Genomic DNA, 57,671 nt, shown 5'->3' with positions numbered 1-57,671 from the left:
GGGTTGTTTCTGTATTGGTACCAACCAGGTAGACCTGCAAGCGGCTACCCGTCGTGGCATTGCGGTTTTCAACGCACCTTTTTCCAACACTCGCAGTGTTGCTGAACTGGTTCTGGCGCAGGCTATTCTCCTGCTCCGCGGCGTACCCGAAAAGAGCGCCAAGGCGCATCGCGGTGAGTGGCAGAAGTCAGCAAAGGACAGCTACGAAATTCGCGGCAAAAAGCTGGGCATCATCGGTTACGGCAACATAGGTACCCAGTTCAGCGTTCTGGCTGAAGGCTTGGGTATGGATGTTTACTTCTATGATGTGGTTTCCAAGCTGCCTATTGGTAACGCCACTCAAGTAGGCAGTTTGCAAGAACTGCTCAACATTTCCGATGTTGTAAGCCTGCACGTTCCTGAAACGCCGGCCACCAAGTATATGTTCAAGGCCGAGCAACTGGCGCAAATGAAGCCTGGCTCTATCCTGATGAACGCCTCAAGGGGTACGGTTGTTGATATTGATGCGCTTGCCGACTCCCTGAGAAGCGGCAAGTTGCTGGGTGCAGCAGTTGACGTTTTCCCGGTTGAGCCCAAATCGAACGACGAGGAATTTGTTTCCCCGCTGCGCGAGTTCGACAACGTAATTCTTACTCCGCACGTAGGTGGCTCCACCATCGAGGCTCAGGAAAACATTGGTCGTGAAGTGGCTGAGAAGCTGGCAATGTACAGCGATAACGGCACCTCAGTGTCGTCTGTTAACTTCCCGGAAGTTGCGCTGCCGTCACACCCGAACCAGCATCGTTTGCTGCACATTCACGAGAACGTGCCAGGCGTTATGTCTGAAATCAACCAGGTATTCTCCGACAACGACATTAACGTTTGCGGGCAGTATCTGCAGACCAAAGAAGACATAGGTTACGTGGTTATTGACGTAGACAAGGCCTACGGAGAACTAGCCCTGGAGAAACTGCTCCAGGTCAAAGGCACCATTCGTGCCCGCGTGCTGTTCTAACAGGCACCAGCATAAAAAAACCGGAGCAAGTGCTCCGGTTTTTTTATGCCCGGATAAACCGGAACTCTTGCCACTAGCTGATTACTGCCGCGGAACCAGAGTCAGCTCTACACGACGGTTTTGCTCTCGACCAGCTGCCGTGTCATTGGATGCAATAGGGTAACGCTCACCATAGCCCACTGCGCGGGTACGATTGGGCTGAATACCCTGATTCAGCAAGAAATCCCGTACAGAACCGGCGCGGCGCTCACTGAGCAGCTGGTTGTAGCTATCTGCGCCAGTGCTGTCCGTGTGACCCTCTATCTGAATAGTGGTTTTATCGAACTCTTTTAAAACCAGAGCCACAGATTCAAGAGTGTCGGTAAAGCCAGGGCGGATAGACGTCTGATTCAGCTCAAAGGTAATGTTACCGGGCATCACCAATTCAATCTGATCGCCGTTGCGAACAACCCGAACGCCGGTGCCTTTCAGCTTGTGCCTCAGCTCTGCTTCCTGTCGATCCATATAATAGCCAATACCACCACCAACCGCGGCTCCGCCTGCTGCACCAATCAACGCACCCTTGCCGCGGTCGCTTTTGCTTGAGGTTGCAGCGCCTATTGCAGCTCCGCCGATGGCCCCAACAATGCTACCTTTGGTGGCATTCGAGGTTTTTTCTTCATCGGTGTAAGGGTCATATGTCATGCAGCCGGCAAGGCCCATGGTGGTCACTGCTAGTGCAAGCATCGTTTTTTTCATACATATCTCCTGTCGCGATTTTTTTACAGACGCTTCTCAGCGAGAATTTTTCATACTCCAGAGCCCTTTCCTTATGGCCTCAGAAGCTATCAGGAGCGCCTGCTGCTGAATGCTCAAACGTATCAATAATTGTATTGAACACGGTTGCCTGAAGATCTTTGGCTTCGTTCACCAAATGATGACGCCCGTCGGCTATTCTCACTTCCTCAACCGCTGCAAACTTGTTGCGGATGATTCTCAGATTGTGTTGCCAGTCTACGGTCTGATCTTTTTCGCCCTGAACAACCGTAACCGGAAAGTTCACCGGGCGAGCCGATTCAATGTGCGGTATCCATGTTCGTAGCGCGCTCACCCAATCAACGTGAACGGCCCTTGCCTGCAGCGGGTCATGCTCACGCAGGAAGCGTAAAAAGCGGGTATTACCGCTATTCGCTGCAAATACACGCTGCCACCGGGTCATAAATGGCTTAACCAGCGTGTGCAGCACTTTGGCTCCAAGCCATCCGGCAGGACGCACCAGGGGCGCCAGCAAAACCACCTTTCGGAACTCCGATGTCTCTGTGGAGTGGTGGTTAGACAGAAGATAGTCAATCAATATGGCCCCTCCCGTACTCTGCCCGACCGCAAACCAGGGCCCGCGGATTTTATCCCTGACATGGGCCAGAACTTCTGACAAAACCCCCTGATATTCCAGAAAACTGCCGATAGCTGCAGGTGTGCCACTGGAAAGCCCATGCCCCGGCTGATCATAGGTCAGCACATCAAATCCGGCCCCAAGGCAGCGATCAATCAACTGGCTATATAAACCAACGTGATCAAAATAGCCGTGCAGAATGAATACTGTACCCCGTTTTGCCTGAGACTCCGGCAGCCGGAAATAGTGCACCATAACTTCATGCTCGCCGGCCGTCACATAGCCTTGATGGTAGGCAACTTCGGGGTGCTCTACCCAGAGATCAAGGCCATAAAAGCGGCAGTAGGCCACCATCTCGTCACTGAGTTCTTCCCGCCCACCCGGATCAAAAGGCTCCAGCCTCTTTAAAAGAGAGCTGCGATCCCAGTCTGGTATTTCTATGGTATCTGTTTTCCAGTACACGTAGAGTTAAACGCCTGTCATGAATAGATAATACGAATTATGATGCACAATCCTAACCCATAGCGGGGGTATAACACAGATGTTGCAACACCTAATTGAGACCGCGCTCCGCCAAACCGTGACTCGTTTGGTCAGGCCAGCCCTTCACCCGGCGATTCCGGTTTCAGTTCAGCGTACTTTGATTAGCCAAGCCTACCGAACCTCTGTTCCACCTCGTGACTGCCGCTTTCAGACAGGCACTCTGGCAGGGCTCTCAACAATCAGAAGCTCTGTCGGAAAAGTCACTCGTGGCGCAGTGCTGTACCTGCACGGCGGCGGTTATATTATCGGCTCTGCAACCACTCACAAGGGCCTTACCGGACACCTGGCCAAAGCCACTGGCTGTATGGTGGTTGCACCAGAATACCGGCTTGCTCCTGAGAACCCATACCCTGCAGCGTTGGACGATGCAGAAGCGGCTTGGCAGGCACTGATTACAGAAGGATATTCACCCGGGCAGATTGCCATAGCAGGTGACTCAGCCGGCGGCGGACTCGCTATCGCCTTGGCCATGCGTCTGCGTGATAACGACCAGCCTCTGCCCTCTTCAATTACGGTTTTTTCACCCTGGACAGATTTGACCCAAAAAAACCTGTATTCCCCAGAATGCGAACCTGTACTTCAGGCACGCTGGACAGAAAAAGCAGCCAGGCTATACGCCGGACGAGAGCCCTTGACCAACCCTCTTATTTCTCCGGTTTTCGGAAACTTTGAGGGCTTACCCCCTTTGCTGATACAGGTCGGTAGTCAGGAAATTCTGCTCAACGATGCGGAACGTTTGGCTGAGGCTGCAAGTAATGCGGGGGTCGTTACCCAGCTTGAGGTGTTCAACAGCCTTTGGCATGTATTCCAGGTGCACAGCGGCCAGCTAAAACGAGCTACCGCTGCAGTGCAGGCCGCAGGCAAGCATATCAAAGCGCATCTGGCAGACTGACCTTACCCTGAACAAGCGCCTCCTTCTGCTGCCTGGGCCATTGTTTGATGTGCCACTCCAGCTTTGAGGCCCGGCTGCGATCTCCCGCGGGCAAGCTGAGCACCAACTCCAGCGGACCTTTGCCCCTCAGGCTCCTCGCGCCTTTTGGCGCACCGGCCTGGTGTTCGGAAAAGCGACGTGGCACGTCTGTGGTTATGCCCGTATAGAGCGCGCCGCGGGCCGTGCGCACCATATAGACAAACCAGTCATTGGACATCTGCCAGCTCCTGCTCTCGCTCTTTCACTTTTTTCTGCTGCAGCCAAAGACCCGCCATAATCAACACCAGGCCAATATATGTGGACGGCAGTATCTGTTCGCCCAGAATAAAATAGATGAATACCAGCGACAGAAACGGCGAAATAAAAATCAGATTACTCACTCTGGAGGTGTTTTCTGCCTTTTTCATGGCGTAAGACCAGAGCACAAAGGCGATGCCCATCTCGAAGATGCCCACGTACAAAGCCGCAACCAGAGAACCGGTAACCGGCAGGGACAGGCCTTCTGTCCACCAACAGATTACCGCTATCACCGGGAGGCCGAACAAAAAGTTCAGGAACAGACCAACCACCGGATCCCGGGTATCACGGGTAGCAATAATCCAATAGGACGCCCACACAAGAGTGCTGCCTATGGCCAGAGCAACCCCGATTGGGTCTGAGAAACTCAAAGTGGTAATAGCCCCACGGGTGGCAATCACCACAACGCCCGCATAGCACACCAGGCCCGCGACTATATCCAGCCTGCGCAGGCGATGGCCCAGAAACGGCACTGACAAATATGCCAAAACCAGCGCCCAAGTGTAATTTAACGGCTGAGCTTCTTGCGCGGGCAGCCGGTCAAATGCGCCAAAAAGAAAGAAATAATACAAACAAGGGTTTATCAGCCCCATGCCAAACGATTGTATGTATTGTTTTTTCTGTAACGAAAACACCAGATGCCAGCGCTTTTGCAACATCAGGATGATCGCCATAACCACCACAGACGCCGAACAAGCAACCAGCAACATTTGCACGGGTGCCAAGTCTGCCAAGGCCAGTTTGAATGCTGTGGCAACGGTAGACCAGAGCAACACAGTGCCCAGCCCGTACATCATGGCTGTTTTCTGATCTTTCACTGCACATCTCCTTTCGGTATTTTTGCGCCACTTCTCACCGCGCCGCTCTCATCGCTTGCTTCAAGGCCCGGTTCACCTGCCGCCAGCCATCTGTACAAGGTGCGCCGGTTTATACCCAGAATTTGAGCAGCTCGGCGTTTGTTGCCTCCCACCGCCTTCATCACCTCAGTTACATAATCTTGCTGGAGGGCGTCGAGTGTTGGCCATTGCGAAATGCTGTCGACGCTAAGCGCGGCCTGTGAGGTGGTGGCAATCCCCTGGCGTTTGCGGACTCGTTCTGGCAGATGATCGGGCTGGATGGTGTCGCCTTCACAGAAGGTCACCGCCCTCTCGATCGCACTGGCCAGTTCACGGACATTGCCCGGAAACGGGTAATCCATAAGAGTGCGGGAGCTTACCTGGCTGAGCTTCAGAAATCCGCGCTGATGTCGGCGGGCAGCTTCACGGAGAAAGTGCATTGCAAGCAGGTCAACATCATCACCTCGCTCACGCAACGCCGGAATGCGCAGGCTCAGAGTCTCCAACCGATAATAGAGGTCTTCCCGGAAGCTTCCCTCACTCACAGCTTTCAACAGATCCACGTGGGTGGCGGCCAGAATTCGTACATCCACGGGCTCTTCCTGATCCGAGCCCACCGGTTTTACCATGCCTTCCTGCAACACACGCAACAGCTTTGCCTGCAAGGCCAGAGGCATCTCGCCAATCTCATCCAGCAACAAAGTGCCACCGTGTGCCTCTGTAAACAGACCTTTCCGAGCCTGGCGCGCCCCGGTAAAGGCACCGGCCTCGTGGCCGAAAAACTCACTTTCCATGAGTTCTGCCGGTATGCCCGCACAATTCACCGCCACAAAAGGCTTGGCGTTCCGCTCGCTGACACGGTGAATGGCCCTCGCCACCAGTTCCTTGCCGGTTCCGCTTTCGCCGCATATCAAAACCGCAGCATCACTGCGGGCAATCTGGCGAATTTCAGACCTAAGCCGCACCATGCTTTCATGCTCACCAATCAGGCCGAGGGATTCATCGGTGTTACTGTGTGCAAGAAACTGTTTCAGCTGTTTTGTGAGATCGGCCTGCGTGAGTAATCGCCGTATTTTCAGGCGCAGATGATCAGTAGATAAAGGCTTGGTGAGAAAATCGTCTGCGCCTGCTTGCAATGCCTCAACGGCCTGATCAACTGTCCCGAAAGCTGTAATGATAATAAAGGGCAAGCTGAGACCTTCAGCCTGAGCTGCCTTGAGTAGCTCCAGCCCATCGCCATCTGGCAGGCGCAGATCTGATACCACCAGGTCGGGTGTTTCTGCACTGAGCATTCCGCAAGCTTCACTTACTGTTCCGGCGCGGCTCACGCTATAGCCATCCAGCGCAAGCTCCTCACTCAATAACAGCCCCAGGCTGGCGTCGTCTTCCAGGAGCAAAATCCTTGCTTTGAATTGGCTCATACCCCCGTCTCCACTGGCCAGTACAGGCTCATTCTGCATCCTCCCGATTCACTGTTTCCGATTTCAATCCGGCCACTGTGCTCTTTAAGAATACTGCTGACCATCGCCAGCCCAAGCCCCGTGCCTTCCCCAGCCGGCCGGGTACTGTAAAACGGTTCAAACACTGCGTCTCTTTTCTCAGTGGCTATGCCTGGTCCATCATCCTCAACCCGCACCTCCCACTCGCTATCATAACGGTGCAGCGACAAAGCCACCTCAGCGCGAGCAGCCTGGCAGGCGTTGCGCACTACATTCAAACAGGCCAACTCCAACCTCACAGGTTCTGCCCTGATCCAGGCACCCACTTCAAGCCCTCGGCTTAGCAGGCGCTTCCCATGGCACTTCTCATCTTCACCGGCGCGGTCCAGTACATCTTTGAGGACAGCATTGAGGCTGATCGGCCGCCTTGAATCCGGCACATGGCGGAAGCAATCCAAAAGCTGCTGAATGATGGTGGTCATTCGCCCCACCTGGTAACCGATATCATCCAGTTGCCGTCGCTGTTCATCCGTGAGGTCATGGCGAGCCAGAATGTTTGCGCGCCCCTGAATCACGTTCAAGGGTGCGCCAAGCTCGTGGGCAACCCCGCCCGCCACTCGCCCGATCATGGCAATCTTTTCCTGATATTCCAGGCGCTCGGCAAGTTGACGCTCTGTGATCACACGCTGCTGTATTTCCTCTTCTGCCCGAGCCATGCGCTGGCCCATGTCCCGAACACCACCATATATCTGCCGCAGCTCGCGGGGGCCAGATGGTTCCGCGTCAAACTGCCAGTTGCCGGGTGCCAGCTCACTCATAGCGCTTAACAGGCGACTGACATGGCGGCCGACGGTTCCATAGTGCCCAAGCACAACCACCAGGATGATTGTTATCGCAAGCGCAGACCAGATAGACACAGCCCAAAGGCGGCTTGAGGCCAGCAACTCATGAAAATCACTACGCTTGCGGGTGATTTGCAGCAACCCCTGTATTCGGCCATCGTCGGCCACCAGAGGCGTAAAGTGCGAGAATACAGATTGCCCATCTACCCGCCGAAAGGCCCCGCCAAGCTCGCCACTGTTAATGACCTGCTCAGCGCTGGCGCTGTTCCCTACATCTGTATCTGCCAGGCCGAGACTGGCAATCCGGGCTCCGCCTTTATCGAAAACCGATGCACCGGACACGCGACCAATCCGGAATATTGATCTCAGAGAGTCGCCTATAACCAACTCATCGTTTTCCTGCATGGCTCGGGAAAGGGGGCCGCTGGCAGCTCGGGCCACCAGCTCCAGATCTTCCTGCAAGCGGTCGTTCAGAGCTTTTTCTACAGCCCCAAACCCTAGATATATGGCAAGGCCACTGATGACCAGCAAGGGGACGACAATGCTCAACACCAGGGTGAGTTGTATTGACCCAAATACTTGGCCGGCGCTTCTGAGAGACGGTTTCATTCAAGCTCCAACTACATAAATGCCACACTCTTCTGCCACATGTGACATTTCGTCTCAACCTTCATTACGCAGGATTAACCACAGAAAACTATAAACCTATGATTTATAAACAATAAATAAAATATACAGAAACTGGCACGAGGCTTGATATGTCTTTGGTGAACGCAAATCAAACAGGAGAAGTCGATTATGAATATGAACAAGCTACTCGTATCCATTACCGCATCCATTGCCCTACTGGCAGCAGCGCCCACAATGGCTGAGCAGAACCCTGTAGCCACCGGAGGCTCAGAAGGTTACTCAAACCCTGCAGCTGCAGGTACGCAGAACACCCATTACAACGACGCCGAGCTGAAAAAGTTTATTGAAGCGCAGGAAGGCATTTCAGAAGTGCGTGAAGAGTACATAGACAAAATTGAATCAGCGGACTCCCAGCAGGAAGCTCAGAAACTGCAGATGGAAGCTAACGATCAAATGGTATCGGTCATTGAGGATTCAGGAATGGATATCCCAACCTATAATGCCATTGCAACCGCCTACAGCAGCGAGCCAAAGATCCGTAACCGTGTTGACGCGCTGATGTAAGCGCGGGTCAAATCCAGACAAACTGCTCGTCAGTTTAGCCCCGCCAAGCGGGGCTTTTTGATTTGCCTAGCCACCATGCCTCAACTCAATCTGCCACAACCGGCACAGAGACAAATTTCACATTTTGCCGTGCCAGCTCTGCAGAACCTCGAGCTGTAAGCTCGGATACAAACTGGAACTGCTCTTTAGGATCAAACGGGTAGGCCTTCACCCGGTAGTGCATGCCCCAAGGCTTATTAAACACAATCACCAGCACTGGCTGCCAGGTTTTGGTTCGCGGGCTGGTAAACGCTACATCCCGAAGCAAATCACGAACCTGGCTGACATCATGATTAGCCTCCAGATAAAAGTCTGCCGTGCACATCAGGTTATCTGTGCCGTCGTTTCCGTTGGCAATCAGGGAGTTCCACAGCTTATTGTGAGGAATGATCACTACCGTATCGTCAGGTGTAACAATCTCGGCAGCCCGCGTATTGATGGCTCGTACTACGCCGTATTGGCCATCGACCTCAATCCAGTCACCTGGCCGGTAAGGCATTTCGTACAAAGTAACAATACCGGCGATCAGGCTGTTGGCGTAATCCTTGAAAGCAAAGCCAAGCGCCAGAGCAAGCGCCCCGAAAATGGCCACCATATTTTCGAACGACGGTTCCACCAAAATCGGAACTACAACCGTGATCGTGGCGAAAATAATCAGCAATCTGAGTAAAGGAACAGAAGCTAAAAGGTATAGGCGCGGTTTACCACCCAGCTTCTCCGCAACCCGGGGAAGCACCTTCTGCACCGCCACTATGACAAGAGACGCAATAATGATAACGAGTAACGCCTTTAACAGCGCCTGACTGGTTATAGAGGCAAAAGCAGACTTGATTCCAAGATCATCGATCATAACAACTCCTAGAATTGATCAAGCGGAAAACCCCAACCCTGCAAATGCCGCCTGACGGTGGGATACCCGATAGCTGTGACTTGCCAGCGCCCATCAGTCTCATCACAGGCCGCCAATTCTGCACGCTTTAACCGTGATAACACCAAACTCAATTCGTAGGTGGACACACCAGTAACCAACTCCAGGGAGGACATATTAAGACCGTTGTGCAACAACAATCCATGCAGAATAAACCCGGTCACACTCTCCTTGCTTTGGGGCATGCTTGGCAGGCTTAGCTTACCTAGCGGAACAACCCAGCAATCCGCAGCCCGGCTCTGTTTTTCAGTTTTTTCATCAGCCTCATCCAGCTTCGCCTCGTCATCCGGCTTGGCCCGCAGGGATCTCTGCCAGATTGCCAAAGCCACACCGGGATTACCGCGTGATGTAGCGGCCAGGTCGCGCAAGAAAGAACTGTATTTGCGTTTTTTATTGCTTTTAGTTTTGTCTTTTTCAGCCAAAGGCAGCACGTAGAGGCCATCGCCGGTCATTCTTGCAACTATCTCAGACCTGCCTTTTCCCGAAGCCAGATAAGTAAACCAGACGCCAAGGCGCTCGGCGTCCATGGGCGCGGGAGTCCAGGGCGACATCTGGGCGTTCTCAAGATATTGTCCCCAGTATCGCCAACACCAGCTTGAGCAACCCAAAATGCCTGCGCCTGTTTCACCAATGGCAATTCTGCGAAACAACTCCTTCACCAGAGCCAGCCCTGACAAACTCCGCAGCCAGAAATCCGCAAGCTCCGTAATTACCCATGGGGTCGACAGATCCTGTTCATCCCACCAATCACAGGCTTCCTTGGCACTAAATGACAGGGTATCCGGCGGCCCAATGATGCGCCATTTTTCACCACTTCCATCAAGTAACCCAGGCTCTGCGAGTTCTTCAAACCGGGCGAGCGACTGCTGCAAACCAGAAAAAGGGGGTGCCACCAGGCACACAACTTCCCGACTCAGAGAGCCCTCGGAACGCGCTTGTTGCACGCCGCTGGCTATAGCTTCTGCCTGACGGCCATAATCCGGCTCCGGAGCCAATCGCTTTTTTTGAATACCGGACAGCTCTGGCAGATCGTCCATGCTTTCAAACGGATCTTCAGCTTGTGAAACCCCGGCCTGCAGTTGAGAGAGGGCATACTGAATAGCGTCTTTTAGTGAACGCCGCACCGATGTTTGAGGCAATGTCCATTGATCAGCGGAAATTAATCCTCCAGGAAGACAAGTGTCCGCCGATTTATCGTTGATTGTATCCTTCAAAAAAACAGCTCCTGCATGACCAGCGGCTAACCTGCTTATTCAGGCACCAACCAGCCGTGTTCGTGGGAAAGGCCCAGCGCAGACTCGCCTGCAATATCCTCAATCATGGCAGAAAAACGGTCTTCAAACCCCCATGGTGGATTAACAACCAGCATGCCGGAACCTGTCATGCCTCGCTCCGGGGGTGTTTTCAGGTGTACTTCACTGCACCAGACTTTGCGCAGTGGGCTGTCTTTCACAGCTTGCTTCAAAGTAGCTTGCAGACCACTGGTAAGCACGGGATACCACACAAGATAAACACCGTGTCGGCACTTCTGCCATGCTTTTTGCAGCGTCGCAGCAACATCGGAATATTCGGATTTGATTTCATAGGAGGGATCAATCAAAGCCATCAGCCTGGGTTGTGCCGGCGGCAATTGCCTCAACAGCCCTTTCAGACCATCTTCATGCATCACCCGAACATTTTGGTCAGCGGCCCAACCGGCGAGTTGGCTACTTTCCGTGGGGTGTAGCTCAAATGCTGTCAGCGAATCGCCAGGGCGCAAAAACTGGCGAAACCAGGCTGGGGAGCCGGGATAAACCGTTAACGCACCCTCTCCCGCATTGAACCGGGACAACACTTTCAAAACCGACTGCCAATCTCCGGAAGATAAGCTGTTCCGGCTTGCCCACAATTTTTGTACGCCCAGGTCCGCTTCCGCAGTTTTCCGTGCGCGGTCGCTCTTGAGGTCATAAATGGCGCTACCAGCGTGGGTATCAAAACAAGCAATAGCGGAAGGCTTCGCCTGCATCATAGACAGGGCAAGTGTTAACGCCCCGTGCTTCTGAACATCAGCAAAGTTCCCGGCATGAAAGGCGTGAAGATAACTCAACATAAATCAGCTCCCGATAAACAGAAGCTATTAAGCCCGAGCGCGCACTCCCAGTGCAAGAGAGCGCTGGAAAAAGCGCTCTCGAGCCAGGCAAGACAGTAGAAGCGGCGCGGTGCAGCCGGATGTCAGCCAGAACGGCTAGTGTTGGGAGGTGGCTGGCCAGAACCGCAGCTCTCAGGTTGCCCAGCGACAACGCTGGTTTTATCAACCGACTTACGAAGCGACTGCCACGCTGAGAAAACACTCTTTGAAGAGCCTGCTAGCCTAACCACTGATCCGCTCATACTTTTCCCCTGATATAAGAGCACGTTCAAATCAGAATCTAGCATCACAAATCGTATTTGCAAATGATTATCATTAAAATTTGATATCACGCTTTTTTTGACCAGGCCACGCTAAAAAACGCCAGAACACTCTTGCGCTGAAAAGCCTCAACAAACATAATTGCGAACGATAATAACTCCTATTACCATGCTCATTTCTAAAATCCCGGAGTCCTCAATGAAGACACTTTTTCGACCGGCCGCTCTTGCGCTCGCTGTTGCCGCCACAATAGGTGCTGGCTGCGCCAACACCACCTCACCAGAGGCAGCAGACTCCCAACCAGCCACCAAAATGTCGGTTGTAGAGCACTATGCCGACGTAGCGCATGCCGGATATGAAGACGCCCTGATTACTGCCAAGGCACTGAACAAGGCTACCGACCGATTAATTTCCGACCCTACTGAAGCCAACATGAAAGCGGCCAAGGAAGCCTGGCTCGCAGCTCGTGTGCCCTACCAGCAAACAGAAGTGTTCCGCTTCGGCAACGCGATTGTGGATGACTGGGAAGGCCAACTGAACGCCTGGCCTCTGGATGAAGGGCTGATCGACTACGTTCAGGCCGACGATTACCAATATGAGCTCGGCAATGCTGGCGCAACCGCCAATATTATTGGCAGCAAAAGCATCAATGTTGGCGGCGAAACCCTCGATGTAACAAACCTCACGCCAGAGTTGCTTGCTAACCTGAATGAGATTGGTGGTTCGGAAGCAAACGTGGCCACCGGCTATCACGCCATTGAATTTTTGTTGTGGGGACAAGATCTGCACGGATTTGATCCTGGCAGTGGCGAGCGGCCAGTAACTGATTATGCAGCCGGTGCCGACTGCACCAACGGCAACTGCGACCGCCGGGGTGAATACCTCGACGCGGTAACCGACCTTCTGGTGTCTGATCTGGAGTGGATGGTTGCACAGTGGGCACCAGGTGCCTCTGACAATTATCGCAGCCAGCTTATGGCCGCGGATGCCGACGAAGGCGTGCAAAAAATGCTGTTCGGCATGGGCTCTCTGTCCCTGGGTGAGCTGGCTGGTGAGCGCATGAAGGTGGCCCTTGAAGCTAACTCATACGAAGACGAGCACGACTGCTTCAGTGATAACACACACAACTCCCACTACTATAATGGCCAGGGCATTCAGAACGTCTATACCGGCAACTACCGTCGTGTAGACGGCAGTCTGGTATCTGGCCCTTCGTTGTCTGATCTGGTAGCGCAAACCAACCCTGACCTGGACGCCCGCCTGAATGCCCAGCTTGAGGCATCCATGAGCGCACTGGGAATGATGAAGGCCAAGGCCGAATCAAGCCAGAACCCCATGCCCTTTGATATGATGATTGCACCAGGAAATGCAGAAGGAGCAAGCATTGTGAATGGCGCGATTATGGCATTGGTAGAGCAAACCGGCTCCATTGAGCAAGCAGCTCGGCAGCTTGGCCTTGAAGCTCTTTCGCCAGACGACGCAGGCCACTCTTTCTGAAAGTAAACAGGAAAGAAAACGATACCCGGGGGCGAGCGCGGCCCCGGGTAACAAGGAACACGATATAGCCATGGAAAGCCCGCTTTGAGAAGAGCGGATTTTCCATGGCTTATTCAATTATGTGGAACAAATTAATGACCAGGACACAACTCATCACGGGGCTGCTGATTTTCGGTATCGGCCTGCCCATTCACGCCGCCTCCCATGCGGGCTTTCCGTTGCAGGACTCCCCCAATACCGGCGGCGATGGCACGGTTGAGCAGTTCGACACCAACGCCTACTCCCTACCCCAAGGCAATCTTTCCATGACCAAGCGCCTGGACTTCAGCGTTGGTAACAGCTTTTTCCGTAACCCCTGGGTTGAAGCGCCGGCCAGCACCACCGCGCGGGATGGACTAGGCCCTTTATTCAACACCAACTCCTGCCAAGGCTGCCATATCAAAGATGGTCGCGGCCACCCGCCCGCTGCTGATGAAACAGCTGTGTCCCTGTTCTTGCGCCTGGCGGTTCCAGCCGACCCGGGAGTAGACGCAGATATTCTGCTTACCCAGGGTTTTAAGCCGGCGCCGGTGTACGGCAGCCAACTGCAAACCGCTGCCCTGCCCGGTGCAAAGCCTGAAGCCGATATGGTGCTTACATGGAACCCGGTAACAAAGACCTTGGCTGACGGCACCATAGTGGATCTGAGAGAGCCGGTTTACCGGATAGAGAACCCCAACTACGGTCCTCTGCCCGAAGATCTTCTGATTTCCCCTCGGGTCGCGCCGCCTATGATTGGCATGGGGCTGCTCGAAGCGATTCCGATCGCCGACCTGGAAGCCCTGGCCGACCCGCAGGATGAGAATGGCGATGGCATTTCCGGCAAGCTTAATCTGGTGTGGGATCTGGAAACCAAACAGACAGTGCCCGGCCGTTTTGGCTGGAAAGCAGCCGAGCCCAATGTACACCAGCAAAGCATGGGCGCCTTTGCCGGCGATATGGGGCTAACTTCCAGCCTGAAGCCATCTACTGACTGCACGCCTGAACAGGAATGTGACCGCTTTCCCGACGGTGGCCAGCCGGAAGTGAGCGACAAGATCGCAAACTTTGTCACCTTCTATGCAAAGAGCCTGGCCGTACCCGCTCGACGCAACATGGAAGATCCCGCAGTCCAGAAGGGTGCGCAGCTATTTAACGAAACCGGATGCGCCGGGTGTCACACCCCCCGACATGTCACAGGAACAGACCCGGAACGCCCTGATTTGAGCAAGCAGACTATCTGGCCCTATACCGACATGCTGCTGCACGATATGGGACCTGCCCTTGCCGATGGTCGCGATGAGTTTTTGGCCAACGGCAACGAATGGCGCACACAGCCACTCTGGGGCATTGGTCTGGCGCAAATCGTTAATCCGCAAGCCGGCTTTTTACATGATGGCCGAGCGCGCACTCTGGAAGAGGCCATCCTGTGGCACGGCGGAGAAGCCGCTCCGGCGGTGGCGCTTTACACCGGGTTCAGCGCCGAAGACCGACAGGCACTGATCGATTTTCTGACTTCTCTATAATGGAGCCCGACATGACGCGACTGGCACTGACCTTCTTACTCGCCTCATCGGTGGCCGTTTCTCCGCTGGCGGCGGCAACGGCCAATAATGCAGATAGCCAAACTATTGAATACCGAAAGCAATGGCACAGCGACGTTCTCACGGGCTATCAGAACCTGGCGACACAAGGCCAAGCTCTGTCCAGCCAGGCGGCGAGCTATTGTCAGGCCCCCTCGCCGGAAGGGCTTGAGCAGACAAAGCAGGCCTGGCTGGAGGCATTTCTGGCCTGGCAACAGGTTCGTTTTGTGGATTTTGGCCCGGTAGAGCAGGGAAATCGCGCCTGGCAATTCCAGTTCTGGCCGGATCCGAAAAACCTCGTGGCCCGCAAGGCTTCCTACCTGCTTAAAGACGAAGCGCCGATCACACCTGAAAAAGTCAGTGAATCCGGCGTCGCCGTGCAGGGCTTCCCAATGGCGGAGTATTTGCTGTACGACCAGGCCTTCGCTAACGGCGAAGAAGCACTGCCAGCCGGGCGCAGCTGTAAACTATTGGTTGCAGTAACCCGACATATCGCCGACAACGGCCAATCCTTGGCAAATGACTGGCAGGGTTTTCAGAGCAACTACCTTGGCAGTGATCAGTACACAGATACAACTATACGCTCTGCCATGGCCGGGCTGGAGATTCTTGAGGAGCGGCGCCTGGCTACGCCAATGGGCCTGCGCGGTAACGGTAAACGCTCAGTTTACAGCGCCGATGCCTGGCGAAGCGAAGCCAGCCTTGCTGCCATGGGCGCCAGTGTTCAGGGACTCAAACAGAGTTTCCTGCCAGCCTTCTCTAAACTCCTCACAGATCGGAAACAGCCCGATCTCGCCGAGCAGATCGCACAGCAGTTCGACGAAGTGCTGGCTAACTTTCCGGAACTCGACCGCCCGATGGCACCCTTACTGGCTGACGATAACGGATACAAATTGCTGCAAAGCCTATATATCGACATCACTCAGCTGACGTCACTGGTAAATGACCGTGCAGCCGTTGAGCTTGGCGTGGTGCGTGGCTTTAATTCCAGCGACGGAGACTGAGGAGAGGTCCATGCCTGAACTGACTCGCCGAAGCTTCATTAAATCCGCCCTCACTGGTAGCGCTGCCATCAGCCTTTCCGGCTGCACCCTGCTGCCCCGCAAAGCGGGTAACCAGAGCCCTCAGCAATACACCGGCGCTATAGGTCTGCAAGACAACCGTTTTGCGGTAAGCGCCATAGCGCCAGATGGCAGGATGCTATGGCAATCCCCGGTAGGCTCTCGCTGCCACAGTGGCTGTATCCGACCGAATACCGCACAAGTGGTGTTCTTTGAGCGTCGGCCAGGCTGGGCTTTCTATGTTTTCAATAGCGAATCAGGCGATCGGCTGCACCGCATTGAAGCCGCTGAAGGCGAACACTTTGTGGGCCATGGTGTGTTCTCACCTGACGGCCGTTTCCTGTACGCTCCAGCCAATCGTTATGAACCCGGGGAAGGTATTATTGCGGTGTACGATAGCCAACGCGGCTATCAACGAGCCAACACTTTTGAGCTGAACGGCATAGGTCCACACCAGGTCACTATGCACCCGGACGGCCAAACACTGGTCGTTGGGTTGGGCGGCATTCTTACCCACCCGGATTACGACCGCATCAAGCTCAACCTGCCCACTATGAAGCCAGCGCTGTTGATGATGGACAGGCTCTCCGGCGACATTCTCGCCCGGTTCCAGCCGTCACACCATCAACTCAGTACCCGGCATGTGGATGTTGCTCAAGACGGCACTGTTTATGCCGCCTACCAATATCAGGGGCCAGCTCATGAGCTGCCGCCACTGGTTGCGCGTTACCGCAACGGACGCTACGAAGAGATCGACTTTGGTGCGGCCACTCACCGGGAGCTGGGTAATTACATCGCCAGCATAGTGGCTCACCCTGAAAACGACCTGGTTGCCATCGCCTCCCCGATAGGTGGGACAGCGTTAATCTTCAACAGTCGCTCCGGGAAAGTAATTGAAAAGGCTGCCATCCCGGACTGTGCCGGTGTTGAAGCTTTGGCCGGGGGAGACTTTTTAGTATCTTCAGGCCGCGGCAAGCTGGTTCGCATGGGCAAGGGAAAACCGGCGGAAGAAATTGCCAGCATGCCGGTTCAGTGGGATCATCATCTGGTATGAACCATCGCTAATCTGCATTCCGGGGTACTGGGGTGCCGGCCCGGCTGGTATCCTTGGCTATCCATTTTACGGAGGGCAGCGGCTTGTCCCAGCAACAAACACCAATTCAGAAAAACTCCTCTTCCAACGCGGGCGACCAGACAGGTAACGGGCTCTTCGAACGACCTGTCGACCGGCTATACAGCCTGATCGCCAACGAAGAAGACGCCCGGGTATGCAAAGACATCCCATCCGAAGCCTGCAATGTGGTGCCACGCAACTTCTTCCTGATTCTGGCAGCCAACGTACTGACCAAGCTGGGCGACTTGTTAATCAGCCCGAAAACCGTGCTTGCCTGGCTAATGAGCGCCATTGGCGCGCCGGCTCTGGTGGCCTGGCTCGTTCCCATTCGGGAATCAGGCTCTATGGTTCCCCAAATGATGATTGCAGCTTGGGTTCGCCGCAAACCGGTGCGCAAATGGTTCTGGACACTTGGCAGCTTTGGACAGGCCATCAGCGTGACTGCCATGGCTGCTTGCGTCTGGTTTCTTGAGGGCTATACAGCCGGCGGCGGCATTGTCGCTGCGCTGATTGTATTCTCCCTGTCTCGGGGGTTCTGCTCCGTGGCCATGAAAGATGTTCAGGGAAAGTGCATTCCGAAAACCCGCAGAGGCAGGCTCTCCGGCCTTGCAGCCACTATCGGTGGCACAGCGACGGTTCTGTTGACGGTGATTTTGTTCAGGGATCAGGGCGACCCGACCATCGCATTTTATAGTCTGCTACTTTTGCTGGCAGCTGCGCTCTGGGTGATTGCGGGAATTCTGTTTGCAGGCGTTGAAGAGCACGAAGGTGAAACCGACGGTGGTGGTAACGCCCTTACCGAAGCGTTCAAAAGCTTGTCATTACTGAGGGATGACGCGCCCTTCCGTAACTTTGTGATTACCCGCGCTCTCTTGCTGTGCTCGGCTCTGGCATCGCCCTATTTTGTGGTGCTGGCTCAAAAAGAATCGGATACAGGTTTAATGCTTGGCGTGTTCCTTCTGGCAAGCAGCCTGGCCAGCTCCGTATCCGCCAGTTTCTGGGGGTGGATGGCAGACACCTCCAGCCGACGGGTGATGATTCGTGGTGCGGCAATCGCCAGTGCTGTGTGCTTGTCCGTAGGGCTAACTGCCATGTTTGTAGGCACTGGTGTAGGCAACGGCTGGTTTTACCCGGTGGCATTTTTCGCACTCAGCATTGCCCACGCAGGCGTGAGACTGGGCCGGAAAACCTATTTGGTGGATATGGCAGGAGGCAACAAACGCACAGACTACACGGCTGTGAGCAATACCGTAATCGGGTTTTTGCTGCTTGCTACCGGAGGACTAACCGCACTCTTGTCGCTGATTTCCAACGCTGCAGTGATCGTGGTGCTTGGGTTGATGGGGCTGGCCGGAACCCTGAGCGCGATTCGCCTGAAAGAGGTAACCAGCGGCTGATGCACCAGCCGCTTGGTCGTTCACGAAAAATCGCTAGATGGGTGCCTTGCCGTCATTCAGTGCCAGGGCACCTTTCACGATGCGAAATATCACCCAAATGGCGGTACCCATAAGAATAAACCAGCCGACAATAATAAAGCTGGTCACCACTCCAATAACTGTCCACAACAAGCCGAGCCAGAAGGTTCTGATCTGCCAGCGGAAATGCGGCTCCACCCAGGTGTTACGAACATCATCGAGCTTCACGTAATTGATAATGACGCCCACCAAACCGGTGATACCCCCCAGAAAAAACGACAACCCCTGAAGGATGTAAACAACCACCGCCAGGTTGCGTGCGGGATCAGATCGGCGCGCCAACTCATCTTCACCAGCAGGAATATATTCCGGGTCAGCCAAGGCACTTCTCCTTTATCGATATGAACTGAAAGCTTATCACAGGCGCCGGAACCGATTTGACGCTCATTGGATCAGTGATTATCCGGACGGTACCCAAGCCGGAATCCGCCCCAGTGCCGCCCGTTCACGTATACCGGAACAGAAAGATCGTGCATGACTTCGCCAGTGTCGCGCCGGTAGGTTTGCAGCAGCATGTCTTCGGTATGGCTGCCACAGCGTATTCCTGTGCGGTCGTTAAATAGTCGCTTGCTGCGGCTGCGCATCAAATCCGTAGCTGCATCTCCGGTAGGTGCATGAGCAAACTCACGATTATGGGTAGGCACATAGCCATCCGGGGCCGCAGCAATCGCAAACACCAATGCGGGATGGGAACTCTTCACCGCTTCCTGCACCTGTGGCAAAAACTGATCGGTAAAGGCATCGAAGCTGCTTGAATACTTTGCAGGTTGAGTGCCAGGGATCGGCTTTCTCGCCGAATCAAACAGAGCATTTTCTGTCAGCTTGCCATCACGTACCGCTTGCTCAAAAATCTGGCCGATCTGACTGGCACCAGCGCGGGCCTGGTCGTAGAAGAACCTGTGGTAGCTGGAATCACTATTCATCGCAAACGCTGCATTGGCGACTTCCGCAAGCTCCATCAGTGTTGCAGCCTGCTCTGCAAGCGAAGCAACGCTGGTGTCACTTTCAGAGATCTGATCACGAACGGTTTCAATAGCCGTGAATACATGACCCAGGCTGAGTTCGTTGTTCTGATCTATCTCTGCAATACGGGCAATCTGCTGTTGAACCCGATCGGACTGATCGCGTATCTGATCCAGCCGCTCGCCAACACTTTCCACAGACACCAATCCCTCTTCAACGCTGCGGGCAAGATTTTCTATACGGGTGACAATTAAAGCTGTATCGGAACGGATTTCCTGCAGCGTTTCCGCTACTTCGCCCGTCGCCTGAGCTGTGCGACCAGCTAATTGACGGACTTCATCCGCAACCACCGCAAAGCCACGTCCCTGATCGCCCGCACGAGCCGCTTCAATGGCTGCGTTGAGTGCCAGCAAGTTAGTCTGTTCCGCGATGCCTTGAATAGTGCTGGTTACGCCCTGAATTTTGTTGGACTTGTCGTTCAGCTCCTGAATCAGACGCAGGTTTTCACCGGACTGCTGATGCACCAGGCGTATGCTATCGATAGCACTGGTGAGCGCTTGACGCCCTTCCGTGCTGGCTTCACGATTTTGCAGCGCCATAGTGGCCGCTTCTGTAGCCTGCTGCGAAGACTCTCTTACCGTTTCAGTAATCTGACCGGCATACTCTGCCATCTGTGCGGTTTCCTGCACCTGCAAATCCAGTCGCAATTTGAGCTGGTCGGCCGCGTAAGATACTTGCGCGGCAGAGATCGCGTTTTTATCAGCATTACCAGAAAGGGCTTGCGCCAAAGTCCTGCCTGTTTGAGCATTAGCAAGCAGTTGCTCACACCGGGCTCTCACCGGGTGATTCTCTTCCAGAGCTCCCTTGTTCAGGCCTTCCAAACCGCGATCCACTGGAGCCAAAACCCGCACAACCAGATAGGCAGTGGCGGCAACAAGGCCGACAACCAGCCCTATAGAGAGAGATGCAGGATCCAGACCTAACAAGGGCGCCACCAAAACACTGACAACCGCAAGAATAATGGCGATTGCGACCCCCCAAAATACCGCTGCACGATCAAGCAACCCCATAAAAACCTCGACGTTGTTATTATTTCTGATAGGTACACAGTTATCCGGCCAATTTAGAGTCTAAGGAATTGAAACGGTTTGATAACTCATAGTTCGGTCTAGTTTAGTTGATTAAGGCATCGGCCACATTGAGCATTTCTTAAACGAAAAAACCGAAAACCCGATGCGCCTTTTTGCTCAGGCGATCAGGTTTTCGGTTTTACCTGACTCTATACAGCTCAGGCGCCAATCACGCCCTTATCATCACGGACCACTATTACGGTCGCATCCCGTGGGTGATCGCCTTCGTTACCGAAGGGCCAGTCCCTGGCTGGATGCTGAATGTTCACGAACATGGTTTTAACATCCGGCGTAGTTACAACCCCGGTCACCTCGCAACCTTGCGGGCCCACGAAGAAACGACGGATATCACGGGTTTCAGGGTTAGCCGCCAGCATCATGTTGTTCTGATACGGCGGGGCGTCGGAACCATCGGTTTGAATCCAGAGGCGGCCATTGTAGTCAAACCACAAGCCATCCGGGCTGTTGAAGATATTGTCATCGGTCAGTGACACAGCGACATCTCCATCGACAACCGTTTCTGTCCCCTGCTCTCCGGCAAACACGAAAATATCCCACTGGAACTCTGATGCAGCAAAATCATCACCGCCTTCACGCCAGCGAATGATATGACCGGTGCGGTTTTCTGCCCTGGGGTTCGCAGCGTTTACCTGCTCCTCAGTGCGCCGGGAGTTATTGGTCAGGGTGAAATAGACCTCACCTGTATTAGGATCTACCGCTCCCCACTCCGGGCGATCCATTGGCGTCGCACCGGCAATATCGGCTGCGAGCCGGGTATTCAGGAGCACATCTGCCTGGTTCTCGAATCCGTCAAACTGGACATTTCCAACCAACGAGCCTTGCGCTGCCTCAACACTGGCCGCGAAGCCTGCATCGTCAAGTGACAAAGGCAGCCAATCGCCAGAGCCGTCTTCGTTATAACGCGCAACGTACAGAGTTCCCTCATCCAGCAAGTAGCCACTGGCGGTTGCTGCATAGTAGGGCCGCGAAGATACAAACTTGTAGATGTACTCGAAGCGGGAATCATCACCGGAGTAGCACACAACCGGCTTACCTTCCTCTACCGGCGCAAAGATCACACCTTCATGGCCGAAACGGCCAAGGGCAGTGCGCTTCTGGGGCTTGCTCTCCGGCGTGAATGGGTCAATTTCTACCATGTAGCCATAGGTGTTGGCTTCGTTTCGATAATCGTCTTCAGCACTTTGGGCCGTGGGGGTAATGTTGAAGCGCACGTATTGATCATCCCCGCCCTCAGCAAGCTCCCAATCGTAGCGGCTTGCACCACCAACGCCATGGCGGGTCTGTTCCCGAGGCTTGGTTTGGGAGCTATTGGCGAAATAGCCGTGCCAGTTTTCCTCTGCTGCCAGATAGGTTCCCCAAGGTGTCGGGCCCATAGAGCAGTTGTTCAGCGTGCCCCGGGTTTGGGTGCCGTTCTTGCTGAAACGGGTCGAGAGCTTCTGGTAGCCCCGAAGAGGGCCACGAATATCCATCTCGGTGTTGCCCGTAACCCGGCGGTTGAAGGGGCTTCCGAAGACTATGTCCCAGTCACCTGTGCTGTCTTTTTTGATATGAACCACCGAGACACCGTGAGCAGCCACTTCCTTGCGTACCTCATCGGCAGGTCGCATTCCATTTGCGTTATAGGTGGGGCCATCGGGGTGAAGGGCAGCCTGATTTATGTACTCATGGTTCATCACCAGCAGCCCTTCATCGGAAGAGTTACCGCCAGTCTTAAAATCAATCGGGAAAAAGTGCAGGCCATCGTGATGCATGCCTACTTGTTGTTCCTGATCCGCTCCGGAGTTGGACGCGTCTGCCCGAAATGCAGGATAAGAGCCGGTGATTGGTGTGCCCCAGGGCAAAAAGGCTTTGGTGGAGTAGCCGGCTGGCACTACAACCTTGTTTGCTGAGGAAACGGGTATCGCTGCGAAGCCCAATTCCGTTGCACTGCCTTCACCCGGGCCTGCACTTCCATTGCCCCCATTGCTGCGGTCATCGCTATCGCTGTCACTTCCACAACCCGCAATCCCGAAACCCATAATGCTGGCCAGTGCCGCGCCAACACCGCCTTTCATCAATGTGCGTCTCTGCATACGTGCAGCCAGTACGTCCTGGAATGCGCTGTTGCCTGAGTGGTTTACAACGGGTTCGTAGTCGGGATCCAGGTAATTGGAATCAAGGTCGTGCTTGGCCATATTTTGTCTCTCTCAGTCTCTCGCTGTGTACAACAAACGGGGGTTATCGAGAGGACAGTGTCGGTGGGGCAGATGACAATGCGGAGACAGTAAAACGACAGAACCGTTAATCTTTTCTGACAAAGACTAACGGTTCTGATGAGCTTTGGCTGAAACACTCCGGCGCAGGTGTTACGCGCCAGAGTTGAGACATGATTACTTAGTCATGTCGTCATAGCCTTCTTCCATGGCATCGCCAGCTTCTTCTGCGGCTTCACCCATTTCATCACCGACATTCTCGGCACCTTCCTTCATTTCGCCGATTACGCCTTCATCCTGACCCGTAGCTTCTTCATAGGTCTCTTCCACAGAATTGCCCGCGTCTTCCACAATTTCTCCAGCGTTGTCCGCGGCCTTCTCAAAATCAGCTCCTTCGTTGTCATCGGAACTGCAGGCAGCCAGACCTAAAGTCAAAAACATAAGAAGAGCGCTGAGAGTAAATTTATTCATAACATATCCCTCTGTTGGTAAACATTTGTAACCCTGCACAGAGTACGGCCATGACCGGCGCCACACAATTACCTGCTGATTACTCTTTGTTTAAGCAACCACTCCCAAACGGTGTGAGGAATCCGTCCTTGGCCTGGCGACTTGCCTGCAGCGCACATTGTCATTCTGGGCCAACCTCCCATTCATCACGCCACTTTGTTGCATTGCAACATTGTCCGACATAAATTTAAGGCATATGCACCGCAACGGAGAAACACCATGAATGTCAAAACCCCTGACGCTGGAAAGTGGAAAGACCCAAAGCGCTATCTCTGGCTACTGGGCCCTGCTCTGCCCGGCATAGGCCTGGCCGCCCTAACCGGCTATGCGATAGCACCTAAAAAGCTCAAGTTTCTGGCTTGGACAGGGCCGGCGTTGGTACATGGAGTTATTCCCGCGCTGGATCGCGCCATAGGTGAGGACCAGAGTAACCCACCCGAATCAGCGGTCAGTTCGCTGGAGCAAGACAAGTATTACAACCGTATTGTTAAGGCATTTATCCCTACCCAATATGCAATGACTGTTATGGGCGCCTGGCTTGCCAGCCGCAAGAAGACGCCCATAGAGGACAAGATCGGCCTGACTCTGACAGTAGGCGCAATCAATGGTGTTGGCATTAACACCGCGCACGAGTTGGGCCACAAATCCAATAAGCTCAACAAGCTGATGGCTATGGCCGCGCTGGCACCCACGGGCTATACGCATTTTGTGGTTGAGCATAATTTTGGCCACCACAAGCGCGTGGCAACGCCGGAAGACCCTGCGAGCAGCCGCATGGGTGAGAGTTTCTGGAAGTTTTTGCCGCGCACGGTGTTGGGCGGCATGAAGTCTGCGGTGGAGATTGAGAAGGCGCGTCTGGCTCGCAAAAATAAGAGCTTCTGGTCTCTGGACAACGAGTTACTGCAGGGCTGGGCCATGAGCGCGGGTTTCTTTGGTGCAACAACTTTGCTGTGTGGCCCTCGTGCGGTTCCGTTTCTTGCGGCTCAGGCAGTTTATGGTGCGAGCTTGTTGGAGAGTGTGAACTACATTGAGCACTACGGGTTGCTGCGTCAGAAAGACAAGAATGGGAAGTATGTGCGCACTCAGCCGGAGCACAGCTGGAACAGTAATCACATTGTGACGAACCTGTTCTTGTATCAGTTGCAGCGTCACTCTGATCACCACGCTCACCCACAGCGCAGTTATCAGGCTTTGCGTCACTTCGAGAATGCTCCGCAGTTACCTGGTGGCTATGCATCGATGCTAATGCCGGCTTATGTGCCGCAGTGGTGGTACGAGACCATGGATAAGCGGGTGATCGATCACTACGAGGGTGATCTGGGCAAGATCAACTGGGACCCGGATCGTAAGTCGGAGTTGATGACCAAGTATGCGGATTATGCTGCTGAGGTGGCTGCCAAGGCTGCGGCGCGGCGGGAGGAAGCTTCTGGTTCGGCTTCGGAGAAGGCTGCCTAGTTTTCAGACTCTGGAGTGGGCCGCCGGTGGGCTCTGTCTCCCAAGACACGCTGTGAATACATCCCTGTACGCTTGACGGCAGCATCCATGCTGCCGACAGTCTTGGGAGACAGAGCCCACCGGCAGCTTCAAGCCCCTGCTATCTGCCTTATTTTCCTTTGAACACTGCATCTCGCCGTTCGAGGAAAGACTGAATACCTTCTTTCACATCCTCGCTGGCCATGACTGGTTGCAGATCCGGGAACAAGCGCTGTTTTGCTGCTTCCTCGCCTTCGCTTACGGCGATTTTGGAGGATTTCAGGCTGCCGCGCACACCCAGAGGCGCAGCACTGGCGATCTTCTCGGCGATTGCCAGTGCAGCGTTGAACTGCTCGCCCGGCTCAACCAGTTCCTGTATCAAGCCCCACTCGTAAGCTTGTTCGGCGGTCCATTCATCACCGGTGAGCAAATAACGCTGAGCGTTGCCCCACCCGATTTCCCGTTGCAGGCGGATAGTCGCGCCACCGCAGGCGAAGATGCCGCGTTTGACTTCCAACTGAGCAAAGCGGGTTCCTTTCGCTGCTACGCGAACGTCTGTGTTCAGCATCATTTCCACACCGCAGGTAAAACAAATGCCCTGGGCAGCGAACACCACGGGTTTGCTGAGGCCGTCGCCGGTTATATGGAACGGATCCAGCTCACCATCAGCCGGTTCTATTCCCTCACCGTTTGAAAACACACCTGCCCAATCATCCAGCTGCAGGCCGCTGGTGAAGTGATCGCCTTCGGCATACATCAGCCCCACTCTCAAATCGTCGTCGTGCTCCAACTGGTAATAAGCCGCAGCGATTTCGTGGTACATGGCGCGGTTCATGGCGTTCATTTTTTCGGGGCGGTTTAGCCCTATGAGCAGGATGTGATCTTGCTTCGTTACCTTAACCAGTGACATTGGTGACACCTTTAGTAAACAGCTGTTGCATTTAACATTCGGGAGCCATCTCCAGAGCTTGAGCGCAAGCGGCGGGTGGCAGCTCCCGGGAATGTCGGTGGCCATGGATGGCCACCGTCAAGCCTTACATGGACGTACTTGCAGGCGTTTCCCGGGAGCTGCCACCCGCCGATTGAGCCTACTCCAAAATCAGAACCACTCAGCCTTCATGTTCAAACAAGTGTCATCCATGTTTCGCAACAACACCAAGTCCTGAGCAACTGTTGGAAGTTCCCAGTGGAAAAAGTACTGAGCGGCCTGCAATTTGCCCTGGTAGAAATTCCGCTCGTCGTCGCTGTTAGCAGAAGCCAGCGCTTGTGCCGCAGCATTAGCCTGACGCAACCACATCCAGGCCACGATGATGTGACCGAACAGGTGCAAATAGCAGGAGGCATTAGCAAGGGTTTTGTCCACTTTGCCACTCATCAGGGACTTACCCAGGCTTTGAGTAACCTTGACTGCCTGCTGCAATGTTTCGCTCAACGACAGCGCCCATTGTTGACAGCGATCGGTGGTCGCGGCTTCCAAGTCGACCTGCATTTCCTGCATCAGCAACTGCAAGCCATGGCTTTGGTCTTGCCAGATCTTACGGCCCAATAAGTCCAGCCCTTGAATGCCAGTGGTGCCTTCGTGGATCGGGTTCAGGCGATTGTCGCGCCAGCACTGTTCCACCGGGTACTCGCGGGTGTAACCGGCACCGCCGTAGACCTGAATCGCCAGGTCGTTAGCCTTCGGGCCATGTTCGGAGGGCCAGGTTTTGATGACCGGCGTGAGTAAGTCGAGCAACTTGCCAGCTTCAATACGCTTCTGTTCATCCGGGTGGGTGTGCTGATCGTCCATCAGACGCGCGCCATACAGGCAAAGTGCGACTGCACCTTCGCTATAGGCTTTCTGGGCCAGCAGCATACGGCGCACATCTGCGTGATCAATAATCGGCACTTGCGGGCTTTCCGGGTTCTTTTCAGAAGCCTTGCGGCCCTGCAGGCGGTCCTTGGCGTATTCCAGGCTGTGCATGTAACCACGATAGCCAATCACCGCTGCACCAAAGCCTACACCTACCCTGGCTTCGTTCATCATCTGAAACATGTACTTCAGACCCTGATGGGGTTCACCCACCAGATAACCGTGGCAAGGCGCATCGTCACCAAAGCTAAGCGCCGTAGAAGTAGTGCCTCGGTACCCGAGTTTATGTATCAGGCCTGCCAGGCTTACGCCATTGCGGTCGGCGGGATTACCTTCACTATCTACCCGGAACTTGGGAACGATAAACAGGGAAATGCCTTTTACTCCGGCCGGTGCGCCTTTGATCTTGGCGAGTACCATGTGAACGATGTTCTCAGTGATGCTTTGCTCACCACCGGATATATAGATTTTTGCGCCTTTGATCAGGTAATGGCCATCGTCCGATGGCGTGGCTGACGTGCGAATGTCCGCCAGCGACGACCCGGCATGGGGTTCGGTCAGAGCCATGGTTCCGCTATAACGGCCGCTGAGCATGTTGGGCAGGAAACTGGCTTTCTGTGATTCGTTACCAAACACGCGGATAAGGTTTGCAGCGGCTGTGGTCAGAAATGGATAACCTGCAGTACCCGGGTTAGCGGCTGTGAAAAAACCGTTACAGGCCGCCATCACCGTCTCTGGCAGTTGCATACCGCCCAATTCGTAGTCATAACGCCCTGCAATAAACCCGGCTTCTGCGTAAGCATCAAATGCCACCTTTACTTCAGGCAGCATTTCCACCTGGCCATTAACGAACTTTGGCTCGTCTTTGTCAGCCGCGCTGTTGTGATTGGCAAACTTCTCTCTGGCCATTTTATCGGCGGTTTCGATAACGGCATCGAAGGTATCGCGGTTGTGCTCGTTGAACCGGTCGCGGCTGAGCAGGCTTTCGGTATCGAGAACTTCGTAGAGTTGGAACGCCAGATCGCGGCGATCTATCAGAGTGTCGGTCATTTATGCAGCTTCCTGGTAATTGGCTGGAGCATTTCTTTAATTGTGTACAGGCTCTCACAACCGGGTTTTTCTGGGAACCGGCATTTATGACATAATCATGGCCAATACTGCCAAATACCTGTGAGCTTTGGCTCCCGGGTGATGGTGGTACTGCTTCGCCCTGACTCAGTCGTTCGGCCGGGAGAATTCGTGCAAAAGGTTTCAATTATTGGATTTGATGGTGCTTTAGCCAGTGCCATCACAGGTGTGATCGATTTATTTCGCTTGGCTGGCGTTACCTGGGCGCGGATTCATGGTGAGCAACCTGAACCACACTTCACTACGCAGCTACTAACGCGCAACGGCGATCACTGCCGGTGTATTAACGGCATCACTTTGGTTTCGGATGGAAGTTGGGAAGATCTGGATGCAGAGAGTGCCGATCTGGTGATCGTGCCGACCATCGGTGCACCGATTGATCAGGTGCTGGCGTCAAATCCGGAACTGGTTACCTGGCTTGGCCAGTTCAGTGTCCCGAACCCGAACAGCGCCGGGCAGGTTCAGTTAGCGAGTAACTGCACCGGGGCTTTTCTGCTGGCTGAGGCGGGCTTGCTCAACAATAAAGAGGCCACCACCCACTGGGGCTTCAGTGACAGGTTTCGCCAGAGCTACCCGCAAGTAAATCTGAACCCCGAAAAGCTCGTAACAGTAGATGGCCACATTGCCTGTGCAGGTGGTGGCATGGCTTGGTGGGATTTGGGTGTGCACCTTATAGAACGTCGCGCAGGCGCTCAGGTCGCCCGGGAACTGGCGAAGGCGTTTGTGATCGATGCCGGGCGTAACAGCCAGGCACCCTATAGCGCACTTCAAGCCAAGCGTTACCATTCAGACTCAGTAATCCTCAAACTGCAAAGCTGGCTGGAGGAAAACTACGGCGAAGACATTAACCTGCAGTCCCTTGCCGCTTTCAGTGGCCTGACTACCCGCTCGCTGATGCGGCGATTCAAGGTAGCCACCGGCGAAACGCCCAAAAGCTACCTGCAATCTATAAGAATAGAGGCTGCCCGCAGCCATCTGGAAAACTCTCGCTTGCCTGTGGAGGACATTACCCGGCTGGTGGGCTACGAAGATGTCAGCTCGTTCAGCCGTCTGTTTCGCAAACAAACCGGGCTGGCTCCTGGTGCCTACCGGTCCCGATTCGGCAGATAGTGTGCTGACTGCTTGGCCCAGGTTATGCATCAGATGACTCAAGCGGCCACCGGCCGAGTGTTTCCGTAAACTATACTGACAGGTGTCATGTGGGAGAAACGCGCCATGAACGCACCGGCTCAACAAACCCGGACTGAAGTTCTCAGCAGGCTGTACACCATGAAGCTTGCACAGATCGAGAAGGCGTCCCATCAGGGCGATAGCTTGCGCAGCATGGTTCTGGAGGCGGAGGCCGAAGCCATTTTCAACGCGCTCAAATCCGCCAAATAACGTTTCTTTGGCAAATAAAGATCGCAAAACAGGGTCTGACTGTGCCCCTCCACGTCACATAAAAGCATCCAGACTCCAATTGATTGATCACAAGTCGACTTGACCTGCGAGCCCGGGCACGTATTATCAATGGCCAGGTTTTACTAACGGAGCAACCATGACCGCAAGGTCCGTCGGCTGCAAGCAGACCAATCGCCCCCCTCTTACCGCTGACATCGCGCGGCATCGTGGGCGTTTACCCTACTTCCCGGATCCACCAGCCTTTCGCTGATCCAACTCCCGCTGCCCAACCACATCGCCTCCATGCGACCTGTGCAGGGTGACCGATGGGCGTCTAGACTCAAGCTCATAAACCAATTTCATTCATAAAAAGAAAATCGCTAACGAGGCTGCGATGTCGCTACCGCTAGTTGTATTACTGCCGTTTCTGGGGGCCATTGCGGCGCCCTTATTTGCCCAGGGCGGGCGAACGGCTATCGCAATAGCATCATCCGTCCCGGCACTGATTGCGCTGGCGGCACTGTTCCCCCACTGGTCTGTTCTTTCAGCAGGTGGCACGGTGCTTCACACATACGAGTGGCTGCCGGCACTCGGGCTCTCCTTCAGCTTTCGCCTTGATGGTCTTGCGCTTCTGTTCGCACTGCTGATACTGATCATCGGCCTGCTGGTTATCATCTACTCGCACTATTACCTGAGCGCCAAGGAGAACGTAGCCAAGTTCTACTCCCTGCTTCTGTGCTTCAAAGGTTCCATGCTGGGCATTGTGCTTTCTGGCAACCTGCTGTTGATGCTGATCTTCTGGGAACTCACCAGCCTGACCTCTTTCCTGTTGATCAGCTTCTGGACCCATAAGCAGGATGCTCGGCGTGGTGCCCGGATGGCTCTGGCGATAACCGGCGGCGGCGGGTTGGCCCTGCTGGCCGGCATTCTGCTTATCGGCAATATTGTTGGCAGTTTTGAACTGGATGATGTGCTTGCCGCAGGCGATCTCATCAAATCCCATTCGCTGTATCCCGTAGCCCTGACTCTGGTTTTGCTTGGCGCTTTTACCAAATCTGCCCAGTTCCCGTTTCATTTCTGGCTGCCTCATGCCATGCAGGCGCCCACACCTATCTCTGCTTACCTGCATTCGGCCACCATGGTAAAAGCGGGCATCTTCCTGATGGCGCGCCTGTATCCGGCTTTGGCGGGAACCGAGCAATGGTTCTATATGGTCAGTTTCACCGGCATGGCCACATTGCTTCTTGGCGCTTATTTCGCCATGTTCAAACACGATTTGAAAGGCTTGCTTGCCTATTCAACAGTTAGTCATCTGGGCCTGATTACGCTGCTGTTGGGCATGGGCACTCAACTGGCTGCGGTTGCCGCTATATTCCATGTAATCAACCATGCCACCTTCAAGGCTTCGCTGTTCATGGCCGCAGGTATCATCGACCATGAAACAGGCACCCGCGATATGCGGCGAATCAACGGGCTTTGGCGTTATATGCCCCATACCGCCACCCTCGCCATGGTGGCAGCCTCTTCCATGGCGGGTGTTCCTTTGCTGAACGGTTTCCTCAGTAAGGAAATGTTCTTTGCCGAGTCCCTGCAGCTCAACCTGCCTGGCCTCTGGGCCTGGGTGCCACCGATTGTTGCAACCCTGGCGGGTATTTTTGCCGTTGCCTATTCGGCCCGGTTTGTCCACGACGTATTCTTCAACGGTAAGCCGGTAGATCTACCCAAATTCCCGCCCCACGAGCCTCCCCGCTACATGAAGTTCCCAGTGGAGATTCTTGTGTTTGCCTGCATCATGGTTGGTGTGTTCCCGACTATCTCCGTTGGGCCTCTGCTGTATTCTGCAGCTTCAGCAACCCTTGGCGGAGAAGTACCAGACTATCAACTGGCGATCCTTCATGGCTTTAACCTGCCACTGCTGATGAGTTTCCTCGCTTTCTTTGGTGGCCTGCTGATGTACACCCAGCGCCAGCGCTTTTTCGACTTCCATGCTCAGCTTCGGGAAGTCGATGGCAAGGCGGTATTCGAGTTTGTGGTCTCGAAGATTGAAGACATGGCTCATAGCTTTACTGGGTGGCTCGAAAACGGCTCATTGCAACGCTATGCCCTGCTTCTGGTGGTCAGCGTTATTGCGGTAGCCATAATGCCGCTTGCGGAGAATGGCTTTTATATTGGCGAGAATGGGCTTAGCCCTGTGGATTGGCCCACGGGCACTGCCGCCGGCGTGCTGATCGTATCCGCCCTGGCAACAGCAACCTGGCACCGGGAACGCTTTTACGCACTCGTACTCCTGAGCGTGGTAGGCCTGGTTGTGGCCTTGGGGTTTGCACGCTTCTCCGCACCAGATCTGGCCATGACGCAGCTCTCTGTGGAGGTTGTGACCATTGTCCTGCTGATGCTGGCGCTATACTACATGCCCTCCTGGACCCCCATTGAAAGCTCTAAAGGCCAGCGCATCCGCGATATCCTGATTGCACTGGCTGCAGGTACCGGCATGACCCTGATCACCCTGACCATGCTGACTCAGCCCTTCAGCTCCATTTCAGAGTTCTTCCTGGAGAACAGCAAACCCGGCGGTGGTGGAACCAACGTCGTTAACGTAATCCTGGTCGACTTCCGTGGCTTCGATACCTTGGGCGAGATTACGGTGCTGGCTATTGCGGCGCTCGGCATCTACGCCATGTTGAAAAACACAGCACTGACTCCCCCTCCGGGAGACGGGTTGGGGCATGCCTGGACACGGGATCACTACCCGCTGATGTTGCGGCAAGTGGCCCGTCCCATGCTGCCGCTGGCGCTGATGGTGTCTGCCTATATCTTCCTGCGTGGGCACAACCTGCCTGGGGGCGGCTTTATTGCTGGTCTTATTACCTCCGTAGCGCTAATTCTCCAGTATATAGCCAGCGGCATGGTGTGGACCGAGGATCGCATTCCATTCAGGTACCACAACGTAATTGGCCTCGGTTTACTGTTTGCCACCATAGCGGGTGCCGGCAGCCTGGCGTTTGGCTATCCGTTCCTGACCACTACATTTGGCTATATCAACTGGCCTGTGGTGGGCAAATTCGAAGTTGCCTCAGCCTTGGTGTTTGATCTGGGTGTTTATCTGGCAGTGATTGGCGCAACCTTGCTGGCCCTGGTCAGCATCGGTCGGCTGTCGCCTCACTCAGCCATTAAAAGCAAAATGGAGAGCGCGTAATGGAACTGTTATTTGCACTGGCCATCGGTGCCTTAACGACTTCGGGCGTCTACCTGCTGCTTCGCGCTCGCACCTTCCCTGTGATCATGGGGCTGACACTGCTCTCCTATGGTGTAAACCTGTTCCTGTTCGCCTCCGGGCGGCTCGCCACAGGCCAGCAACCCGTCATCGGAACAGCCGCGAGCTATTCAGACCCTTTACCACAGGCACTGGTGCTCACGGCCATCGTCATTGGCTTTGCCATGACTGCGTTTCTGGTTGTTTTGTCACTGCGCAATCTGGCAGACAACGAAAACGACCATGTAGATGGTCGGCGCGAGACTGCCCCACCACCTTCAAAACTTGAGCAAGAGGTAAGCGGTAAATGACTCACTGGCTTATCGCTCCTATTCTGATTCCTCTGCTCGGCGGTATTCTGCAAGTATTTATGGGCTATGCCCCTATCAGCTTGCGCCGCACCTTGGCCATTGCCACGACAGTGTTAATGCTTGTTTCCGCAGTTGTTTTGTTGGCGCTTGCCAGCGATGGCAGCTACCGCGTTTATGCATTCGGCAACTGGCAGCCACCCTTCGGCATAGTTCTGGTGCTCGACAGGTTGGCAGCCTTGATGCTGGTGCTAACCGCGGTTCTCGGCCTGTTCTGCCACATTTACGCGAGCGGCGGCGCAGATGAAGGCAACCGCCAGTTCCATGGATTGTTTCTGTTCCAGTTGATGGGCCTGAACATTGCCTTTCTCACCGGCGATCTATTCAACCTGTTTGTTGCCTTTGAGGTTCTGCTGATTGCCTCCTACGGATTACTCATGCACGGCGGAGGCTCCTCGCGCACAGTGGCCGGGCTTCATTACGTTGTTCTGAACCTGGCCGGTTCTGCCCTGTTCCTGATCAGCGTAGGTATGATTTACAGTGTAACCGGCACTTTGAACATGGCGGATCTGGCGGTAAAAATCCCACAGGTGACGGGCAACAACCTGAACCTTGTGAAGGCCGGTGGCATGATGTTGCTGGTTGTTTTCGGCCTGAAAGCAGCCATCCTTCCATTGTGTTTCTGGTTGCCAAAAGCTTACGCCAGAGCAACGGCCCCCGTCGCAGCCCTTTTTGCTGTCATGACCAAGGTGGGCATTTACGCCATTGTAAGAATTTACCCGCTGATGTTCGGGGATGATGCCGGCGAACTTGCCAACCTTGGCATGGACTGGCTCTTCCCTCTGGCACTGGTTACCTTGAGCATGGGTGTCATTGGTGCTTTAGGCGCTGACAATCTGAAAACACTGGTCGCCTGGCAGGTGATTATTTCCGTAGGGACTTTGCTTGCCCCCATCGCCCTGGGCTCTGAAGCTGGGCTCTCAGCCGCTCTATTCTATCTGGTGAGCACAACCTGGACGGTTGCCGCCCTTTTTCTTGTGTCCGAACTGGTCGCAAGCCAAAGAGGCGCGGCAGGTGACAGCATAGTGACTGCACCCAAAATGCACCACAGAACCTTCCTGAGTGTGCTGTTCCTTATCGGTGCTGTAGCCGCTGCCGGCCTACCGCCTTTGAGTGGCTTTTTCGGCAAGCTGCTGATCCTTCAATCTGTAGAGCCCGGTGCAGAAATGGCTTGGCTATGGGGTGTGTTGCTGATTGGTGGTTTCCTAACGCTTATTGCTTACAGCCGTGCGGGCAGTATCGTTTTCTGGTGGAATATAGATGGCCATCTGGAAACCCCGGAACCCATGAACAACAGAGTTGCTATCTCTACCGGCATCCTGACCTGCCTTACAATGCTGATCGTGGTTTTAGCGGGTCCCCTGAGCGACTTCACTCGCGCGACTGCAGAGCAGGTGTACGATAATCAGGGCTATATCAACATCCTGCAGACGCCTGTGCATATTCCTCAGAACCCATTGGTGGGGGAGATAAACTGATGTTTGATCGCCTAAGCTTTCCTCAACCCTGGCTGAGCCTGATTCTGTTCATCACCTGGCAGATACTCAGCGATGGCGTATCCGGCGGCAGTGTTGTGCTGGGCCTTATTCTGGCCTGGATAATTCCCCAGATAACTCACGGATTCTGGCCGGAACGCCCGGCGTTTGTGAAAACCTGGCGCATGCCGGGTTACATTCTGCGTGTTCTGAAGGATATTGTGGTGGCGAGTTTTTCTGTGGCCTGGCTGATTCTCAGCCCCCGCACGCCAAGACCGGCTTTTATCAGCTATCCCCTGACGCTTGATCACCCACTGGCCATATCCATTCTTGCCAGTACGATTTCACTCACTCCCGGAACAGTCAGCGCAGACGTCAGCGATGACAACCAGACGCTGCTGATCCATGCGCTGGACGCAGGTAGTGATCAGGAGGTTATTGACGCCATTTACAACAGCTACGAAAAGCCGCTGATGGAGATGTTCAAATGATCACTACTGCCCTGTACCTGACCATCGCCATGGTGACCCTGGCCGCGCTGCTTAACGTGTACCGTTTGGTCATAGGGCCAGATGAGCCGGATCGCGTGCTGGCGATTGATACGCTCTATATCAACGCCATTGCCTTGATTATCCTGCTGGGCATCACTCTGAGCACCCGCATGTACCTTGAGTCTGCTTTGCTGATCGCGGTTATGGGGTTTGTCAGCACCGTAGCCATGGCCAAATACCTCAAGCGTGGCAGCGTAATTGAGTAAAACCGGAGATAATTTATGAGCCCTTTTGCAGAATATGCTATCTCGGCCTTGCTGCTTTTCGGTGGTGTTTTCACTCTGATCGGCGCAATTGGCCTGGCACGGCTACCAGACTTTTACACCCGGCTACACGGACCAACCAAGGCCACCACGGTGGGCGTTGGCGCTATCATGCTCAGCTCGGTTATCTACTTCACAGCCATTGGCGAGGGCATTGGCATTTCAGAAGTTCTGATTACTGTGTTTTTGTTTATGACGGCCCCGGTTAGCGCCAACATGCTGGCTAAAGCTGCGATGCACATAGGCGTTAAGACAATGGAGGGCACAGAGGGCAAACCCTGGGAGCAATAAGCACAGAGCTTGAAAACCCTTGTAAGCTTCCGATTTTTAATAATTTATGTCAGATTGACCCAACTTCTCAGACAACACTAAAAACAGGGAAAAAGGATTCGACATATGGCAAAGACACGAGTTTTACCTGCTGCTGAAAATGCCTATCAATACCCGCTTCTGATTAAGCAGTTACTGCTTTCAGGACCAAGGTACTCGCCTGACCAGGAAATTGTGTACGCCAACCATAGCAAGTACACCTACACAGACCTTGTCGAACGCATTAATCGCTTGGCCAATGTCCTCACCGATGCGGGCGTAAAACCAGGTGATACCGTAGCGGTTATGGACTGGGACACACCTCGCTATCTTGAATGTTTTTTTGCCATTCCTATGATCGGCGCCATCCTGCACACCATCAACGTGCGTTTGTCCCCCGATCAGATTGTTTACACAATGAACCACGCAGAGGACGATGTGGTTTTGGTGCATGATGACTTCCTGCCAATTCTGGAAGGGTTACAAAGCGAAATCACGACCGTTAAGACCTACATCCAGCTTAGCGATGAAAAAACGGCCAAATCCACAAAACTCGACACCGCTGGCGAATATGAAGCACTGTTAGCCAGCGCGGCCACAGAGTTCGACTTCCCGGATTTCGATGAGAACAGCGTAGCAACCACCTTTTACACCTCTGGCACTACCGGTAACCCCAAGGGTGTGTTCTTTAGCCACCGGCAACTGGTGCTCCATACTCTGGCAATGACCGGAACGCTTGCCGCCTACGACGAAGCGCCACTGATGCGCTCCTCGTCTGTTTATATGCCGGTAACCCCCATGTTCCATGTTCACGCCTGGGGCGTTCCTTACGCTGCCACCATGATGGGCATCAAGCAGGTATACCCTGGCCGCTATGAGCCAGAACTGTTGGTTGATCTGATCAAAGAGCACAAGGTGTCTTTCTCCCATTGTGTTCCAACTATTATGCAAATGCTGATGGCCACAGAATCCATCAAAACAGCAGACCTGAGTAACTGGCAGGTATTGATTGGTGGCAGCGCAATGACCAAGGGTTTGTGCGATGCAGCGGCCAAGCTGGGTATTCGCATGTACACCGGCTATGGCATGTCCGAAACCTGCCCTCTTCTCAGCGCAACCCACCTGAAGCCAGAAGACCTTGAACTGCCACTGGAGCAGCAAACAGCCAAGCGGATTAAAACAGGTATTGCCGTTCCCATGGTGGAACTGGAAATTGTTGACCCTAAGGGCAACCCGGTGGCCCACGATGGCATCGCCCAAGGTGAGATAGTTGCCCGGGCTCCCTGGCTTACCCAGAGCTACTTTAAAGAGCCTGTCAAAGGCGAAGAACTGTGGAAAGGCGGCTGGCTGCATACGGGAGACGTTGCTTCCATGGAGCCGAACAACACGCTCACCATCAAGGATCGCATCAAGGATGTGATTAAAACAGGCGGTGAATGGTTGTCTTCCCTCGATCTGGAAAGCCTCATCAGCCAACACCCGGCTGTGGCTGGGGCTGCCGTTGTTGGCATTCCGGATGAGAAGTGGGGGGAGCGGCCCTACGCACTCATCACCTTGAAGCCAGGTGTACAGGCAACCCTGAAAGATATTCAGAGTCACCTGCAGAAACATGTTGAGAGCGGTGAAATCAACAAGTGGGCAATACCCGAGCAGATGGATTTTGTTGAAGACATACCAAAAACCAGTGTTGGCAAGATCAACAAAAAACTGATTCGCGATCAACTGCAGTAATCTGATTCAAGATCCAAATGGCCCGCCAGGTTTTCCTGCGGGCCATTTTTGTTTTTCTCCGTATAATCCCCTGCCTTAACTCTTTCTCAACTTACCGCTTAAAACAGAGTTCTAGCATCATGATGTCGAAGCTCCGCAACTGGATTTCCAGCCCAAATGGCGTGCGTAAAATAATGAACGTATACGGCCCCTATGCGGGCGCCGGGGTCAAAGTAACTCACATTGCGGATGACTACCGCACAGCATCAGTAGAGATGAATCTGCATTGGTACAACACCAACTACGTGGGCACGCACTTTGGTGGTTCGCTCTACAGCATGGTCGATCCCATGTATATGTTGCTGTTGATGAACAACCTGGGGAAAGACTACATAGTTTGGGATAAATCAGCCTGCATCGATTTTATTCGCCCCGGTAAAGGCAAGGTAACAGCGCACTTTGAGCTGACAGACGAGCGCCTGGAGGAAATTCGCACTGCCACTTCAGGTGGCGACAAATTTCTCCCCCAGTGGGATGTAGATATTATTGATGAGAAGGGCGAACTGGTCGCCCGGGTTAACAAGGTTCTATACGTCAGAAAGAAACGCTAAAGCCCTGAAAAGCTGAAGTCCACTTCTGGCTTCCGGCCATCAACAATATCTGCCAGTGCGGCCGCCGAGCCACAGGAATGAGTCCAGCCCAAGGTGCCGTGGCCGGTATTCAAATACAAATTGGCGAAGTGGCTTTTGCCCACATAGGGCACATTGGAGGGTGTTGCTGGCCGCAGACCTGTCCAGAACTCAGCCTGATCCCAGTAACCGGCTTCGGGCATTATCTCTGCGGTTCTTCGCACAATTGCACGGCAGCGTGTGTAATTAAGGGTGCGGGTATAACCGCTCAGTTCGGCAGTTCCCGCAACGCGAATGCGGTCACCGAGGCGTGAATATACCAGCTTGTACTCGTCATCAGTGAGGCTCACACTGAAGGCAGCCTCTTCGTTTTTCACCGGTACAGTTATGGAATAGCCTTTCGCGGGATAAATGTTCAAGCTCAACCCAAGCTGGCGAGCAAGCACTGCACTGAAACTTCCCAAGCTCAGAACATAGGCATCTGCCCTCATGGTCTGGTGGTGACCGTCTTTCAGCACATGAACTCCGAGAATACGCTCTCCCATTCGTTCAAATCCAAGAATGTCGGTGTGATAGCAGAATTCAACGCCCACTTCCCGGCATCGCTCGGCCAGTCCTTGAGTAAACTTGCGCGCGTCACCAGATTCATCTTCCAGCGTGTAGGTTGCGCCCGCTATTTGGTCCTGTATGTGCTTGAGCCCCGGTTCAATCTCTACGGCTTTCTTTGCATCGATAACCTGCCGATCACACCCCAGTTCTCGCATGATACGCGTTGGTTCGAGGGCCCCATCAAATTCCGCCTGATTGGTATAAAAGTGCAGTATGCCTTTCGTGACCTGATCATACTCAAGCCCCTGCTCCTGGCGCAAAGCCTGAAGCTGGCTCCGGCTGTAGGTACCAAGATTCACCATCTGGCGAATATTATGGGCCGCTTTTGCAGAAGTGCACTCAGTCAGAAAAGACAGCGCCCAGCGCCATTGTGCTGGATCCATCCTTGGCCGAAACAAGAGAGGCGCATCGGCTTTAAAAAGCCATCTCAGTACCTTCAAAGGCGCGGAGGGATTCGCCCAAGGCTCAGCGTGGGAAACGGAGATTTGCCCACCGTTTGCATAACTGGTTTCAAGCCCTGCCTGGCTCTGCCGGTCTATCACCGTTACCTGATGCCCCTGCTTCTGCAGAAACCAGGCAGTAGTTATACCAACAACACCTGCGCCTAAAACCAATATGTGCATGCCATTCTCCGGTTAGCCACCTGAACGTTTAACAACCCAGCCTTTCTGTTCCAGAAGGGGCACAAGCAAATCGCGATGATCACCCTGAATCTCTACTACGCCGTCTTTAACGGTGCCGCCAGTGCCACACTTGGCTTTAAGCACCTTTGCGTAGGCTTTAAGGTCTTTGTCATCCATGGGGATACCGGTAACCAGAGTAACACCTTTGCCTTTGCGCCCTTTGGTTTCACGACTCACCCTTACAACGCCATCACCTTCAGGGCGCTGAGCCTGACGGCAAGTACAGTCCGAAACCGGGTTACGGCATTCAGGGCACATCCGCCCCTGCTCGGTTGAAAATACCAGCCCGCCTGTTGATTGCTTTGCCATTTGTCCTCCCTATGCCCGGGCCCTTGAAGCTTTTGCCTCCATAGGCGCCCTGTATATTTTAGTCCAGATCAGGAGGATACTTGGTGAACATCTCGGCAACCACTTCATCAATGAGTTTTCCGCGCTTTTCAGGGGACTGCTGTTCATTGAGGTAACGACGGCTGGATGCACGCCAGACAACCTCCTTCGAACTTGTATCTACCAACTCAACCACCAGCTTGCCTTCTTTTACTTCACGCACCGGTGGTGGTGACGAAATTCCCCAGCCAAAGTTACCAGTACCAAAGCCTAAACCCACACCAACGCCAGATTGCTCAAGGCGGTCCTCTTCCACAATCCGCCAGCTAACCAGAAGATCTGCTTCCGGCTCCGCCACCTTGCGCATGGATTTAATATTCAACTCTCGCTCAACTGCATTCTGCACACGGCTTCCATCAAGTGAAATAAATGACGTTTCACCGGTATCGGGCATGAAAGCCCAGGTTGAATAATTGCCAAATACCGCGGCTGAGTTGTAATCAGTCACCACATTACTGGCACACCCGGTTATTAACAGTGTCACCAGTGCTGCCACCAGAATACGAGCCATTGTTTACCCCCTAGTTTCTTGGAATCCTGGTGTCAGTATACGCGCAAGACACTTGTCCGATGCATTTTTTGCCGATTCATGTTTCGAAACTGTAATCCAGTTTATGCGCATCACAAAAGGCGCTGAAGGCATCAGCCTGATCTTCCGGAACAAGGACCCGCGCGGTCACAGATGCACCATAGGTAACCGCGCCCAGTTCCACAGAATTGACATCACACCAGTGCCGAAGCGGCTGTTCATCCGCAAAGCCCATGACAACGTTAACCGGCCTGACCGGCTTGTGAAAGACCCTGCCCACTTCGGAGAGCACACTCTCAGCGGCTCCCGCATAGGCCCTAACAAGGCCTCCTGCGCCGAGTTTTATGCCACCAAAATACCGTATCACCATAACCAGCACGTCACCCATATCCTTGTGCTGTATCACGCTCAGGATCGGCTTGCCTGCGGTACCGGAAGGCTCGCCGTCATCATTCATGGCGGCTTCTGCTGCAGAACCCGGACGGCCTATCTGATAAGCCCAGCAGATGTGACGGGCATCGGGGTGATCCTGGTGCGCTTTCTCCAGCCAGGTCTTCACTTCATCCCGGGAAGCCACAGGCGCAATCCGGGCAATAAAGCGGCTTTTTTTGATTTCCGTTTCGCGCTCTAGGTAGCCAGCAGGAACGGGATAATCTTTTTTCATGGAGCTGCCTGTGTTTTGATTAATCCGCCGCAAATACGGGCAAGCGAGCAACAACCTGCAAACCGCCACGCTCACTATTATGTGCGGTAATTTCGCCGTCATGGGCAAGAATTATGTCTTTGGCAATTGCCAGCCCCAACCCCCATCCCTGGCCTCCCCTGGATTTGTCCGCGCGAAAAAACGGCTCAAACAGGTGCTCGAGAATGTCTTCTGCAACACCCGGCCCCTCATCCTCAATCGTCAGGCTTATCCAGCCTGCCGACAAGCCCAAAGCCACATGAACATTCTTGCCCGGAGGGGTGTAATCCAGAGCATTCTGCAGAATGTTGTCAAATGCCCGCTGTAACAGACCGGCATCACCCAGCACAGTCACCCCGGTGCTTTCTGGCATTGAATCCAGCTTGCACGCCACGCGATGATGCTCGGCATAATCGGCCGAATCCCGCAAAACCTGATTCAGAAGGTCCACCGGACGCAACGGCTCCCGCGCGATGCTACCCCCCTGTTCTGTAACCCGGTACAGCGTCAGTATTTGACCGGTCATAGTATCCAGGCGCTCGTTTTGGCGCAGGATACTGGCCATCAGCTCTTCCTCGACACCGCCTTCGCTTGCCAACTCAATAGCTATCCGCTGGCGCGCCAGTGGCGTTCGCAAGTCATGGGAAATATCCCTTAAAAGATGCTTCTGCCGATCCAGCAGGGCGCAAAGCTGATCCGTCATGGCATTAAACGCCGTCGCCAACTGGCCCACTTCGTCCCGCCGGGCTGCGATGTGTTCATCCACCCTTAATTCAGTGTTGCCACCGGCAATGGCCTGAGCTGTAGATTCCATATGCCGCATTGGCCGCGACACAAAACGGGCAATTAACCAGCAAGCGAGGGTAATCAGAATGAACGCGAGGCCCATTTCCAAAAACCGGAAAACCCGCGGCTCCAGCCACCCCTCTTCATGCATTTTCGGCCAGGCAATCAGCCTGTCCCCGTTGCCAACGTCTACGATTGCGGGTTTCTGTCGATACCAACCTGATTCCATGCGTGAGCGAATGGCCGAGGGCAAACGGTTGTCGTCGCCCGCGCTGATCATCATAAGGTGCAGGCCAAGCTCATCGCCCTGTGCTCGCAGAAACCGGTGGGCTTCCCGGCGCCCGCGGGCTTCCTGTATGGCAGACACCTCAAGCCCAAGGTCCCGCAACTCAAGTTGCCGCTCAATGGCTGCCCTCTCACGATCCAGCAACACGCGAGAAGCCAGGTTGCTCACAACCACTGTTACCGCCATGGCCAGCCAGATCAGCAAAAAGATCCGCCAGAACAAAGGCACCATAAGCCGACGTTTCATTCGACCACCCGATAGCTGTAGCCGAGACCACGCACCGTCTCTATCCGGGGAGGATCATCACTGCCCAGTTTCTTGCGTAGATTGCTGATGTGCATATCCAGTGTCCGGTCGAAAGCTTCGAGGCGACGCCCCAGCGCCCACTGCATAAGGTCTGTCTTGCGCACTACACTGCCAGCATGAGCCAGCAACACCTGCAGAATTTCGTACTCGGTGGCCGTTAGATCAAGGGGCTCATCGTTCTGGTAAATGCGTCGGTGATCCGATTCAAGGCGCAAATCACCATAATTCTGTTCTGTCTTAACGCCGGCCTTCTGATCCCAGGCAACCCGGCGCAGAATGGCATGAAGCCGGGCCACAAGCTCACGGGGGTTACAGGGTTTGGGAATGTAATCATCGGCACCCACCTCAAACCCGACAATCCGGTCTGTCTCATCACCGCGGGCCGTCAGCAACACCACTGGCAGGTGCGTTTGAGAGCGCAGCTCTCGCAGCACCTCCAGCCCACTGATATCCGGTAGCATAATATCCAGCACAACAATATCGCAGTGCTGCCCAAGTGCCAGCGTCAAGCCGTCCTTACCATTGGCGGCCTCACGCACAGTGAACCCCTGACCGCTCAAATAGCGGGCAAGCAGCTCACGAAGTTCGTCGTCATCTTCTACCAACAGCACTCTGTTCTGCATCGCTCTTCTCTACCCGGTTCAGCCCATTCAATCAGGACAAGATATATTAGCCGAAGTCTAACATGCCCCCCGGGGCCTGCCGTCTCAGGCTCAGGTTCCTTTGCAGAACCTTTACATAGCATTGACGCTCGTTTACCAAGCCATGCCGTACCATAGCGGTTAATGAATCAACCTTCTGCCGCAACGCGGCCAACCATGTGAGGAATCATCATGAGCAAACGTAAATCATCTATCATCGCCGCCGGCATTCTGGCCTCCGCTCTTTTTGCCGCCAGCCCGGCTTTGATGGCGAGCAACTCATCCGGAAACTACGGTGATGGCCAACGCGGTAATCAGCGGGACATGACTGAAATGTGCGAAAACATGCGAGAAGGCAAAGGGCGCTTCAACCATGCAGAACGGCAGGCTGAGATGGCCGAGCGGCGCGAAGCCATGGCTGAACGCCTGAAGCTAACCGACGAGCAGCGCGTAATCTGGAACGAAATTCACGAGGAAAATCGCCAGAAGAACGAAAAACGCATGAAGAAAATGCAGGACAAGATGAAAAAGCGCTGCGATAACCCTAAGAAGTGATCACAAGCCGGGTTTTGACGTAAGGTATCGGGAGCGATCAAGGAGTACGCCCCAACCATGTCAGAACCTGCAGTTTCTTCTATAACACTTGAGGCCTGTCACGCCCTGTCCGACATCCCCAGAGAAACCTGGGCGCGGCTGGCAGGCACCAATAACCCGTTCCTCCGGTATGAGTTTTTTGAGGCACTGGAAGCCTCCCAGTGCACCAGCGAAAAAACTGGCTGGAAGCCTTGCCACCTCATATTCCGGATGAATGGTGACATTGCCGGAGTCGCGCCCGCATACCTGAAAACCCACTCCATGGGCGAGTACGTGTTTGACTGGGCCTGGGCCGATGCGTACCGACGCTACGGCATGAGCTATTATCCGAAACTCCTGATCGCTGTTCCATTTACACCGTCCCAAGGGCCACGGTTACTCCTTGACCCACATCTGCGCAGTGCTCTCTATGCCCAAGGTATTCACGACCTTCTTGACACACTCATAGCCAAACTTGGCGCTCACTCCTGGCACCTGTTGTTTCCGAACGCACAAGACCAGCAACTACTCCAGCACGAAACTCAGCTGCACCGCATAGGCTGCCAGTTCCATTGGCACAACAACGGCTATGCATGCTTTGACGACTTTCTGGGCAAACTCACCTCCCGAAAACGTAAATCCATCCGTAAGGAACGCCGCCAGGTGGCCGAGCAGAGCATCACCTTCGCAAGATTTCATAGCCAGGACATATCTGACCAGGTTCTTGCTGCCTTTTATGTTTTCTATCAGGCCACCTACCTGAAACGTGGGCAGCAGCCTTACCTTACCCGGCAGTTCTTTGAGCAGATGCGTGAAACCATGCCTGAGCACCTGCATGTGATCATGGCGATAAAAGACCGAGAGATGATTGCGGGTGCCTTGTTTCTAACCGGCCAGGATACGCTCTACGGCCGTTACTGGGGCTGCCTGGAGGAATACAACCATCTGCATTTTGAGACCTGTTATTACCAGGGCATTGAACTGGCCATCAAGCTGGGTCTGAAAACCTTTGATGCAGGTGCGCAAGGGGAGCACAAACTGGTACGGGGGTTCGAGCCAGTGATCACCCACTCATGGCACGGAATCGCACATCCGGGCTTTCGTGACGCCATTGATGCATTTACCCGAGAGGAAGCAGAGCAGGTTATGGGGTATTTCGAGGAGGCTAAAACGGCGCTACCGTACCGGCAATACGACAGCGGTTGTCAGTAACAAATACCCGCGAAGCAGAAAGCAGAACGACTCCGCAACAACTACAATAAAGGCTGGTCTATACGAGGTAATCAGTGTGTCCCGGATACTGTTTCTATTGGTTTCAATGCCGTTGTGGGTAGTGCTACCCGGTTGCGCATCCACAAAGGCTGATCGGGTGGTCATGGAAGTGCAACAGCCCGATGACGGAGCCCCCCGGTTTTCAATCTGGAACACGCGCCGTGTTGCATGGCTTGAGCGCGGAGACCCGCAGGGCTTTCCCGTATTTTATGCCCACGGAAACCCGGGCTCACGCCTGGAATTGCTGTTTTTGGATGCCAAAGCCAAAGATTACGGGATCCGCTTGATTGTTATGGACCGACCTGGAATCGGGGCATCCAGCTTTGTCCCGGATTATGGCCTGCTGGACTTTGCTGCGGATATCGAAAAACTTGCAGATGAAAAGGGGCTGGATGGGTTTGGCTTAATGGGCTGGTCCAGCGGCGGCCCGCCTGTGTTGGCGACCGCCTACTATTTACCCCGGCGTGTTCGATTTGCTATCTCGATATCCGGGTATACCAACTTCGGCGAGTACAATAAAGCCCGACAGGCAATGAGCGAATACGGATTGCATGGCCCTAAGCTGTCAGAAGAGCATCCCGTATTGTTCAAACAGGCACTCAAAGTAGCCCGTTGGGCGGACCTGACTTTACCTGGCGTTTATATGGCTGTGGCAGAAGCCGAGATGGCCCCTGCAGATCAGGCCTTACTCAATGACAAGAAGCGCTCTGAACTCTTTGTCCGCAACCAGCAGGAAGCGCTGGTACAGGGCGTGAAAGGTGTGATTCAGGATCTCGAAGTGCAGTGGGCTGCCTGGCCTTTCAGCCTGACAAACATTCAGGTGCCGGTGCACATCTACCAGGGAGGGAAAGATACCTTTGTCCCTGTGGAGTTCGCGCAGCACATGGCTCAGCAAATACCCGATGCCTCACTGAGCATACTGCCTGAAAGCGGGCACCTGTTACCCCTCGATCAACAGTTTATGGACCGTGTATTCAAGGAGATTCAGCACTATATGAAAAACTGAAACCCGATATTGAAGGCGCCAATGCCGCCTGATAGAACATCATTTCAAGCGACACGGGTTAGCCAACAGAAGTCTAATGGAAGGGGAACAAGTAGTTAACCCAGGACGACATTCGCAACAATATTTTCCGCATGATTGCCACATGGTGAAAATGATCGGTATAAACCGCGCTTTGCCCAAAGGCGCCACCTGGCACAGTGCCCACATATTGCTGAAAATCCGGATCTGTAATTTCAATCAATACGGGTATGCGCCCCGGAAAAATAGCCGCCAGCGGGTTGATCAAGTTACCGCTTGCCTGAATCTGGCCCTCTGCCAGTGCGGGCAAAACGCTTTTCACTCTCCCCGTAAACACCTGACCGGGCAGACCGTTCAGGGCCACTTCTGCCTCATTGCCCGCCTGCAGGCGCAACAAGCTGTTCTGGCGATACCAGCCAACAAAGTACAGATCTTCAGCATGCACAAATACCATTACAGGCCGCAATGGCAGAGAGACTGCCATCATTCCGGGCCTCAGGGCCAACTGCGCCACGTAGCCGTCAGTTGGTGCCCGCACAACGGTCTCGCTTAGATTAAACTCTGCCTCGGCGAGCTGGGCTTGCAGTGTATCTGCTTGCGCAGTGGCCAGATCAGCTGCCCGCTGACTGCCGGCGCCACGCTTCACCAACTCCAATGCACGTTTCTGATCAATCCTTGCAGATTTCAATTGTGCGCGTATCGAATCAACCTTGAACTGAAAGGGCTCCGGATCGATCACGAAAAGCACGTCGTCTTTGTTTACCTTCACCCCACCCTGAACTTTGACTTCGATTACCCGGCCACTAACCGTTGGTACGATTGGCGTAGTGACAAAGTAGTCGCGGCTTGTTTCAGAAAACGGGTGGTTGTAATTCATGCTGAATATCAGCCCGCCAATCAAAACAACACCACCCAGAACCGCAGTAGGCACCGTCCACTTATTCAACGGGATTTTGAATATCTTGAAAATGGCAATGCACAGCGCGGTATAGGTAAGAATTAATAAAAGATCCATTAGCCTTCATCTCCCGCCGACTGGTTAACAGTTTGCTGTAACTGCGCAACTTGAACGCTCAATTTGGACATTTGAGCTTTGAGCTCGGCAATGGATGCATCCGTTGTGCTGTCTTTATCGGTTTCCGGTTCGGGCTGCACTACCCCCGCATGCTTGTTAAAGCCCCAGCCCCTGTCCTCTCTGTATAGAGTTGCCCATATCCACAAAAAGGGCCAAATAATATGCAGTGTTAACAAGCTGATCCACCCGGCTACATGAATGGCATCGGCGTGGGGGTGGCGTCGCTTTTCAGCTATGTCATAGGGGATATCGTGAATTACGATGATGCCGTAAAAAACGGTAATGGCGGCAAAAATCAGGATGCCGAGTGCAATGTAATCAAGCATGTCCGGGCAGGCTCCGCAGCGTAAACATTTGTTAATAATTCAGGCGTGACAATAGCGGGAAACGCTAAATGCCACAATCTGAAACTATGGCCCGTTCAGAAAAATGATTGCCAGATCAACAATTCAGCTGCTGCTATTCCACATTAAAGCGATACACATCTGACAACCCTCGTCTGAGTGATACGCCGCAGTGACTCAGGTGCCAACAACGGCGACGTTGAGTCACTGACTTTCTCGCTGGGTCTTTCTAAATGCCGTGCAGCAGGTGGGCCACTCAGCAAGTCTGGACGCGAGGGGGGGGCAAGGGATCTACTGCGACGAGAGGCAAAACGATGTTACAGTTCAAAAAACTCACTGGCCCAACCTGTGCCCAAAGCAGATTACGGATTCGCCCCACGCATGATGGATGCCTCCCCTTGCACGCCTTATTATGAAGCACGATGGTCGTTCTACGCGGCAACACTGGGTAACGCAGCATCTGCAGATGAATGCTTACATGACTTCCTGGATGGTAAGCCTGCAGGCAAATATTCCAGGCGCGAGCGGGCTGCAGGGCTTTTATGCTTGGATTTCTGGTGGCACCCCTCAGTATTGAAAGACGCAAAACTCCCAAGTGTTGGGCTGTCTCAAGTACTGTGGGTGCTGGATGAGATCGACAACTCTCTGCTTGACCACCTTGCACAAAGCAATCCTGAAATATTGCGCTGGGCAATCCGGCACTCAAAGCTGTTCACCCGGACTGACTCCAAGGTTCTAAATCACTTGAAGAGTTCCACATCTGGGCCTGACTGGAGCGACTTCTTCAGCGTGTGCGACCTATTGCTGAAGCAGTTCGAACCTTTCGACCAACTGATAGAGGAAGCTGAAAAGCGCTTGAAGCCTCTCTCCCTGCTCGATTTGCTTTCCTATCTCAGCATTCTGGCTTACTCATCACTGGATAAAGGTGACCACGATACACAGCAGGAGTGGGCTGTTTACGAGCGCATTATTCATCGCAAATTGCTGCACTGCAGTGAGCGCGACTTTCAGTTGACGGAGAAAACGCTTGGCAAGTCCCTCAAACACCACCTCTCTCCTTTGCTTTTTCCTGGGGCTGCATCAAAAGAGAAATGCATTACTAATCTGGAATCCGTAGCTGTCCTTGTCTCAGCAATGAAAGAACGGCTCGATTATGAGGCCACTGTTGACGCCTTCAGTTTCGATAACGAAGTGCAGTATCAATGGAAGCCTGGTCATCCTGTGACATTCAGAGCCTATCCTGATAACGCTTGTCGTTGGCAACAAACAGAAGAAAAAACACTGCTGCTATGGCATTACTGGTTACGCAGGGCTGTTGATGAGTTTGTCGCCAGTGGAATGGCTGGATCAGCCATTGGCAATCCTGAAAACCATGAAGCCAACCAACTGGCCTGGATCAAGGCTATTCGCGGAAGGCTTATCATGCAGACTGTCTTTGGTTTTAGCGACAAGATAGCGCTTGAAGATGGAGCTGAGGTGGACTTGCACCAGGTTTTGCTGGCCAGTGAATTATCTTCCGCCTTTTTTTCAGCATCGTTTTTAGAACCTTACCGCCGCTTTCGCAGTCACACAGATTCTACTATTTCCGCACTAGGGGCTCTGGCTTTTGAAGGGATGCTCGCAGGTGAAAACCGTTTCCCCATGACCTGGTCAGAACTCCCTGAGAAAATCAGGCGGATACGTAGCTGGACAGTTAGTCGTGCGCTTCCAAAAGGTAGCCCAGCGGCGGCTAAAGCGATTCTCGCGTTCTGGACTGTAGATCTACGCCAACTTTCGGCTCAGATGAAAAGTAACCCCCATGCCCCCGCTCCGAAGCTACATGAACAGCCGTTTCACAAAATAGGTCGTTACAGCTTTCAGTTTCCCTGGGTTGTAGGTCAGCAAAACAATCTGGTTGCCGCCATCAACACACTGCGCCGGGTTGGTGTCCGCAGGCCGGAACTGCGCAACGAAACTGCACGTGTTGAAAATCGTTTGGCAGAGGCACTACGCAGCCAAGGTTTTAGCGTGGTGGTGGGATACCAGCCACCCGTTAGAAACGGTGATGATGCAGGTGAAATAGATCTGATTTGCCACCTTGACGGCGTGATCCTGTTGCTCGAAGTAAAGTCCGGATTCATCCGCTCTTCAAAACATGAAGTATGGATGCATCGGACCAACACCCTACGTAAGGCCGCCAGACAGCTGAGGCGCAAGCGACATGTACTGGAGACGATACTGCTGCGGCATCCTGATGCATCACTAAAAGAGGCACTGAAATTGCCTTCAACTGATCGTGAGCTTACGCTTCATTCCTGGATCGTTGATACCTCGATCGAATGCGATGGTGAGTCGATAGATAATTTCCGGATCGTATCCCGTGAAGTCCTGGAGTTCGCACTGAAAGACCAGAAGCATTACCTCCAGCCACTGGATACGGAAACCGAACCAGAGCCGCGAACCCTTTATCCGGCGGGGTTCAGCGCACAGGCTTTTGTCGATGTCATTACTGGCGAAGTAACCTGGGAAGGCTTGTTGACTGATTGACAGCCATTTGCATGTGACACTCATCGATAACGGAAAATCTCCGTGAATTAGTGGCCCATAACTTTTAACTTGAAGGTTAATGTTCGATCCGGTCAGGAAAACTGCTTTTAAACGGTAACAACGAGACTCGCCCATGCTATTTCACTACAAAAAAAGCCAAACCCGACAAGCCATAAGCGTTGCGCTCAATATACTGGCGATACCCGTCATTCTTTATCTGTTTCAACAATTTTTCAGAGACCAGCCAGACTTCGAAAAAATATACGATGTGGTTGAGAAAGGAGCTGTTGCTGTGGCAATCGTGTTGGCCGTAATTCTGGCCTGGCTGCTGAAAAGAAGGGACAAATTCGAAATCTACGTAACGGAAAAGGAGTTCTATAGCCACCACCCTGCTTTCAGGGAGTGGTGTTTCAGAATCAGTCCTCGAGATATTGTAGCTATCGAGCACAAGCTGAATATCGGATCAGGTTATATGACCAACATAAACGTGCGCATGGAAAACGGGGAGGTCCACCAACTGTGCATGAACTACCCCTTTTCCCGAAAAAATTTATACAACGCTCTTAAACAGGTTAATCCGAAAATCCAGCTACCAAGCAATCCCAACACGTTTAACCACAAACGCAAGAAGTAACACCCACGCCAGATCAGGGCTTGGCAAACTCCAGGTACCGGCTTGCCGCCTGATGCTTCTCATTCTGGCTGTTCAGCAACTCCATGCGCAGCCGATCAATGATGCTCATGTACTCGTCCAGAGGTGAGTCGGATTTCCCTAAATTCCTGGTCTCTTCGATAAAGCTTCTTTGCTTTTCCCGGATCTCATTGAGCTTTTCCAGAGCGCCACGAATGGCTTCAATCCGGGCACCCGCGAGCCCGCCAATTTCGCCAACCCCTTCGCCACCTGCTACAGCGTCGCCGCTACTGTTAATGCGCTGAACTGCAGAAGGTATCTCTGCAGTATTCTGCTCAGCCAGGGTAATTTCTTCGAGTGTGCGCACTTCGCCATCGGTTGTCAGGTAAATGCCTGAAGCCTGTATCTGCCCCAAGGGAATGCCCTGCCGGTTCGTTAGGGTAAAGCTGTCTTCTGCACTGCCCACGTACAAAGCTTGCACGCCCACTTCCGCAAGAGACTTCAATGCCTGGGAACCATCGGCGGTTTGTACCCATACAGACAGCGACGAAAACACTTCGTCGTTAGCATCAATCCACTGGTTGCCATCGTCATCAAATTTTGCGAGTTCACTGAAGCCGGAACCACTTTGTGGTCCAAACAACTCCGTACCATCATCCACTTCGCCGTTACCATTCCGGTCGAACACAAGATAGCCACTGCCACTGCCGAGGGTAGCGAACTGCGCAGTTTTCCCGTTTCCTTCCATATCGAACTCGAACAAAGTATCGGTGAGCTGTGCGGTGGTACTGCCGAAATTGATCACCAGCGGGTCAGTCATTGGCCGCTCTTCGATCCGCAAGCTTTCAGAATATTCATAGGTTCGGGATTGCGACTGGCGGAGTGACAGCGTGAAATCGATAGTTTCGCCGTTCTCCAGCGAAATGCTTCCGCTAGAAGCAAACGACCGGGTTTCACTTTGCGAATAGAACATGTAGCGGTTCGCCTCAACAGTCACGCTGCCGCTTGTCTGTGCCGCAGAATCACCACTCAGGGCAGCACGGCCAACACTGATGGCCTGCTGACCACGGAGGAATAAGTCTGTGGTTTTCTCCACCAATTCGGCACTGGAGTAAACCGCATTACGATCACCACCGGTAACGGCGCTGGAACTCGTAAACCCGAGGCGCTCCTGGCTGTTGTAGCGGTAAGCCGCATCGCGCGTGATGTTGAGCTGCCTGCCCCCTCCCTGCCCTTCTGCAGAATTGCTGGATAGGGGTTGCTGGTTAATCCGTAGCTGGCTCTGGCTGAACGCCGTTTCCTGACGGGAGTTTCCCTGAAGAAAGGAAATTTGACTGGATACGATCATGGCGCCGGTTTACCTCTGAGTTCTTTGTTTATCTAACCGCCTATCGGCTGAGACAAACTGAACTTGAGTAATTTTTGCGCAAACTACTATTTTGCAGGCTACCTTATTAAAACCTAAAACATATACCGCACTATAGCTGCCGCAAGAATACCCGCAGCAATTGCTGGCAGAGGCTTTTTGAGAAGAAGCACGGTAATGGCAGTAACCGACAGCGCCGCAATTGCGCCCGCATCACCACCAAACGCCATGGGAACAATAATGGCGATGAGTACCGAACTGGCCATGGTATTGATGAAGCTTTCAATACGGGGGCTTATCCGCACAAAGGACATGATAAACACGCCCCCGAAGCGGGTTGCCAGGGTAACCACCGTCATCATCAGGATCAGTACAAGAACACCGCCTGTGGTGGTTTCGATGGTCATGCTGGCTCCTCCCCATCAGGCTCATCTCCCGGCTTTTTTTCAAGCCAAAAGTACCCTACGACACCACCAGCGAGAGCACCAGCGACCACATGGGTGTTGGCCGGCAGCCATTTCCAAGCTGCAAGTGAAGCAACGGCTGCCAGCGTCCAGGCCACCAGCACGCGGGGGTTCTTTTTACCGCCCAGCGCCATTGCCAACAGAAAACAGCCCAACACCATGTCCATACCCAGGCTTTTCGGATCCTGCAAAAGCCCTCCAAAATAAACACCTAGCCAAGTGCCAACAATCCAGGCGAGCCAAAGCACAAGGCCGCCTCCAAGAATCACCTCAAGGTTACGCCTGCCGCTTTGGTATTCCTGAGCAGATACAGCCCAGTTGGCATCGGTGAGGAGCAGCAAAATCCCATAGCGCTTTGCCGGGGATACATCTTTCAACATGGGGTAGAGCGAGGCGCCCATCAACAAATGGCGGGAGTTGATGGCGAACACTACGATCATGACGGGAATAACGGAAACTTCAGCACCCCACATATCGATCGCAGCGAACTGCGAGGCACCGGCGAAAACCATAGTGCTCATCAGCAATGATTCGATGGGGCCCAATCCCTTTTGCACTGCAGCAAGGCCAAATGCCGCACCGAATGCCACCACAAACAGCGAAATAGGGAACATCCGAATAAGTTCGGAGCGAACCTTCGCGGGTTGGAACTGGTAGGAATATTGCTCTGTTTTCATCTAAGCAAGCTAAGGAAATTTCCTTCTCACGCGTATCAGTAGTTTCCGCAGACGTGAGTTATTGATCTGCCAACAAGTTTTGCAAATGCAACTAACACCCAAATGCCAATATCTGCACGCAATGCTATTTTTACAATTGACCTCCTCGTTTACACCGATTAGGTTACATCTAGCTCGACCCCACAAGGGCTATCCCCAATGGGAATTTCGAGCAACTGAAATCAAAACGCCGGCCACAAGCCGGACGACAAAAACAACACTGCCACTGCCGCCGAGATCCGGCCAGGTGGAGAGGATTTCAACATGCTAATATCAGCACGTCTTCGAGACGTCTTGTGCAGTGCACATTTGTTCCTACCTGTTAAGATAATCGCCTTTTATTTCCGCAGCATAACGCCCACTCGGGCCAAGGAAGAGAGGTGATCCAATGACTGTATTCAGCCATCCCGAATTTGATAACCACGAACATCTGTCTTTTTTCTGCGATCCCGAAACCGGGCTCAAAGCTATTGTTGCCATACACAACACCTCCCGCGGCCCAGCTCTTGGCGGTTGCAGGATGTTTCCCTATGCCAGTGATGAAGAAGCACTGCGTGATGTGCTGCGCCTTTCGCGGGGCATGACTTACAAGTCTGCGCTTGCCAATCTTGATCTCGGCGGCGGCAAATCCGTCATTATTGGCGACCCGCGCAAGCAAAAAAGTGAAGCCTTACTGGAAGCCATGGGCAAACATCTGGAAGGGCTTGGTGGCCAATACATTGCCGCCGAAGATTCTGGCACCAGCGTGCCCGATCTCAAGGTCATGGCACGGCATACCAAACATGTTGCCGGCATTGTTGAGCACATGGGATTTGATGGCCAGCCCAGCAACGGTGACCCTTCTCCAACTACAGCCTATGGGGTATTTGTTGGCCTGAAGGCTGCGGTAAAACATAAGCTCGGCCGTGAGGACCTGGCAGGCTTGAAGGTTGCCATTCAAGGTGTGGGCAACGTGGGTTTCCGCCTGGCTCAACATTTGAAAGAGGCCGGTGCAGAGCTTTGGGTGTATGACATTCACCAAGAAAACATGCAGCGTGCCGTAGGTGAACTCGGTGCCCATGCTGCAAGCGCCGAGGACATTCTATTCCTGCCAGTCGATGTAATCGCGCCCTGCGCCATGGGTGCCGTGTTGAACGACGACAGTATCCCCCGCCTGAAAGCAACGGTGATTGCAGGAGCCGCCAACAATCTGCTGCAGCGCCCGGATCACGACCAGGCTGTGAAAGACCGAAACATCCTCTACGCACCGGATTTCGTGATCAATGCGGGCGGCATTATCGATGTGTTTTATGAGCGTACCGGGGGCACCTCAGAAGAAGTGCGCGCACATGTTGAAGGCATCGGCCGAACTCTTTCAGAGATATTCAAACGCTCTGATAGCAGCGGTATTCCAACCGGAACAGTTGCCAACACTCTGGCAGAGGAACGCTTCCGGAAACGCGCAGGCGCAGCTCAAGCACAGAGCGAACAGCTAGCCGGCGCTGAATAATCATAGACATATTTTCACGGGGCCTTGAGCTACTCCAGGCCCCGGATCTTCCAAACAAAAACAAGTATCTGGCAGGAGACAATCATGTCTGTATCAAACGCACCCAGCTCTGCGGCAACGGAAGGATCGAACGCCGGCCGTGGGCTCTGGTCTTCACGGTTTGCTTTTATTCTCGCGGCCACGGGCTCTGCCGTAGGCCTGGGTAACATCTGGAAATTCCCGTATGTCACCGGCGAAAACGGCGGTGGCGCGTTCGTATTGGTTTATCTGCTGTGCATCGCAGCCATAGGCCTTCCAATTATGATGGCTGAGGTGCTAATTGGCCGGCGTGGTGGCCGAAGCCCGGTGAACAGCCTCAAACAGATCGCCAAACAGCAAGGGATTAACCCTTCCTGGCGAGCCGTTGGTGCAATCGGTGTTATTGCCGGTTTCCTGATTCTTTCGTTTTATTCTGTGATTGGAGGCTGGGCAGTATCCTATGTAGGCTCTGCGGCCAGCGGGCAATTCACCGGCCAATCGGCAGAGGCCATTGGCGAGCTTTTTTCCAGCCTTCTGGCAGACCCAATGACACTGCTAATGTGGCACTCACTGTTTATGGCTTTGGTGGTGCTAGTAGTGGCCAAGGGCGTTCGCGCAGGGCTTGAACGGGCTGTCAGCATTCTGATGCCTGCCCTCTTCCTTCTGCTGCTTGCCGTTGTTGGCTTTGCCATGACCACAGGCGAGTTTGGGCGGGCGGCAAGCTTCCTGTTTCAACCAGACTTTTCCAAACTCACTACCGCCGGTGTACTGGTAGCACTGGGGCACGCTTTCTTTACTCTAAGCCTGGGTATGGCAGTAATGATGGCTTACGGCTCTTACCTGCCAAAAGACATTTCCATCGCCAAAACATCCATTGCCGTGTGTATTATCGATACCGGCGTGGCATTGCTGGCTGGACTGGCTATTTTCCCGATTGTTTTCGCCAACGGCCTCGAGCCGGGCGCTGGCCCAGGCCTGATCTTCCAGACTCTGCCGCTGGCCTTTGGTCAAATGCCTATGGGCAGCCTGTTCGGAACCCTGTTCTTTATACTGCTGATCTTTGCCGCTTGGACTTCAGGCATTTCGCTACTGGAGCCCATTGTGGAGTGGCTGGAAGAACAAAAAGGCATGAACCGCACCACCAGTGCGCTGGGTGCAGGCTTTGTGTGCTGGGCTCTGGGCATTGCATCGATCCTTTCCCTTAACCTGTGGTCAGGCTTTGCGCCTTTGGGATGGATCACCATGTTGGAGGGCAAAACGATCTTTGACCTGCTGGACTTCTTCACAGCCAACATTATGTTGCCTTTGGGTGGCTTGCTGGTTGCGGTATTTGCTGGCTGGATCATGTCGCGCAAGGCCATGGAAGAAGAACTGGCGCTCTCCAAGCCCATGTTCAATCTTTGGTACGTTACCGTGCGCTTCATTACGCCGGTGGCTGTGGGAACAGTGTTTGTTTACAACCTGGTGGGTGCGTAAGCAACGCCTAATCTTATAGGTGATCAAGGGAGGCCATGAGGGTCTCCCCGATTCTTGCATTCAGTTTCAGTTCCGCCAATGCTTCTGCTCGTGTCCTGCCGAGATTCAGGGTGGCTATCGGTTTGCCCAACTCTTTGGCGTAGCGGCAAAAGCGAAACCCGGAATAGACCATCAACGAAGATCCAATCACCAGCAATCCATCACTCGCCTTGAGCGTATCCTTCGCCAAATCCACTCTTTGCTTCGGTACAAAGTCACCAAAAAACACGACATCTGGTTTGAGTATACCGCTGCACCTTGGACAATCTGCGAGGCGAAAACCGGAGAAATCCACGTTCAAATCGGCATCGCCATCTGGAGCAGCTTCCGCTTTGTAGTCTTGAAAGGTCGGATTAAGATCAGCGCAGCGTTCGTGTACTTCTTCCCGGGAGCACCGGTAGCCACAGCTCATACAAAGCACTTCATCGGCACGGCCATGCAAATCGCTTACGCCCTGTGTACCGGCTTTTTGATGCAGGCGGTCTACATTCTGGGTGACCACGAGGCTGGAATGATTGCGCATTTCCAGCTCTGCGATATGGAAGTGGGAGGGGTTAGGCTTCGCATTGCGGATCACCGGCCAGCCAATCAAGCTACGCCCCCAATAACGCTGGCGAGTTTCATAGCTTTCCATGAACTCACGGTGCTGAACTGGTTGCTTGCGCTTCCAGGCTCCGTCGCCATCGCGGTAATCGGGAATGCCGGAATCGGTGCTTACGCCCGCCCCAGTCAGAATCATCAGCCTGGGGTGGTAATGAATAAACTCTGCCAGCAACTCACCGGCCTGTTCCGGCTTGTAATCCCCCCATTTATAACCGCTCTTTTGAGTAGAGGGTTAAGCTGCCTTTCGCAGCTTGGTTGGTGGTATGCCCCCGATAGCGGTATTGGGTCGCTCGTTATTGTATTGCCACAACCATTGCGTGGCTAATAGCTGGGCATGGGGAATACTGTTGAACTGATGCAGATCCAGCCATTCGTGCCGCGCAGTCCGATTGAAGCGCTCGATATAAGCATTCTGAGTAGGCTTGCCCGGCTGAATATAGATCAGCGTAATTCGATTCCTGTTGGCCCAATCAACCAGTGACTGCGAGATATACTCCGGCCCATTGTCACAACGAATGGCCGCTGGTTTGCCGCGCCATTCGATGATTTGATCCAGAGCGCGGATCACTCGTTGAGCAGGTAATGATAGGTCTACTTCGATGCCAAGGCCTTCGCGATTGTAGTCGTCAATCACATTGAACGTCCGGAACGTCTTGCCGCTAACCAGTTGGTCGCTCATGAAGTCCATCGACCAGACTTGATTTGGCGCTGTAGGAACGGCCAGCTCGCCCGGATAATCCCGCTGGATTCTTCGCCGGGGCTTGATGCGTAAATTCAGTTCCAGTTCCCGGTAAATGCGATACACGCGCTTGTGGTTCCAGCTGTAGCCCTTCACGTTACGCAGATACAGGAAACACAAGCCAAAACCCCAGCGCTTGTGGGTCTGAGTGAGCCGTAACAGCCAGTCAGCAACCAGAGCGTTCTCGCCGTCCAACTTCGATTGGTAGCGATAGCAGGTCTCGCTGATGCCATAAACTACACAGGCCAGGCTTATGCTAATTCCATGCTTGGCCACACCCTTTATGGCCATCTCCCGGCGCTGAGATGGCCTTACAACTTTCCCTCCAGGGCTTCCTGACGCAGCTCGGCCTTGAGCCGTTCTTCGGCATACATTTTTTTAAGGCGCGCATTCTCGGCTTCCAGTTCCTTCAGGCGCTTCATCATCGAAGCATCCATGCCGCCAAACTTCGAACGCCACTGATAAATCAGTGCGGTGCTGACGTTGTGCTCCCGGGCCAGTTCAGCTACCGGGACTCCGGCCTCATGCTGCTTCAAAATCGCCATAATCTGGCTGTCGGTAAATCGAGACTTTTTCATTTTTCGCTCCTTCTGCGATCATTGTAAAAGCCTCTACTCAAAACCTCGATTATTTTCTGGGGGGATTACA

General features: G+C 53.7%; 54 protein-coding genes (1 of these 54 running past the window's edge). 26 read left to right on the top strand and 28 right to left on the bottom strand.

The annotated features are described in order from the left end of the window. Nucleotides 1-994 carry the 3' portion of a phosphoglycerate dehydrogenase gene (serA, locus tag RKA07_RS04115; protein WP_200369043.1) on the top strand. The gene continues 236 nt to the left of window position 1, outside the view, so the window shows 994 of its 1,230 coding nt (coding positions 237-1,230); the start codon falls outside the window, past its left edge; its stop codon occupies nt 992-994. A gap of 81 nt (nt 995-1,075) precedes the next feature. Here the strand turns inward: serA and RKA07_RS04110 are convergent, their stop codons facing one another. Both RKA07_RS04110 and RKA07_RS04105 read right to left on the bottom strand, forming a co-directional pair. Further along, the gene (locus tag RKA07_RS04110; RefSeq protein ID WP_310965655.1) at nt 1,076-1,732 is read right to left on the bottom strand and encodes a YiaD family glycine zipper/OmpA-like lipoprotein; all 657 of its coding nucleotides are present in this window, start codon (nt 1,730-1,732) and stop codon (nt 1,076-1,078) included. A 79-nt stretch (nt 1,733-1,811) separates the two neighbouring features. Continuing rightward, on the bottom strand, nt 1,812-2,828 hold the full coding sequence (locus tag RKA07_RS04105) for an alpha/beta hydrolase (RefSeq protein ID WP_200369041.1): 1,017 nt from the start codon (nt 2,826-2,828) through the stop codon (nt 1,812-1,814). A gap of 79 nt (nt 2,829-2,907) precedes the next feature. On the opposite strand from RKA07_RS04105, the gene RKA07_RS04100 reads away from it, so the two are divergent. Next, nucleotides 2,908-3,801, top strand: a complete 894-nt coding sequence (locus RKA07_RS04100; protein ID WP_310965654.1) for an alpha/beta hydrolase — start codon at nt 2,908-2,910, stop codon at nt 3,799-3,801. Here RKA07_RS04100 and RKA07_RS04095 read toward each other — a convergent pair. Genes RKA07_RS04095 through RKA07_RS04080 form a run of 4 tightly spaced genes read right to left on the bottom strand, consistent with a single transcriptional unit; the run spans nt 3,779 to nt 7,863 of the window. Further along, nucleotides 3,779-4,057 (bottom strand): GIY-YIG nuclease family protein, encoded by a 279-nt coding sequence (locus RKA07_RS04095; RefSeq protein ID WP_310965653.1) that lies wholly within the window; start codon nt 4,055-4,057, stop codon nt 3,779-3,781. The genes RKA07_RS04100 and RKA07_RS04095 overlap by 23 nt on opposite strands. Beyond that, a complete protein-coding gene (locus RKA07_RS04090; protein WP_310965652.1) occupies nt 4,047-4,955 on the bottom strand; it encodes a DMT family transporter in 909 nt (302 codons plus the stop codon). The genes RKA07_RS04095 and RKA07_RS04090 overlap by 11 nt, the downstream gene beginning before the upstream one ends. Beyond that, nucleotides 4,952-6,394 (bottom strand): sigma 54-interacting transcriptional regulator, encoded by a 1,443-nt coding sequence (locus RKA07_RS04085; RefSeq protein ID WP_200202621.1) that lies wholly within the window; start codon nt 6,392-6,394, stop codon nt 4,952-4,954. Before RKA07_RS04085 ends, RKA07_RS04090 begins: the two co-directional genes overlap by 4 nt. Continuing rightward, nucleotides 6,391-7,863 carry an ATP-binding protein gene (locus tag RKA07_RS04080; RefSeq protein ID WP_200369038.1) on the bottom strand — a complete coding sequence of 491 codons (1,473 nt, stop codon included), beginning with the start codon at nt 7,861-7,863 and terminating at the stop codon, nt 6,391-6,393. Before RKA07_RS04080 ends, RKA07_RS04085 begins: the two co-directional genes overlap by 4 nt. A gap of 189 nt (nt 7,864-8,052) precedes the next feature. Here RKA07_RS04080 and RKA07_RS04075 point away from each other — a divergent pair, with 189 nt between their 5' ends. Continuing rightward, nucleotides 8,053-8,448: a DUF4168 domain-containing protein gene (locus RKA07_RS04075; RefSeq protein ID WP_227714548.1), complete on the top strand. Its 396-nt coding sequence runs from the start codon at nt 8,053-8,055 to the stop codon at nt 8,446-8,448. 85 nt (nt 8,449-8,533) lie between these two features. Here RKA07_RS04075 and RKA07_RS04070 read toward each other — a convergent pair whose 3' ends face one another. From RKA07_RS04070 to RKA07_RS04060, 3 genes are read right to left on the bottom strand one after another with little or no spacing between them, the layout of a single operon-like run. Then, nucleotides 8,534-9,337, bottom strand: a complete 804-nt coding sequence (locus RKA07_RS04070) for a mechanosensitive ion channel family protein (protein WP_227714547.1) — start codon at nt 9,335-9,337, stop codon at nt 8,534-8,536. Nucleotides 9,338-9,345: 8 nt separating this feature from the next. Continuing rightward, on the bottom strand, nt 9,346-10,629 hold the full coding sequence (locus RKA07_RS04065) for a hypothetical protein (RefSeq protein ID WP_310965651.1): 1,284 nt from the start codon (nt 10,627-10,629) through the stop codon (nt 9,346-9,348). Between the two features lie 35 nt (nt 10,630-10,664). Continuing rightward, a complete protein-coding gene (locus tag RKA07_RS04060; RefSeq protein ID WP_200369037.1) occupies nt 10,665-11,504 on the bottom strand; it encodes a 23S rRNA (adenine(2030)-N(6))-methyltransferase RlmJ in 840 nt (279 codons plus the stop codon). Between the two features lie 498 nt (nt 11,505-12,002). Here RKA07_RS04060 and RKA07_RS04055 point away from each other — a divergent pair, with 498 nt between their 5' ends. The 5 genes from RKA07_RS04055 (at nt 12,003) to RKA07_RS04035 (ending at nt 18,474) form a co-directional block, all read left to right on the top strand. Beyond that, on the top strand, nt 12,003-13,301 hold the full coding sequence (locus RKA07_RS04055) for an imelysin family protein (RefSeq protein ID WP_310965650.1): 1,299 nt from the start codon (nt 12,003-12,005) through the stop codon (nt 13,299-13,301). Between the two features lie 134 nt (nt 13,302-13,435). Continuing rightward, nucleotides 13,436-14,845: a di-heme oxidoreductase family protein gene (locus tag RKA07_RS04050; RefSeq protein ID WP_200202625.1), complete on the top strand. Its 1,410-nt coding sequence runs from the start codon at nt 13,436-13,438 to the stop codon at nt 14,843-14,845. A gap of 11 nt (nt 14,846-14,856) precedes the next feature. Next, the gene (locus RKA07_RS04045) at nt 14,857-15,906 is read left to right on the top strand and encodes an imelysin family protein (RefSeq protein ID WP_310965649.1); all 1,050 of its coding nucleotides are present in this window, start codon (nt 14,857-14,859) and stop codon (nt 15,904-15,906) included. Between the two features lie 10 nt (nt 15,907-15,916). Continuing rightward, the gene (locus RKA07_RS04040; RefSeq protein ID WP_200202627.1) at nt 15,917-17,017 is read left to right on the top strand and encodes a DUF1513 domain-containing protein; all 1,101 of its coding nucleotides are present in this window, start codon (nt 15,917-15,919) and stop codon (nt 17,015-17,017) included. Nucleotides 17,018-17,202: 185 nt separating this feature from the next. Beyond that, nucleotides 17,203-18,474, top strand: a complete 1,272-nt coding sequence (locus tag RKA07_RS04035) for an MFS transporter (RefSeq protein ID WP_310966008.1) — start codon at nt 17,203-17,205, stop codon at nt 18,472-18,474. Nucleotides 18,475-18,507: 33 nt separating this feature from the next. On the opposite strand, the gene RKA07_RS04030 is transcribed toward RKA07_RS04035, so the two are convergent. From RKA07_RS04030 to RKA07_RS04015, 4 genes are all read right to left on the bottom strand, one after another. Beyond that, nucleotides 18,508-18,873: a DUF4870 family protein gene (locus RKA07_RS04030; RefSeq protein WP_200369034.1), complete on the bottom strand. Its 366-nt coding sequence runs from the start codon at nt 18,871-18,873 to the stop codon at nt 18,508-18,510. A gap of 71 nt (nt 18,874-18,944) precedes the next feature. Further along, on the bottom strand, nt 18,945-20,585 hold the full coding sequence (locus RKA07_RS04025) for a methyl-accepting chemotaxis protein (protein WP_200369033.1): 1,641 nt from the start codon (nt 20,583-20,585) through the stop codon (nt 18,945-18,947). Nucleotides 20,586-20,803: 218 nt separating this feature from the next. After that, nucleotides 20,804-22,840, bottom strand: a complete 2,037-nt coding sequence (locus RKA07_RS04020) for a PhoX family protein (protein WP_310965648.1) — start codon at nt 22,838-22,840, stop codon at nt 20,804-20,806. 195 nt (nt 22,841-23,035) lie between these two features. Then, nucleotides 23,036-23,329 (bottom strand): hypothetical protein, encoded by a 294-nt coding sequence (locus tag RKA07_RS04015; protein WP_200202631.1) that lies wholly within the window; start codon nt 23,327-23,329, stop codon nt 23,036-23,038. Nucleotides 23,330-23,587: 258 nt separating this feature from the next. On the opposite strand from RKA07_RS04015, the gene RKA07_RS04010 reads away from it, so the two are divergent. Then, nucleotides 23,588-24,823 carry an alkane 1-monooxygenase gene (locus RKA07_RS04010; RefSeq protein WP_227714543.1) on the top strand — a complete coding sequence of 412 codons (1,236 nt, stop codon included), beginning with the start codon at nt 23,588-23,590 and terminating at the stop codon, nt 24,821-24,823. A gap of 148 nt (nt 24,824-24,971) precedes the next feature. Here the strand turns inward: RKA07_RS04010 and RKA07_RS04005 are convergent, their stop codons facing one another. Next, complete coding sequence (locus RKA07_RS04005) at nt 24,972-25,751, bottom strand: crotonase/enoyl-CoA hydratase family protein (protein WP_310965647.1); 780 nt, start codon at nt 25,749-25,751, stop codon at nt 24,972-24,974. Nucleotides 25,752-25,940: 189 nt separating this feature from the next. Further along, entirely contained in the window at nt 25,941-27,743 is a 1,803-nt protein-coding gene (locus RKA07_RS04000; protein WP_310965646.1) for an acyl-CoA dehydrogenase, read from the bottom strand. A 189-nt stretch (nt 27,744-27,932) separates the two neighbouring features. Here RKA07_RS04000 and RKA07_RS03995 point away from each other — a divergent pair, with 189 nt between their 5' ends. From RKA07_RS03995 to RKA07_RS03950, 10 genes are all read left to right on the top strand, one after another. Then, a complete protein-coding gene (locus tag RKA07_RS03995) occupies nt 27,933-28,931 on the top strand; it encodes a GlxA family transcriptional regulator (protein WP_310965645.1) in 999 nt (332 codons plus the stop codon). A gap of 87 nt (nt 28,932-29,018) precedes the next feature. After that, nucleotides 29,019-29,201 (top strand): hypothetical protein, encoded by a 183-nt coding sequence (locus RKA07_RS03990; RefSeq protein WP_200369627.1) that lies wholly within the window; start codon nt 29,019-29,021, stop codon nt 29,199-29,201. A gap of 394 nt (nt 29,202-29,595) precedes the next feature. Next, nucleotides 29,596-32,397, top strand: coding sequence for a monovalent cation/H+ antiporter subunit A (locus RKA07_RS03985; protein WP_310965644.1), 2,802 nt, complete (start codon nt 29,596-29,598; stop codon nt 32,395-32,397). Further along, complete coding sequence (locus tag RKA07_RS03980; RefSeq protein ID WP_200202637.1) at nt 32,397-32,765, top strand: Na+/H+ antiporter subunit C; 369 nt, start codon at nt 32,397-32,399, stop codon at nt 32,763-32,765. The genes RKA07_RS03985 and RKA07_RS03980 overlap by 1 nt, the downstream gene beginning before the upstream one ends. Next, nucleotides 32,762-34,300, top strand: a complete 1,539-nt coding sequence (locus tag RKA07_RS03975) for a monovalent cation/H+ antiporter subunit D (RefSeq protein WP_310965643.1) — start codon at nt 32,762-32,764, stop codon at nt 34,298-34,300. Before RKA07_RS03980 ends, RKA07_RS03975 begins: the two co-directional genes overlap by 4 nt. Then, nucleotides 34,300-34,788 (top strand): Na+/H+ antiporter subunit E, encoded by a 489-nt coding sequence (locus RKA07_RS03970; RefSeq protein ID WP_200202639.1) that lies wholly within the window; start codon nt 34,300-34,302, stop codon nt 34,786-34,788. Before RKA07_RS03975 ends, RKA07_RS03970 begins: the two co-directional genes overlap by 1 nt. After that, nucleotides 34,785-35,054, top strand: a complete 270-nt coding sequence (locus tag RKA07_RS03965) for a K+/H+ antiporter subunit F (protein ID WP_200202640.1) — start codon at nt 34,785-34,787, stop codon at nt 35,052-35,054. The genes RKA07_RS03970 and RKA07_RS03965 overlap by 4 nt, the downstream gene beginning before the upstream one ends. 15 nt (nt 35,055-35,069) lie before the next feature. Then, the gene (locus RKA07_RS03960) at nt 35,070-35,402 is read left to right on the top strand and encodes a Na+/H+ antiporter subunit G (RefSeq protein WP_200202641.1); all 333 of its coding nucleotides are present in this window, start codon (nt 35,070-35,072) and stop codon (nt 35,400-35,402) included. 105 nt (nt 35,403-35,507) lie between these two features. Beyond that, nucleotides 35,508-37,151, top strand: coding sequence for a fatty acid--CoA ligase (locus tag RKA07_RS03955; RefSeq protein ID WP_200202642.1), 1,644 nt, complete (start codon nt 35,508-35,510; stop codon nt 37,149-37,151). Nucleotides 37,152-37,270: 119 nt separating this feature from the next. Next, a complete protein-coding gene (locus RKA07_RS03950; protein WP_200202643.1) occupies nt 37,271-37,741 on the top strand; it encodes a DUF4442 domain-containing protein in 471 nt (156 codons plus the stop codon). On the opposite strand, the gene RKA07_RS03945 is transcribed toward RKA07_RS03950, so the two are convergent. The 6 genes from RKA07_RS03945 to RKA07_RS03920 form a co-directional block, all read right to left on the bottom strand. Continuing rightward, nucleotides 37,738-38,991, bottom strand: coding sequence for a D-amino acid dehydrogenase (locus tag RKA07_RS03945; protein WP_200202644.1), 1,254 nt, complete (start codon nt 38,989-38,991; stop codon nt 37,738-37,740). The two genes, RKA07_RS03950 and RKA07_RS03945, sit on opposite strands and share 4 nt — an antisense overlap. Nucleotides 38,992-39,003: 12 nt before the next feature. Continuing rightward, nucleotides 39,004-39,360 carry a translation initiation factor Sui1 gene (locus tag RKA07_RS03940; protein WP_200202645.1) on the bottom strand — a complete coding sequence of 119 codons (357 nt, stop codon included), beginning with the start codon at nt 39,358-39,360 and terminating at the stop codon, nt 39,004-39,006. Between the two features lie 58 nt (nt 39,361-39,418). Further along, complete coding sequence (locus RKA07_RS03935) at nt 39,419-39,949, bottom strand: DUF4136 domain-containing protein (protein WP_200202646.1); 531 nt, start codon at nt 39,947-39,949, stop codon at nt 39,419-39,421. 76 nt (nt 39,950-40,025) lie between these two features. Further along, entirely contained in the window at nt 40,026-40,631 is a 606-nt protein-coding gene (locus tag RKA07_RS03930) for a YigZ family protein (RefSeq protein WP_200202647.1), read from the bottom strand. 19 nt (nt 40,632-40,650) lie between these two features. After that, a complete protein-coding gene (locus RKA07_RS03925) occupies nt 40,651-41,967 on the bottom strand; it encodes a sensor histidine kinase (RefSeq protein ID WP_310965642.1) in 1,317 nt (438 codons plus the stop codon). Continuing rightward, complete coding sequence (locus RKA07_RS03920; RefSeq protein WP_200202649.1) at nt 41,964-42,650, bottom strand: response regulator transcription factor; 687 nt, start codon at nt 42,648-42,650, stop codon at nt 41,964-41,966. Before RKA07_RS03920 ends, RKA07_RS03925 begins: the two co-directional genes overlap by 4 nt. Before the next feature lie 210 nt (nt 42,651-42,860). Between RKA07_RS03920 and RKA07_RS03915 the strand changes: the two genes are divergently transcribed. The 3 genes from RKA07_RS03915 to RKA07_RS03905 all read left to right on the top strand — a co-directional run bounded on the left by RKA07_RS03915 (nt 42,861) and on the right by RKA07_RS03905 (nt 45,519). After that, nucleotides 42,861-43,223, top strand: a complete 363-nt coding sequence (locus RKA07_RS03915; RefSeq protein WP_310965640.1) for a Spy/CpxP family protein refolding chaperone — start codon at nt 42,861-42,863, stop codon at nt 43,221-43,223. A 57-nt stretch (nt 43,224-43,280) separates the two neighbouring features. Continuing rightward, entirely contained in the window at nt 43,281-44,453 is a 1,173-nt protein-coding gene (locus RKA07_RS03910; protein ID WP_310965638.1) for a GNAT family N-acetyltransferase, read from the top strand. 163 nt (nt 44,454-44,616) lie between these two features. Further along, nucleotides 44,617-45,519, top strand: coding sequence for an alpha/beta fold hydrolase (locus RKA07_RS03905; protein WP_310965637.1), 903 nt, complete (start codon nt 44,617-44,619; stop codon nt 45,517-45,519). A gap of 73 nt (nt 45,520-45,592) precedes the next feature. On the opposite strand, the gene RKA07_RS03900 is transcribed toward RKA07_RS03905, so the two are convergent. Together RKA07_RS03900 and RKA07_RS03895 are read right to left on the bottom strand one after the other, a co-directional pair. Beyond that, nucleotides 45,593-46,552 carry an HlyD family secretion protein gene (locus RKA07_RS03900; RefSeq protein WP_200202653.1) on the bottom strand — a complete coding sequence of 320 codons (960 nt, stop codon included), beginning with the start codon at nt 46,550-46,552 and terminating at the stop codon, nt 45,593-45,595. Next, nucleotides 46,552-46,938 (bottom strand): DUF3302 domain-containing protein, encoded by a 387-nt coding sequence (locus RKA07_RS03895; protein WP_310965636.1) that lies wholly within the window; start codon nt 46,936-46,938, stop codon nt 46,552-46,554. Before RKA07_RS03895 ends, RKA07_RS03900 begins: the two co-directional genes overlap by 1 nt. Before the next feature lie 366 nt (nt 46,939-47,304). Here RKA07_RS03895 and RKA07_RS03890 point away from each other — a divergent pair, with 366 nt between their 5' ends. Then, nucleotides 47,305-49,482: a nuclease-related domain-containing protein gene (locus RKA07_RS03890; RefSeq protein ID WP_310965635.1), complete on the top strand. Its 2,178-nt coding sequence runs from the start codon at nt 47,305-47,307 to the stop codon at nt 49,480-49,482. A gap of 133 nt (nt 49,483-49,615) precedes the next feature. Next, nucleotides 49,616-50,116 (top strand): hypothetical protein, encoded by a 501-nt coding sequence (locus RKA07_RS03885; RefSeq protein WP_200202656.1) that lies wholly within the window; start codon nt 49,616-49,618, stop codon nt 50,114-50,116. A 13-nt stretch (nt 50,117-50,129) separates the two neighbouring features. Here RKA07_RS03885 and RKA07_RS03880 read toward each other — a convergent pair whose 3' ends face one another. The 3 genes from RKA07_RS03880 to RKA07_RS03870 all read right to left on the bottom strand — a co-directional run bounded on the left by RKA07_RS03880 (nt 50,130) and on the right by RKA07_RS03870 (nt 52,620). Further along, entirely contained in the window at nt 50,130-51,461 is a 1,332-nt protein-coding gene (locus RKA07_RS03880; protein ID WP_310965634.1) for an SPM autocatalytic domain-containing protein, read from the bottom strand. Nucleotides 51,462-51,574: 113 nt separating this feature from the next. Further along, entirely contained in the window at nt 51,575-51,886 is a 312-nt protein-coding gene (locus tag RKA07_RS03875) for an AzlD family protein (protein ID WP_200202658.1), read from the bottom strand. Further along, nucleotides 51,883-52,620 carry an AzlC family ABC transporter permease gene (locus tag RKA07_RS03870; protein ID WP_310965633.1) on the bottom strand — a complete coding sequence of 246 codons (738 nt, stop codon included), beginning with the start codon at nt 52,618-52,620 and terminating at the stop codon, nt 51,883-51,885. The genes RKA07_RS03875 and RKA07_RS03870 overlap by 4 nt, the downstream gene beginning before the upstream one ends. 427 nt (nt 52,621-53,047) lie before the next feature. Between RKA07_RS03870 and RKA07_RS03865 the strand changes: the two genes are divergently transcribed. Both RKA07_RS03865 and RKA07_RS03860 read left to right on the top strand, forming a co-directional pair. Beyond that, on the top strand, nt 53,048-54,148 hold the full coding sequence (locus RKA07_RS03865) for a Leu/Phe/Val dehydrogenase (protein WP_200202660.1): 1,101 nt from the start codon (nt 53,048-53,050) through the stop codon (nt 54,146-54,148). An 84-nt stretch (nt 54,149-54,232) separates the two neighbouring features. Then, complete coding sequence (locus tag RKA07_RS03860) at nt 54,233-55,642, top strand: sodium-dependent transporter (protein WP_310965632.1); 1,410 nt, start codon at nt 54,233-54,235, stop codon at nt 55,640-55,642. Nucleotides 55,643-55,655: 13 nt separating this feature from the next. On the opposite strand, the gene RKA07_RS03855 is transcribed toward RKA07_RS03860, so the two are convergent. Both RKA07_RS03855 and RKA07_RS03850 read right to left on the bottom strand, forming a co-directional pair. Then, nucleotides 55,656-56,456 (bottom strand): NAD-dependent protein deacetylase, encoded by an 801-nt coding sequence (locus RKA07_RS03855; RefSeq protein WP_310965631.1) that lies wholly within the window; start codon nt 56,454-56,456, stop codon nt 55,656-55,658. 60 nt (nt 56,457-56,516) lie between these two features. After that, a protein-coding gene (locus RKA07_RS03850) for an IS3 family transposase (protein ID WP_310965554.1) occupies nt 56,517-57,601 on the bottom strand; the annotation gives its coding sequence in 2 pieces (ribosomal slippage) (nt 56,517-57,340 and nt 57,340-57,601; 1,086 coding nt in all). Between the last annotated feature and the right edge of the window lie 70 nt (nt 57,602-57,671).

The organism is Marinobacter xiaoshiensis (assembly GCF_031631795.1).
Taxonomy (GTDB): domain Bacteria; phylum Pseudomonadota; class Gammaproteobacteria; order Pseudomonadales; family Oleiphilaceae; genus Marinobacter; species Marinobacter xiaoshiensis.
This window is presented reverse-complemented; position numbering and strand designations above follow the sequence as displayed.

Coding starts and splice junctions, on each gene's coding strand:
- RKA07_RS04110 (WP_310965655.1), bottom strand. CDS start 1,732: ATGAAAAAAACGATGCTTGCACTAGCAGTGACCACCATGGGCCTTGCC.
- RKA07_RS04100 (WP_310965654.1), top strand. CDS start 2,908: ATGTTGCAACACCTAATTGAGACCGCGCTCCGCCAAACCGTGACTCGT.
- RKA07_RS04095 (WP_310965653.1), bottom strand. CDS start 4,057: ATGTCCAATGACTGGTTTGTCTATATGGTGCGCACGGCCCGCGGCGCG.
- RKA07_RS04085 (WP_200202621.1), bottom strand. CDS start 6,394: ATGAGCCAATTCAAAGCAAGGATTTTGCTCCTGGAAGACGACGCCAGC.
- RKA07_RS04080 (WP_200369038.1), bottom strand. CDS start 7,863: ATGAAACCGTCTCTCAGAAGCGCCGGCCAAGTATTTGGGTCAATACAA.
- RKA07_RS04075 (WP_227714548.1), top strand. CDS start 8,053: ATGAATATGAACAAGCTACTCGTATCCATTACCGCATCCATTGCCCTA.
- RKA07_RS04070 (WP_227714547.1), bottom strand. CDS start 9,337: ATGATCGATGATCTTGGAATCAAGTCTGCTTTTGCCTCTATAACCAGT.
- RKA07_RS04060 (WP_200369037.1), bottom strand. CDS start 11,504: ATGTTGAGTTATCTTCACGCCTTTCATGCCGGGAACTTTGCTGATGTT.
- RKA07_RS04055 (WP_310965650.1), top strand. CDS start 12,003: ATGAAGACACTTTTTCGACCGGCCGCTCTTGCGCTCGCTGTTGCCGCC.
- RKA07_RS04050 (WP_200202625.1), top strand. CDS start 13,436: ATGACCAGGACACAACTCATCACGGGGCTGCTGATTTTCGGTATCGGC.
- RKA07_RS04045 (WP_310965649.1), top strand. CDS start 14,857: ATGACGCGACTGGCACTGACCTTCTTACTCGCCTCATCGGTGGCCGTT.
- RKA07_RS04040 (WP_200202627.1), top strand. CDS start 15,917: ATGCCTGAACTGACTCGCCGAAGCTTCATTAAATCCGCCCTCACTGGT.
- RKA07_RS04025 (WP_200369033.1), bottom strand. CDS start 20,585: ATGGGGTTGCTTGATCGTGCAGCGGTATTTTGGGGGGTCGCAATCGCC.
- RKA07_RS04020 (WP_310965648.1), bottom strand. CDS start 22,840: ATGGCCAAGCACGACCTTGATTCCAATTACCTGGATCCCGACTACGAA.
- RKA07_RS04015 (WP_200202631.1), bottom strand. CDS start 23,329: ATGAATAAATTTACTCTCAGCGCTCTTCTTATGTTTTTGACTTTAGGT.
- RKA07_RS04010 (WP_227714543.1), top strand. CDS start 23,588: ATGAATGTCAAAACCCCTGACGCTGGAAAGTGGAAAGACCCAAAGCGC.
- RKA07_RS04005 (WP_310965647.1), bottom strand. CDS start 25,751: ATGTCACTGGTTAAGGTAACGAAGCAAGATCACATCCTGCTCATAGGG.
- RKA07_RS04000 (WP_310965646.1), bottom strand. CDS start 27,743: ATGACCGACACTCTGATAGATCGCCGCGATCTGGCGTTCCAACTCTAC.
- RKA07_RS03990 (WP_200369627.1), top strand. CDS start 29,019: ATGTGGGAGAAACGCGCCATGAACGCACCGGCTCAACAAACCCGGACT.
- RKA07_RS03985 (WP_310965644.1), top strand. CDS start 29,596: ATGTCGCTACCGCTAGTTGTATTACTGCCGTTTCTGGGGGCCATTGCG.
- RKA07_RS03980 (WP_200202637.1), top strand. CDS start 32,397: ATGGAACTGTTATTTGCACTGGCCATCGGTGCCTTAACGACTTCGGGC.
- RKA07_RS03975 (WP_310965643.1), top strand. CDS start 32,762: ATGACTCACTGGCTTATCGCTCCTATTCTGATTCCTCTGCTCGGCGGT.
- RKA07_RS03970 (WP_200202639.1), top strand. CDS start 34,300: ATGTTTGATCGCCTAAGCTTTCCTCAACCCTGGCTGAGCCTGATTCTG.
- RKA07_RS03965 (WP_200202640.1), top strand. CDS start 34,785: ATGATCACTACTGCCCTGTACCTGACCATCGCCATGGTGACCCTGGCC.
- RKA07_RS03960 (WP_200202641.1), top strand. CDS start 35,070: ATGAGCCCTTTTGCAGAATATGCTATCTCGGCCTTGCTGCTTTTCGGT.
- RKA07_RS03955 (WP_200202642.1), top strand. CDS start 35,508: ATGGCAAAGACACGAGTTTTACCTGCTGCTGAAAATGCCTATCAATAC.
- RKA07_RS03950 (WP_200202643.1), top strand. CDS start 37,271: ATGATGTCGAAGCTCCGCAACTGGATTTCCAGCCCAAATGGCGTGCGT.
- RKA07_RS03945 (WP_200202644.1), bottom strand. CDS start 38,991: ATGCACATATTGGTTTTAGGCGCAGGTGTTGTTGGTATAACTACTGCC.
- RKA07_RS03940 (WP_200202645.1), bottom strand. CDS start 39,360: ATGGCAAAGCAATCAACAGGCGGGCTGGTATTTTCAACCGAGCAGGGG.
- RKA07_RS03935 (WP_200202646.1), bottom strand. CDS start 39,949: ATGGCTCGTATTCTGGTGGCAGCACTGGTGACACTGTTAATAACCGGG.
- RKA07_RS03930 (WP_200202647.1), bottom strand. CDS start 40,631: ATGAAAAAAGATTATCCCGTTCCTGCTGGCTACCTAGAGCGCGAAACG.
- RKA07_RS03925 (WP_310965642.1), bottom strand. CDS start 41,967: ATGAAACGTCGGCTTATGGTGCCTTTGTTCTGGCGGATCTTTTTGCTG.
- RKA07_RS03920 (WP_200202649.1), bottom strand. CDS start 42,650: ATGCAGAACAGAGTGCTGTTGGTAGAAGATGACGACGAACTTCGTGAG.
- RKA07_RS03915 (WP_310965640.1), top strand. CDS start 42,861: ATGAGCAAACGTAAATCATCTATCATCGCCGCCGGCATTCTGGCCTCC.
- RKA07_RS03910 (WP_310965638.1), top strand. CDS start 43,281: ATGTCAGAACCTGCAGTTTCTTCTATAACACTTGAGGCCTGTCACGCC.
- RKA07_RS03905 (WP_310965637.1), top strand. CDS start 44,617: ATGGAAGTGCAACAGCCCGATGACGGAGCCCCCCGGTTTTCAATCTGG.
- RKA07_RS03900 (WP_200202653.1), bottom strand. CDS start 46,552: ATGGATCTTTTATTAATTCTTACCTATACCGCGCTGTGCATTGCCATT.
- RKA07_RS03895 (WP_310965636.1), bottom strand. CDS start 46,938: ATGCTTGATTACATTGCACTCGGCATCCTGATTTTTGCCGCCATTACC.
- RKA07_RS03885 (WP_200202656.1), top strand. CDS start 49,616: ATGCTATTTCACTACAAAAAAAGCCAAACCCGACAAGCCATAAGCGTT.
- RKA07_RS03880 (WP_310965634.1), bottom strand. CDS start 51,461: ATGATCGTATCCAGTCAAATTTCCTTTCTTCAGGGAAACTCCCGTCAG.
- RKA07_RS03875 (WP_200202658.1), bottom strand. CDS start 51,886: ATGACCATCGAAACCACCACAGGCGGTGTTCTTGTACTGATCCTGATG.
- RKA07_RS03870 (WP_310965633.1), bottom strand. CDS start 52,620: ATGAAAACAGAGCAATATTCCTACCAGTTCCAACCCGCGAAGGTTCGC.
- RKA07_RS03865 (WP_200202660.1), top strand. CDS start 53,048: ATGACTGTATTCAGCCATCCCGAATTTGATAACCACGAACATCTGTCT.
- RKA07_RS03860 (WP_310965632.1), top strand. CDS start 54,233: ATGTCTGTATCAAACGCACCCAGCTCTGCGGCAACGGAAGGATCGAAC.